Source organism: Bradyrhizobium xenonodulans (assembly GCF_027594865.1).
In the GTDB taxonomy this organism is placed as follows: Bacteria; Pseudomonadota; Alphaproteobacteria; order Rhizobiales; family Xanthobacteraceae; genus Bradyrhizobium; species Bradyrhizobium xenonodulans.
Map to the genome: position 1 here is coordinate 2,438,763 of NZ_CP089391.1, position 57,671 is coordinate 2,496,433.

Here is a 57,671-nt window from a genome sequence, read left to right on the forward strand (position 1 = left end):
TCGAAGGCGTGATCGAACGATCGATCCGCTGCCGGGTATTTCCGCTCTCCATTTTTCAAGCTCCTCCCGCATTTCGCAGCTTGTGATCCCGCCTGCGAACAAAAGAAAAAGGCCCGGTCGCGGTGGCGACCGGGCCTTTTCTGTTGTGGCGATTCGTGCGCTTACGCGGCAGTCGAAGCCTTCCGTGCGGCCTTCGCCTGCGCGGCCTCGGCTTCGTCCTTGCGAATCTCCGACAGGCGCTTCTGCACTTCCGCCGAGAAGATGTACTGCGCCGGCCGCTGCTTGCTCATGTCGATCTCCGGCGCCATCGGGCCCGTGGTCCTGATGCCGCGCAGCGACACCCACATCGCCTTAATCGGATTGTTCAACGCTGCGGTCGCCGCCGTCGGCTCGTAGCCGCAATGGGCCATACAGTCGGCGCACTTCTCGTACTTGCCGGTGCCGTAGGTTTCCCAGTCGGTGGTGTCCATCAGCTCCTTGAAGGTTTTTGCGTAGCCTTCACCGAGCAGGTAGCAGGGCTTCTGCCAGCCGAAGATGTTGCGCGCGGGCATGCCCCACGGCGTGCACTCGTATTCCTGGTTGCCGGCGAGGAAGTCGAGGAACAGGCCGGAATGCATGAAGTTCCACTTCTTGCCCTTGCCCATCGCGAAGACGTCGCGGAACAGCTTCTTGGTCTTGGTGCGGTTGAGGAAGTGCTCCTGGTCCGGCGCGCGCTCATAGGCGTAGCCCGGCGACATCGAGACGCCGACACCGAGCTCGACGGTGAGGTCGAGGAACTTCGCGATCTCCTCGGCCGGGTGGCCGTCGAAGATGGTGGCGTTGACATTGACGGTGAAGCCGCGCGCCTTGGCCGCCTTGATCGCGGAGACGGCGCGGTCGAACACGCCCTTCTGCGACACCGCCTTGTCGTGATGGTCCTTCAGGCCGTCGAGATGCACCGAGAAGAACAAATAGGGCGAGGGCTCGAACAGGTCGAGCTTCTTCTCGAGCAGCAGCGCGTTGGTGCAGAGCGAGACGAACTTCTTGCGCGCGACGAGGCCGCGCACGATCTCGCCGATCTCCTTGTGGATCAGCGGCTCGCCGCCGGGAATCGCGACCATCGGCGCGCCGCACTCGTCGGCCGCGTCCCAGCACTCCTGTGCGGTCATGCGGCGGTTGAGGATCGCATCCGGGTAGTCGATCTTGCCGCAGCCGACGCAGGCGAGGTTGCAACGAAACAGCGGCTCCAGCATCAGCACGAGCGGATAGCGTTTGCGGCCCAGCAGTTTCTGCTTGAGCAAATAGCCGCCGATACGCATTTCCTTGAAGAAGGGGATAGCCATTACAAAGTTTCTTTCTGGGCTTGGAATTCGGGTGGGTCAGCTCGCGGCCAATTGGGCCGGAAGCCGGAATTCGATGTTTTCCTCGCGGCCCGGCAGCACCGAGACCTTGACTGGTCCGATCCGCCGCATCGCTTCGATCACGTCATCCACGAGTACCTCGGGCGCCGAGGCGCCGGCCGTGACGCCGACGGTCCTGGCATCTTTCAACCACGCCGGATCGAGCTCGCTGCCGTCGGCAATCAAATAACTCGCGACGCCGGCCTCAGTGCCGATTTCGCGGAGCCGGTTCGAGTTCGAGCTATTGGCAGCGCCTACCACCAAGATCACGTCGACCAGCTTGCTCAAGTCCCTTACCGCAGATTGGCGGTTCTGTGTCGCATAGCAGATATCCCGGATATCCGGACCTTGAATATCTGTAAAGCGGGCCTGGAGGGCTGCAATGATGTCCTTGGTGTCGTCGACCGACAGGGTGGTCTGGGTGATGTAGGCCACTGGCGTATCCCCCGGCAGCGTCAGGGCGTTAACCTCTTGAACACTCTGGACAAGCAGGACGGGGGCGGGAACCTGGCCCATCGTGCCCTCGACCTCGGGATGGCCGGCATGGCCGATCAGGATCAGGGTGCGGCCCTTGGTGATGTAGCGCTTCCCCTGATTGTGAACTTTCGTGACCAGCGGGCAGGTGGCATTGAGCACCGGAAGGTCGCGCGCAGCGGCCTCTTCCTCGACGCTGCGGGCGACGCCATGGGCGCTGAACACCGTCACCGCCTTCGGCGGAACTTCGGACAATTCCTCGACGAAAATTGCCCCTTTGGCCTTCAGGCTCTCGACCACGTATTTGTTGTGCACGATCTCGTGGCGCACATAAACGGGCGGGCCGTACTTCTCCAGCGCCCGTTCCACGATCTCGATCGCACGCACCACGCCCGCGCAAAAGCCGCGCGGCTGCGCAAGATAAACTTCCATAGGACGCCCATCACGCAAGTTGCACCAATCCGTTTCGTTAGTCCCCGGCGGCACCTCGATACTGCCAATGAGTTGCAATAACCGCACCATTGGTTTCGCGCACGCGGTAACCACCCACCCCAACAGGGCCACGGCGCATGGAGGCACAGCACTTTGTGTCAAAAAATCGGCAAAAAGGAAAGGACGGATGAAACTTCGGCCCTGTGCCGGCTCAATTTCACGGTATCATGATGCAGTCAGAGCCGTGAGCAAAATGGCGACATTTCTGCTCATCTCTTCGTCACTTTCCCGCCTCAACTCCCCGGCTATACCGGCCGGCCCACATGATTTTGCCATGGCCTCCCGCCGTTTACCTCGAACCTTGTTCCGGCGAGTGCCACTCAAACAGCAATAGGTTTCGCCTGGGAACTCCGATAAACAGCGGGCGTTTCCGGCAAGCTGTTAACCGCAGAAAGAAAAGAAGTGCTGCAAAGCGTAGTCGTTGCCATCGTCAGGGCCTGCACCCGGTTTGCCCCCGTCGTCGTCGTTCTCGGGCTCCTGCTGGCGGTGGGCGCGGGCTATTACGCGTCCCAGCACTTCGCCATCAACACCGACATCAATTCGCTGATTGCCCAGAATCTGGACTGGCGCCAGCGCGACCAGCAGTTCGACCGCGCCTTCGACCGCGACGCGACCATCACGGCGGTCGTCGAGGCGAAGACGCCGGAGATGGCGACAGCTGCGGCCGACGCGCTCTTTGCCAAGCTGAAGGACGACAAGACCAACTTCCAGTCGATGCAGCAGCTCGGCACCGGCGAGTTCTTCGAGAAGAACGGCCTGTTGTTCCTGCCGACCGAGGAAGTCGGCAAGGTCACCGGCCAGTTCGAATCCGCAGCGCCCCTGATCGAGATCATGGCTGGCGATCCCTCGATCCGCGGCCTCACCGGCGCGCTCGAGACGGGGCTTGCCGGCGTCAAGCGCGGTCAGGTCAAGCTCGACAACACGGCACGGCCCTTCAACCAGATCGCCCAGACCGTCGAGACCGTGCTCAACAAGGGCAATGCGAGCTTCTCGTGGCGCGAGCTCGTCAGTGACGAGCCGCTGTCCGACTCGGACAAGCGCGCCTTCATCGAGTTCAAGCCGATCCTCGATTACAACGCGCTGGAGCCCGGTAAGGGCGCCACCGACGCGATCCGGAAAGCGGCGGTCGATCTCGATTTCGCGACCAAATACCAGGCGCGGGTGCGGCTGACCGGTCCGGTGCCGATCGCCAACGAGGAATACGCCACCGTCCAGGAAGGCGCCGTCGTCAACGGCGTCGGCACCGTCCTCGTCGTGCTGCTCATCCTGTGGCTGGCGCTGCATTCGGCGAAGATCATCTTCGCGGTGTTCATCAATCTCTTCGTCGGCCTTGCGCTCACGACGGCCGCCGGCCTGATGATGGTCGGCTCGTTCAATCTGCTGTCGATCGCGTTCGCGGTGCTGTTCGTCGGCCTCGGCGTCGATTTCGGCATCCAGTACAGCGTCCGCTACCGCTCGGAGCGTTACAAGCACAACGATCTCTCGGGCGCGCTGGTACTGGCCGCCAAGCGCTCGGCGGTGCCGCTCTCCCTCGCGGCGATGGCGACCGCGGCCGGCTTCCTCTGCTTCATGCCGACCGACTACAAGGGCATCGCGGAGCTCGGCCAGATCGCCGGTGTTGGCATGCTGGTGGCGTTCCTTTCCTCGATCACCGTCCTGCCGGCGCTGCTCAAGCTCCTGAACCCGCCCGGCGAGAAAGAGCCGGTCGGCTACGCCTTCCTGGCCCCGCTCGATCACTTCCTGGAGAAGCACCGCGTGCTGGTCGTCGGCGGCACGCTGCTGCTGGCGCTCGCCGGCCTGCCGCTGCTCTACTTCATGAAATTCGACTTCAACCCGATGAACCTGCGCAACCCGCATGCCGAGTCGATCGCGACCTTCCTCGACCTGCGCAAGGATCCGAACACCGGCGCCAATGCCATCAACGTGATGACGACGTCGGAGGAACAGGCGAGGGCGGTCGAGGCCAAGCTCGAGAAGGTGCCCGAGGTGCTGCGGGTGATGTCGCTCAACAGCTTCGTGCCGGAAGATCAGCCGCCGAAGCTGAAGTTGCTGGCGCAGGGCGCCAAGGTGCTGAATCCCGCACTCAACCCTGATCAGATCGACGCGGCGCCGACGGACAAGGAGAATGTCGATTCGCTGAAATCCTCGGTCGACAACCTGCGGCGGACCGCGGGCGATGCGAAGGGGCAGGGCGCGATCGCCTCGCGCCGCCTCGCAGACGCGCTCGAGAAGCTCGCCAATGGCGACGAGGCCACGCGAAACAAGGCGCAGGACCTGTTCGTCACGCCGCTGAAGATCGTGTTCGACCAGCTCAGGAACGCGATGCAGGCCGAGACGGTCACCCTGAAATCACTGCCGCCCGATCTCGTCAGCGCCTGGAAGAGCAAGGACGGCATCATCCGCGTCGAGGCGCTGCCCAAGGGCGATCCCAACGACAACGACACGCTGCGCAAATTTGCGGCGGCGGTGCTTAATGCTGAGCCGACCGCGATCGGCGGGCCGGTCTCGATCCTGAAATCCGGCGACACCGTGGTGAAGGCGTTCATCCACGCCGGCATCTATGCGCTGCTGGTGATCGGCCTTCTGCTGTGGATCACGCTGCGGCGGTTCGTCGACGTGCTGATGACGCTGGTGCCGCTGCTGGTGGCCGGTGCGGTGACGCTCGAGATCTGCGTGTTGATCGGCCTGCCGCTCAATTTCGCCAACATCGTCGCGTTCCCGCTGCTGCTCGGCGTCGGCGTCGCCTTCAAGATTTATTACGTCGTGGCATGGCGCTCGGGCAGGACGAACCTGCTCCAGACCAGCCTGACGCGTGCGATCTTTTTCAGCGCGCTGACGACGGCAACCGCGTTCGGCAGCCTGTGGCTGTCGAGCCATCCCGGAACGTCCAGCATGGGCAAGCTGCTCGCACTCTCGCTGGTGACGACGCTTGCCGCAGTGCTGCTGTTCCAGCCGGCCCTAATGGGCAAACCCCGCAATCTCAGGGAGTAGGCAGATGTCGCCAACAGGGTCGGCGGCACTCTTCTGACCAGGCTTGGCTGCGCCGGCGGCCTTCGGGGCTGCGGGCGCAGGCGCAGTGGCGCCGGTCGTGGCCTGCGGGGCCGTCCCCTGGGGTTTTGGCGCCGCGCCGGTGGACCTTGGCGCGCTCTTGGCCATGGCATTGGCGGTGCTCAAGGGAATCGGCGGGCCAACGCGGGTCCAGGTCTCGCCACCGCAGAGGAAGCCCATCACGCAGCCCTTGATCTCGAGCTGGTCGGTGCCGACAGGCGTGATGGTTGCGCTGTAGAGCTGGCCGTCCTTGGCGTTGTAGACCTGACCTTCCCACTGCTCGGCGCCGGGTTTCTTCTTCATGTCGATCAGGGTCGCCATGCCCAGCGTGGGCCTGCTCTTTTTCGACGCGTCCGGATTGTATTCATCGCGGCCGCCGGGCTGTTTTTCCCAGGAAACAGCGCCCCACATGCTGCCATTGCATTGAGCGACGCGGATATTGGCGACGCCGTCGGCGACCCGCCAGTCGCCGGTGGGATCGGCGGCGAGCGCGGGAGAAAGGCCGGCGTAACCGCCAGCCAGTATTATTCCGGTGTAAAGGGCCAAACGCATGATGGTTCCTTGGCAGTGCAACATGGTTTAAAGCTGTGCTTGCGAAGATGGTCCGAAAAAGGGCAAAAGGCCGCACAGACCGTTTTCAGTAACGGTCCGTTTTCAGTTGACGAGACGGCCCTCAACCGAAGTATGTAGCGGATGAACAGCCTAAATCCAGACATGTCTCAGCTTTTCGCGGACCGTCAGGCCCAGCGCAGCACCCTGCATAATCGGTATCTGAACGAGCAGTTCGTTCGGGTCCTCAAGACCATCGGCTACGATGTCGGCTTCCAGAAGGGGCAGGGGCAGTACCTCTACGATCGCGACGGCGCGCGCTATCTCGACCTGTTGTCCGGCTTTGGCGTGTTCGCGATCGGGCGCAATCATCCGGTCATGCGCGATGCGCTCAAGAGCGTGCTCGATGCCGACCTGCCCAATCTCGTCCAGTTCGACGTCTCGGTGCTCGCCGGCGTGCTCGCCGAGCGGCTGCTGAAATACGTTCCCTATCTCGACAAGGTGTTCTTCGCCAATTCCGGCGCCGAATGCGTCGAGGCCGCGATCAAATTCGCGCGCGGCGCCACGGGGCGCCCCGGTATCGTCTATTGCGCCCACGGCTATCACGGCCTGACCTATGGCGCGCTGTCGCTGACGGGCGATTCGAATTTCCGCACCGGTTTCGAGCCGCTGCTGCCCGGCTGCACCCCGGTCCCGTTCAACGATCTTGCCGCGCTCGAAAAGGCGCTGGCCTCCCGCGAGGTCGCGGCCTTCGTCGTCGAGCCGATCCAGGGCAAGGGCGTCAACATGCCCACCGACGAGTTCCTGCCCGGCGCCGCTGCGCTCTGCAAGAAATACGGGACGCTCTTCGTCGCCGACGAGATCCAGACCGGCATGGGCCGCACCGGCCGCTTCCTCGCGGTCGAGCACTGGAACGTCGAGCCCGACATGGTGCTGCTGTCGAAATCGCTGTCCGGCGGCCACGTGCCGGTCGGCGCGGTGCTGACGCGCAAGGCCATCTTCGACAAGATCTTCAACCAGATGGACCGTGCGGTGGTGCACGGCTCCACCTTCTCCAAGAACGACCTCGCCATGGCTGCGGGCATCGCCACGCTCGACGTCATGGAGTCCGAGAAGTTGATCGAGTCCGCCGCCAAGCGTGGCGCCGAGCTGCGCCTCGCGCTGACGCGCATGGTGCCCGGCTACGAGCTGATGAAAGAAGTGCGCGGCAAGGGCCTGATGATCGGCGTCGAGTTCGGTCCGCCGAAATCGCTGCGCCTGCGCGCGTCCTGGAACGTGCTGGAGACCGCCAACAAGGGCCTGTTCTGCCAGCTCATCACCGTGCCACTGTTCAAGGATCACAAGATCCTGACCCAGGTCGCCGGGCACGGCAGCCACACCATCAAGCTGCTGCCGCCGCTCACGATCACCGAAGAAGACTGTACCTGGATCGAAAAGGCGTTCGACGACGTCATCGCCGGCAGCCACAAGGTGCCCGGCGCGATCTGGTCGCTCGGCAAGACGCTGGTGGACAACGCGGTGCGGCGGTCGGCGTAAAGCAGCCGCCGCGGCCTGATGTCGCGACGTGCGATCTGCTGAAGCAGTCCACCTTCTGTAACTCGAAATCGGCACTTACTTTCCCGGTGTTGAACTGGCCGGGAGAGGAGTGGACGATGCCTGTGACTGGCGGCTGTCATTGCGGTGCGATCCGCTATGAAGTGAACGGCGAGACGATGGTGCACGCACTCTGCCATTGCGCGGATTGCCGTCGCCATTCCGGAGCACCGATGGTCGGCTGGGCGATGTATCCGCTCGACGCGGTCAAAGTGGTGTGCGGTCAGCCGAAGATCTATCGCTCCTCCGAGCATGGACGACGGCACTTTTGTGCCGCTTGCGGCACCGGGCTGTTCTACATCAACGAAAACCTGATGCCGGGCGTCATCGACGTCCAGAGCGGCACCTGTGACGACCCGATGCCGTTCCGGCGATCATGCACATCCAGGTCGCCGAGCGGATCGGGTGGATGGAGCGGGCGCATGAACTGCCCGTGTTCGAACGGTTTCCTCCGCTCGAGTAGCGGCGCGGAGGAGCCGGGCTGCTACCCCTCCACATTTGTCTTCATCGCCGCCTCGAACTTGTCGACGAACTCGGCGAGCTCGTCGGCGCCGATATCGCTCACGGCCCAGAAGTTCAGGCCGCGCTCGCCCCAGCGGCGACAGTTGAAGCCCTGCATGGTCTGGGTCTTCGGCGGCCGGTGCTCGGTACTCGACGTCTGCGACACGAACAGATTGACCACGTGCTGCCGGCGCTTGTAGACGACCGCGCCGATAGCGCGTGCGTCGATATAGTCGAGCCGGCCGCCGACCAGCGTAAAGCCCTGCGCTGTGAGATCGATCACGGGCGGGGCGACATCGAGCTTGCCGTTGAACCACGGCTTCACCGTGTGCTGGTCGGTCGAGACCACGTCGGTGAGGTGGCCGGCCTGGAGCGAGCGCAGATGCGCGGAGACGACCTCCGAGAGGATGCGCTGCTGATCGTCCTGGCGCAGCACCACTGCGACGACGCCGGAGGCGGCGAGCGCGGAGACCGCCGAGCCCATGGCAAAGCCGCGCAGCACGGCGCGACGGGTCGGTCGCTGTCGCTGCGGCTCGGGCAGCGACGCCTCGATCCGGCTACGCAGGCTCGCCGGCGCGGTGTAGCGCAAATTGGTATCAGTGAGCACGCGCTGCATCTCGCGTTGTGCGGCAAGCTCCGCGGCGCAGGCCGGGCAGCTTGCGATATGGGCTTCGACCTCGCGCGCGTGTCCGGCATCGAGCTCGCCATCGAGCAGCGCGTGAAGCAGGATCCTTGCTTCGTCGCAATTCATCTTGCTTGCTCCTCTTCCGCCGTCCAGGCCGCGCGCAGCATGGCGCGGGCGCGGGCGAGGCGGGACATCACGGTGCCGACGGGGGCGCCGACGGCCTCGGCGATTTCACGATAGGACAGGTTGTTGATCTCGCGCAGCACGAAGGTTTCCCTGAACGGCTCGGCGAGCGCGTCGATCAGTTTGCGGATCGCGCCCGCGTCGCGGCTGCGGAGCATCTCGGCCTCTGGGCTCGCCTCGGTCTCCTGCCAGATCGGCGTCTGCTCGGTGGCGCCGGGCGTATCCTCGATGGCGCTCGGCCTGTGCGCGCGCCTTGCATATTCGGCGTTGCAGACGTTACGCAGGATCGCGAACAGCCAGGGCTTCATCGCCGGCCCGCGATAGCTGTCGAAATGCTTCAGGGCGCGCAGATAGCACTCCTGCACTGCATCCTCGGCGTCAGAGGCATCGCGCAGCAGATAGCGCGCGAGCGTGTAGACGTCGTCGAGATAGGGCAGCGCCGCTTCGCGGAATCGCTGCGCTTTCTGCAAATCGCCGTTGGCGGGCATCGCTCCTCGCTTTGCCTCTTGCTTTGCTTCTTCCTTTGCCGTGATCGAAGACGCCCGAGCCCGGCCGGCGTGGGACCACCGGCCGGGCAAGACGTTGATGCCTTGGTTGCAGACGTTACTCAACCTTGATCATCCCCGCCATGTGCGGGTGCAACGAACAAAAATACTTGTAGTCGCCCGCATTGGTGAAGGTGAACGAGAACTTGTCGTCGGTGTCCAGGGTCTTGGACCTGAACTTGCCGGCCGACACCACGGTGTGGGGGATGTCGTCCCGGTTGGTCCAGGTCACGGTGGTGCCGACCTTGATCTTGAGCTCGGTCGGCTGGAAAACGAAGTTGTCGATATGCACGTCCATGTCGTCGGCACGGGCATTTGTTGCGGGCAGGAGGATGACCGCGGTCAAAGCGAGACCGAGGTCGACGCCGAAGTGGCGGCGATTGAGAGCCTTCATTGTCAGATTCCTGCATCAACCCTGGAGCGGCGTGTCGATGATCGCGAGCCGCTGCTCGTTCTGCTTGAAGTTGACGCTGGCAACGCCGAGCATGGAGCGGAGCCTGGCGTCCTCGACCTTCATCGGTCCGGGCGAGGGGGCGGCCCCCGGCGCCGGTTGCGGGAACGCGGTTGAGCGTGCGGTGTGGAAGGTGACGTTGCCCTCGACCTTCTGCATCACTTGGTGGATGTGGCCGTTCAGCACGGTGACCGAGCCGAAGCCTTTGACCTGTTCCAGCGCGCGGCCGCCGTCCTCGGTGCCCCAGCCCCATTCGGGATAGACGGTCCAGAGCGGGATGTGGGCGAACAGCACGATCGGCGTCGATTTCGACTTGCCGCGCAGATCGTCCTCGAGCCAGGCGAGCTGCTCGGCGCCGAGATTGCCGAGGCCGCCGGCCTTGAGGTCGACGACGTTGACGAGACCGATGAAGTGCACGCCGCCGGCGTCGAACGAATACCAGCCGGCACCCTTGGTCCCGCGGCCGTAGCGCTCGCGATAGAACTTCACCTCCTCATCGAGGAAGTCATGCTCGCCGGGCACATAGTGCACGTCGAGCTTGCTCTGCGAGATGATGCGGTCGGCATTGTCGAACTCGGCGGCCTTCGACAGATGCGTGATGTCGCCGGTGTGGATCATGAAGGACGGCTTGGTCGGCATCGCGTTGATCTTGCCCACGGCTTCCTCCAGCGTGCCGAGCGCGTTGGGATTGGCCGGCTTGTCGAAGCCGACATGGCTGTCGCTGATCTGGAGGAAGGTCATGCCGGGTGCGGCTGCGGTCGCAGCCTGCGCGGAATCGATGATGCCGAGCGAGCGCGGCACGCCGCCCGTGACGGTCCAGAGCACCCCGGTGCCCGCCCAGGTCATGCATTCCAGCACCTTGCGGCGGCTGACGCCGTCGTCCCCGTGATCGTGTCCGCTCATCGCACGTCTCCCTCGCCCGGAATTGGGCTTCGGGGAGGTGATTGGGTGGAGGCGGGGTTTATTCCCGTACGTCCAGCGTTGCCGGTCGAAATGGATGACGTTTTCGTGAGCGAACGAGCGAGGCTTGCTGTTCAGGCGCCCAAGGCTGGGTCACGCTAAGGCTGGGTCACACCAAGGCTGGGTCACGGTCAGGTTTACGCAGTGGTCTTCGGCTTGGGGACGAACTGCACAAAGCGTACTGAAGCGGCGGCGGGCTTTGCGTGTTCCTGGATGCGGTTGGCGAGGTCCAAGGCGTCCTCGCCGTGGCCAGAGACAGGCCGAAGCACCAGGCGGTCGGTTGTGTCCTCGGTCACTGAGACGTCGGAAGCATTCGGGGACAGAAATCTCATCACCTTGCGGCGCTGATCAGGGGTGTCGAACTCGACGCGTACCTCTGGCATTGCCACGATGACGGCTTTGTCACGCCTGTACACGGGTTGAAGGGCACCAGCCTCTTGAAGCAGCTGAATGATATCAGGGGTCAACGACGAGCGCGGCGTCACGAGGAAGCCGGCTCCTGCACGCACCGCCGTACCGGAGTCAGCGCTGACCTTGGCGTCCAGTCCCGCCTCTTTGGCGGCGGCTTGGTCGATCGCCACGTGCTCTTCGTCCGGCTCCAATTCCACCTTCTGGCCGGAGGCATAGTAGTACGTGCTCATATCGCAAGCATACAGCCTAATAGCGTTACAGGCCATAGGGTGGATCGGTGCCGCCCTGCACTGTGATTTCGGCCGCTACTTCCTTTCACGTGCCTTCTTTGCCTTTTTCTTTGTCGTTTTCTTTGTCGTCTTCTTGGGTGTTTTCTTGGCCTTTTTCCCGGCTGGCTTCACAGATGGAGGCCCTCCGGCGACCTTTGCGGCTGCCACCGCGCTTCCGACGTTGACCCTCCCCCAACCCAGCTCAGGCGTCCAAGTCGTTTGGCCCTGGATCTTCTTTGCGGTAGTGCCGAGCAAATTGCGGATGCTGGCAGCACTGAGCGCGGGGTTCGCGCTGATCATCAAGGCCGCTGCACCGGCAACCGCCGGCGTTGCGGAGGAGGTTCCGTTGAAGGTCTTCGTGAAATCGCCGGGGTCATAGCCCGCGGGCCCGGAGATATCTGTGGTCCAAATGAAGACACCCGGGGCTAGCAGATGCATGGTTGCGCCAAAGTTCGAGCCCCACCAATTTTCCCCGTCGGAGGAGGTTTTCGTCTTGCGCTCGTCGGCGGGATTGGAGGCGCCGACCGTGACATATCCAGGCAGGTTGCCGGGGAAGTCGATCGGGATCTGCGAATTACCTGCCGCGATGGCAACCACGGCACCCAGCCCATCGCGCCCTTGAGTTCGCGCACGTGCGAAGGCACGACTGATTGCGTCACTCGGAGCGCCGCCACCCCAGGAATTCGAGAGTACCGCAGCGCCTTGCCGCCAACACCAATCGATAGCATCGGCGGTCGCGAAGTCGTCGAAAATCCAGTGCCCACTGCCGTCATCCATGGCAATGCGCGCAGCGATGAGGGAGCAATTTGGGGCGATGCCCGGGAAAGTGTTGTCCCGTGACAACACAATGCCTGCGCATGCGGTGCCATGTGCATCGTTACCGGCGGGCATGGCCGAGTTGCCATTGCTTCCGATGAAGTCCTTTTCCGCGACCACCGCTGGTTTCAAAGAGGGATGGGCAGTGTCCACCCCCTCGTCAAGCACGGCGACTTTCACATCGGCGCTCCCACGGGTGATGGCCCATGCGGCCGCCACACCGATCTTGTTGTGAGACCAGGCTCCGGTCGGTGCCGATTTGTTGATGCGGGCAATGCGTCGAACAAAATTGGGCGTAGCAGATCCCACTTCCCGTTGTGTGAGAAGTTCAACGAGGCTGAACACTTGCTCGGTGGACTCGACACGCAGGAGCACCTTGCCATCAAGGCCTTCCTCGATCACCGTGGCTCCAAAGGCCTTCGCTGCCGCAAAATCAGCCTGCCTCAAACCTTCGGCGATCACAGTCTGTGTCAGGAGCGTTTGCGTGGATGAGGTCGAGATCGGTGACATAGCGCCGCGCCTCGTTCCATAGTTGGGACGCGCTGCTACGTCGGCTTGAACGACGGCAACATTTCCCAGATCGGGGATACGTGATCGCAGAACTGATGAAGCGCCGATGGCCTGTTCAATTGTTCGGGTATAGGCCGGCGCCGAGATATGAGCCGCTCGCCGGCCGACAGCAGGGAGCGGGACATCGCCCCCACCCAGATCGCCAAGATTAACGAGCGTCACCTCGTGCCACACTCCGAGCGCTTTATACCGAAGCATCTTGCCCCTCCGCGATTAGTCGGTTGGTTGACATCAAATCGGCGTTTAACTCGAACGATTGCCTAGCTCACATGCGAACAGAACTTCGCGAATCCGGCTTTACCCCTTGCGTTGAACAACAAGTCGCCCACCCGGCAAAGCCGACGTCTTTGCAGGCCTGCCGTAATCAAGAGCGGTCGCGATAACGCGACGTGCCACGTCCTTCTGCGAAGAGATTGCTGCCGACGTCCTTGCGGCCGACAACGCATCTAGAATTTCTCACATAGGTCGAGTGAATATACCAATTTTAGAATTATCGGGGGTGCAAGAAAAAATATTCAACTACTAGTATAGCACCTATGGTCGATCAGAACAGAGTTTTCTCGACCAGATTCAGAACGCGCTTCGGGTGCTACGCCGCGTCCCGGCACGAGACTTATTTTGCGAACTCTCTCACGGCCTCGACGACGGCGGTCGGCACTTCCTGCGCGACACAGTGCCCGGCGCCCTCAAAGAGCAGCGTGCTGGCGCGAGGAATCAGCGAGACGGCTCGCGTCGCCATCATCTTGTAGACCGCCGCCGACTTCGCGTTGGTCGCAACGCGCACCGGGCAGTCGATCTCGTCGAGCCCGGCAAACGGATTGCCGCGGCTATCGCCTGCATAGATCTGCTCCATCGCCTCGTAGATCGGGCCCAGCATCGCGAATTCGATTTCGGGCGTGCAGTGGAGCCGCACCCGGCCATTGCCGAGCGGCACGAAGCCGTGGCGCACATAGGCCCGAAGCGAGGTCTCTGTCCAATCCACGAACGTCGGTGTTGTGCGGTAGCGTTCGAATACGGCATCAGCACTATCAAATTCGGTGCGCCGGCGCAGGGTGCCCTGTAGTTGCGAAAGGGATTCCGCGGTCAATCCTCCGGAACGTGCCGCGCGCGGATCCATGATGGTCGGCTCCATCACAAACAGGCGCGTGAAAGATCCGGGCAGGAGCCTTGCCGCGAGCAGAAGATCGGTCGCGCCCGCGCTGTGGCCAATGCCGTAGACATTGTGCAGCTTCAACGCGTCGATCACCCGGCAGATATCGTTGGCAAAGTCCAGAAAATGATAGGCTCCGGGCTTGTGGCTCGCGCCATGGCCGCGACGGTCGAGCGCATAGACCGTGTAGGTCGAGGCGAGATCGCGCGCGACCTCGTCCCAGACGTCGGCGACGAAACCGGTGCCATGCACGAGCAGGGCGGGCGGCTTGCCGCTCTCGCCCCATTGCAGCATGGCGATCTCTGCGCCGGCGGGGCCGATCGAAAAGCGGTGTGGGTTGATCATGGTGACCGGGAGGCTACCTCGCATCCTCCAAAATCATCGCAGCACCCTTCTCGGCAATCATCGCGGTCGGGGTATTGGTGTTGCCCGAGGTGATGGTCGGCATGATCGAGGCGTCGATGATGCGCAAGCCTTCGAGGCCGTAGAATCGCAGCCGCTCGTCGACCACGGCCATTGGATCGCTCACCGCGCCCATCTTCGCCGTGCCGACGGGGTGGAAGATGGTGGTGCCGATGTCGCCGGCGGCTTTGGCGAGCGAGGCATCGTCGTCGCCGACGGTGGGGCCGGGCAGATATTCGCTCGGGCGATATTTTGCCAGCGCCTGCTGCTGCATCAGGCGGCGGGTGGTGCGGATGGCGTCGGCGCCGACCTGGCGATCGTCGTCGGTCGAGAGGTAATTCGGCGCGATGATCGGCTTCTCATCCGGGCTCGCCGAACGCAACCGCACGGTGCCGCGCGAGGTCGGCTGGAGATTGCAGGCGCTCACCGTGATCGCGGGGAAGCGGTGCAGGGGATCGCCGAACTTGTCGAGCGACAGCGGCTGCACGTGGAACTGGATGTTGGCCCGTGCGCGCGTCGCATCGGAGCGGGTGAAGATGCCGAGCTGCGACGGCGCCATGGTCAGCGGCCCGCGGCGGCGGAAGGCGTAGTCGAGCCCCATCAGGCCGCGGCGGAATAGGTTGTAATAGGTCTCGTTCAGCGTGCGCACACCCTCGACCTTGTAGATCGCGCGCTGCTGGAGATGGTCTTGCAGATTGCGGCCGATGCCGGGCTTGTCCATCACGATGTCGATGCCGAGCGGCGACAGCCAGTCGGCGGGGCCGATGCCGGAGCGATGCAGCACCTGCACCGAGCCGATCGAGCCGGCCGAGAGGACCACCTCGCGTTTCGCCCGCGCCTCGATGATCTCGCCGTTCTGGATGAAGCGCACGCCCACGGCACGGCCCTGCTCGATGATGAGACGGTCGACCAGCACGTGCTTCTCGAGCCGCAGATTGGGGCGGTTCAACGCCGGCTTGAGGAAGCCCCGCGCGGACGACCAGCGCCGGCCGCGCTTCTGGTTGACATGGAAGTAGCTGGTGCCTTCGTTGTCGCCGGTGTTGAAATCCTGGATGCGCTTGATGCCCATCTCCTCGGCGGCATCGCCGACGGCGTCGAGAACGTCCCATGATAGCCGCGGCGCCTCGATGCGCCAGCCGCCGCCGGCGCCGTGATGCTCGCTCGCGCCAAGGAAATGATCTTCCAGCCGCTTGAACAGCGGCAGCACATCGTCATAACCCCAGCCGGTCATGCCGAGCTGGCGCCAGTGATCGTAATCGCCCGCCTGGCCGCGCATCGAGATCATGGCGTTGATCGCCGAAGAGCCGCCGATCACCTTGCCGCGGGGATAGGCGAGCGCGCGACCGTTCAGGCCCGGCTCGGCCTCGGTCTTGAACATCCAGTCCGAGCGCGGATTGCCGATGGCGAAGAGGTAGCCGACCGGGATGTGGAACCAGATCCAGTTGTCGTCGCCGCCGGCTTCGAGGATGAGGACGCGGTTGTTGCGATCGGCCGACAGCCGGTTGGCGACGATGCAGCCCGCAGTGCCGGCTCCGACGACAATGTAGTCAAACTCACCTTCGAGCCGTCTTGGCATTCTGCTTCCACCCGGATGGTCACTTGACGTTCCGTCCTAATAGGCAGACGCGGCGGATCGGGACAAGCCCGGCCATGCCGGGCGGGCGGGGCTAGACCCCGGTCCCGGTGGTTGGGTGGACTGGCGCTTGCATGGTAGACAGTCCTGTATTTTCAACAAAGCTCGAGACCCTCCATGCCCATCGTGAACCGCGTCGCCGACCTTCAACCCGATATTCAGGCCTGGCGCCGGGACATCCATGAGCATCCGGAGCTGCTATACGACGTCCATCGCACTGCAGCATTCGTGGCTGACCGGCTGCGCGAGTTCGGCTGCGACGAGATCGTGACCGGCCTCGGCCAGACCGGCGTGGTCGGTGTGATCAAGGGCAGCAAGCCGCCCGGCGATGGGCTCAAGGTGATCGGCATGCGCGCCGATATGGATGCGCTGCCCGTCGACGAGCAGACCAACCTGCCTTACGCCTCCAAGACCCCGGGCAAGATGCACGCCTGCGGCCATGACGGCCACACCGCGATGCTGCTCGGCGCGGCCCGCTACCTCGCCGAGACCCGCAATTTCGCCGGCGATGCCGTGGTGATCTTCCAGCCGGCCGAGGAGGGCGGCGCCGGCGGCGCGGCCATGGTCAAGGACGGCCTGATGGAGCGCTTCGGCATCGAGCAGGTCTATGGCATGCACAACGGCCCCGGCATTCCGGTGGGCTCGTTCGCGATCCGGCCCGGTCCGATCATGGCGGCGACCGACGAGGTCGACATCAACATCGAAGGTCTCGGCGGCCATGCCGCGCGTCCGCATAAGTGCATCGATTCTGTCCTGGTCGGCGCGCAGGTGATCACCGCGTTGCAGTCGATCGTCGCGCGCAGCGTCGATCCCCTGGAATCGGCGGTGATCTCGATCTGCGAATTCCACGCCGGCAACGCCCGCAACGTCATCCCGCAGACCGCGACGCTGAAGGGCACCATCCGCACGCTGTCGCCTGACGTGCGCAAGCTGGTCGAGAAGCGCGTGCACGAGGTGGTCGCGGGCGTGGCGCAGATCACCGGCGCCAAGATCGACCTGCGCTACCAGCGCAATTATCCCGTCGTGAACAATCACGCCGCGGAGACCGAAGTGGCGCGGCGCATCGCGAAGCAAGTCGCGGGCGATGCCAATGTGCACGAGATGCCGCCGTTGATGGGCGGCGAGGATTTCGCCTATATGCTGGAAGCGCGCCCCGGCGCCTTCATCTTCTGCGGCAACGGCGACAGCGCCGGCCTGCATCACCCCGCCTATAATTTTGACGACGATGCGATCGTCTACGGCACGTCCTACTGGGTCAAGCTGGTTGAGGAGCAGCTCGCGGCGTCGTAAGGCCGAGCGCGAAGCAGAAATGAAAAGGGCCCGTGCATTGCACGGGCCCTTTGTCTTTGCGGGATCTGATCGGCCTTTAGAAGATGCGCGAGAAGATCACGTAGAGCGTGGCCGACAGCATGATCGCGCAGGGCAGCGTCAGCACCCAGGCCATCAGCAGGTTGCGGATGGTCGCCATTTGCAGGCCCGAACCGTTCGCGGCCATGGTGCCCGCGACGCCGGACGACAGCACGTGCGTGGTCGAGACCGGCAGGCCGAACACGTCGGCTGCGCCGATCGTGGCGGCGGCGACGAGCTCGGCGGACGCGCCTTGCGCATAGGTCAGATGGGTCTTGCCGATCTTCTCACCGACCGTGATCACGATGCGCTTCCAGCCGATCATGGTCCCGAGGCCGAGCGCGATGGCGACCGCGATCTTCACCCAGTTCGGGATGAACTTCGTGGCAGCGTCGAGCGAGCCCTTGTAGGTGTTGAGGACCGCGACCTCGTCCTTGCTGAGATCGTTTTCCTTGTCCTTCATCAGGAAGCGGATCGCTTCCGAAGTCAGGTACATGTCGTTGCGGGTGTTGCCGACGGCTTCCGCCGGCACCTTGTTCAGCGAACCATATTTGGCGACCTGATCGCCGACGTCCTTCACGAGCACGGCGAGCGAGGGGTAGGTGCCTTCGTTGAGCTTGTGCAGCGCGATGTACTGCGTCACCGCCGGACGGGGATCGCCGATGATGTTGTGGCCGGCGCCCTTGGCGGCGATCACCTTGGAGGCGGCTTCCGACGTCTTCTGGAACTGGGCGACCTGCGATTCCGGCAGCGCGCGGTTGAGCGCGTAGGCGGTCGGCACGGTACCGATCAGGATCAGCATGATCAGGCCCATGCCCTTCTGGCCGTCATTGGAGCCGTGCGCGAAGCTGACGCCGGTGCAGGTCGCGATCAGAAGGCCACGGATCCAGAGCGGCGGCGCCTTGTTGCCTTCGGGCGCCGAATACAGGGCCGGGTTGCGCACGATGAACTTGAGCAGCAGCAACAGCACGGCGGCGCAGATGAAGCCGAACAGCGGCGACAGCAGCAGCGCGTAGCCGATCTCGGTGGCCTTGCTCCAGTCCACGCCCGAGGTGCCGTCGCGGCCGCGCATGACGGCGTTGGCGATGCCGACGCCGATGATCGAGCCGATCAGCGTATGCGAGGAGGAGGCGGGCAGGCCGAAATACCAGGTGCCGAGGTTCCACAGGATCGCGGCGATCAGCAGCGCGAACACCATCGCGAAGCCGGCGCTGGAGCCGACCTGGAGGATCAGCTCGACCGGCAGCAGCGAGACGATGCCGAAGGCGACCGCGCCGGAGGACAGCAGCACGCCGAGGAAGTTGAAGAAGCCCGACCACATCACCGCGAATTCGGCCGGCAGCGAGTGGGTGTAGATCACGGTCGCCACCGCGTTGGCGGTGTCGTGGAAGCCGTTGACGAACTCGAAGCCGAGCGCGATCAGGAGCGCGACGAACAGCAGGATGTAGGGCAGGTAGCTCGTGACCCGCGTGCCTGTCGCGTTGATGTCTGCATAGATGCTGTAGGCGACGAACAGCAGGCCCGCGGCGAGGATGCCGAAGAACAGGATCATCGTCAGAGGATTGAAGCCCTTGTCGAGATTTGGCCTGGAAGCCGGCTGGACAGGCGTCGGATCGCCTACCGCACGGTCGAATGCAACATCTGTCATTTTTGGACGCCCCTTAACTGATTGGAAGGGCTATTGTCCGCGATGGATTTGAAGGCTGGATGACAACCAGCGCTTGAAAGCCGTTTTCCCACCTGTATTTAGGCGGCGCGCGCGGCTTTCCTCTGCAAGCTGGCGGCGATCTTCAAATCTTCGACAAAACGCTGATATTCCAACACTTTGGCCTCCGGATCAGGCAGCCGCAGCAGATAGGACGGGTGCACCGTCACGAGCGCCTTGCGTCCGTCGGGCAGGTCGATGAGCCGGCCGCGGGTCTTGCCGATGGGGGTGATCTTGCCGAACACGCTTTGCGCGGCGGTAGCGCCCATCGCCACGACGAGGTCGGGCTGAACGGCCGCCAGCTCCCGCTCATACCATTGCCGGCATGCCCGGATCTCCGGCGTGTTCGGCTTCTGGTGCAGACGGATTTTTCCGCGCGGCACGAATTTGAAGTGCTTCACCGCGTTGGTCACATAGACCTTCTTGCGGTCGACGCCGGCTTCCGCCAGCGCACGGTCGAGCATCTGGCCGGCGGGGCCGACGAAGGGATGGCCGGCGAGGTCTTCCTTGTCGCCGGGCTGCTCGCCGACCAGCATGATATTGGCGGACTTCGGGCCTTCGCCGAACACGGTCTGGGTCGCGTCCTTGTAGAGGTGACAGGCGCGACAATGCGCGGCTTCCTCGCGAAGCGCTTCGAGATCGTCGGCGGTGGTCTTGCGTGTCATCGGAGCCTCCGGCCGCTTCTGAGGCTTGTGCGGATCGGTTGCGGCGTTGGCGATCATGGCGCCGGTCATGCGCTCGGCATCCTCGATCAAAGGCTTAATGATCGAAGCCTCGGGCAGGTTCCTCCAGTATTTCTTCGGCATCTCGGCCTGCATCGCCTTCACCTTCAGGCGCGCCGGATTGAAGATGCTGGTGTAGTAGCGCCGCCATGTCTCCTCCAGCCGGTCTTCGCCCGGTGCCTCGCTCTTGCTGACGCCCGGTGTGAACGAGAGCGCGTGGCCGTCCCAATGGGCGCAGAGGTCGGGTGTCAGGATCGACCAGGGCATGTCGGCAAAGCGCTTGGCGAAGAACGGTGCGGCGAGTTCGACGATGTGATGCTCCGGCTCGAACCAGGCGACGTAGTGTGCTGCGCGCTCGCGGCCGATCTCGCGGAAGCGCACGAAGGCATGCATCTTGTGCTCGTCGCGACGGATCGCTCGTGCCATCGCAATGACCTGCGCGACATCAGGGTCGGTCGCGACCTCGATGAGATCGTGATTGTCTTTCAATCGCCAGAGCAGGCGATAGAGGATCGCAAATCGCTCGGGATCACGGTGCAGGATCGCAGCCTTGGCGAGCTCGACGAATTTTGTCGATACGTTGAAGGTGCCATCGTTCACCTCGAGGATCGGTGACGGCGAGGGCGATGCGAACAGATCGGTTTCGCCGCCCTGCACGGCCCAGGTGACATCGGTGGGCTGCACATGATGAAGCACGAGGCTGCGTGCGGCTTTGCGCCAGGCGTCGAAATCGGTCTCGGTGTCGAGGGTGATGTACTGCATCAGAAGCCAAGCCCCAGTTGCTTTGCCTTCGGCTTGAACCGCTCGATCAGCCCGACAGCATCGAGGCGATGCGGCGCGGGCCGGTGATCGCTGAGGACGATGAACGGCAGCGCCTTGTGCTTGGGCACGTGCAGCCGCGCCAGATCGGCGAGGCGGATCGTGGTGGTGCGCCGCGTCGCGATGATGCGCTCGACCGCCTTGGTGCCGAAGCCGGGCACGCGCAACAGCTCCTCGCGGCTGGCGCGGTTGACGTCGAGCGGAAAACGGTCGCGATGGCGCAGTGCCCAGGCCAGCTTTGGATCGATCTCGAGCGGCAGCATCGCGCTGTCGTCGACGATCTCGCCGACATCAAAGCCGTAGAACCGCATCAGCCAGTCGGCCTGGTAGAGCCGGTGCTCGCGCAGCAAGGGTGGCTGTACCAGAGGCAGTGCGCGGCTCGCATCAGGGATCGGGCTGAACGCGGAATAGTAGACGCGCCTCAGCCTGTACGAGCCATAGAGATTGGCACTGGTGTGGAGAATGGTGTGGTCGGAGGCGTTATCTGCACCGACGATCATCTGCGTACTTTGTCCGGCCGGCGCGAAGCGCTGAGGTTTTGTCTTTGTCTTCGCGCTGCGGCTGTCCTCGGCCTCGTCGAGCTTCAGCCGCAGCCGGCCCATGGTGCGGCGGATCGCGCGCACATCCTTCTCCGGCGCGAATTGCTGCAGGCTCGTTTCCTCAGGCATCTCGATGTTGATGGAGAGGCGGTCGGCATATTTGCCGGCTTCCGCAATCAGCGCGTCGTCGGCTTCCGGAATGGTCTTGAGATGAATGTAGCCGCGGAAGTGATGCTCCTCGCGCAGCTTGCGTGCGACGCTGACCACCTGCTCCATGGTGTAGTCGGGGTTGCGAATGATGCCGGACGAGAGAAACAGTCCCTCGATGTAATTGCGCCGGTAGAAGTCGAGCGTGAGCTTGACCACCTCGTCCACGGTGAAGCGGGCGCGAGGCACGTTGGAGGAGGCGCGGTTGACGCAATAGAGGCAGTCGTAATTGCAGGCGTTGGTCAGCAGCACCTTGAGCAGCGAGATGCAGCGTCCGTCCGGCGCGTAGGAATGGCAGATGCCCATGCCGGGCGCGGTCGAGCCCATGCCCTTGCCGTCGCTGGAATCCCGCTTCTCGGTGCCGCTGGAGGCGCAGGACGCGTCGTATTTGGCGGCGTCCGCGAGAATTTCCAGCTTGCGTTGTACGTCCATCCTGGAATCCCTTTGATTCAACTTACGAATCCGGATGAGCACCAATTCGATTGACTCACCCGATCCCGTTAGCTTTATATTAGAACATATCATGAACAAATGAGCCAGCCGCAGGTTCTTATTTTTGAGAGCCTCGGCAATCACCCCTGAAGGAGCGGCGAGCATGAGCGGCGCACGGATGAGCGCGCTTGCGATCTTGCGCGGCCAGATCGAGCGCATCGAGACGGCGGAGGTCGTGCATCAGCAGGATCGCGTCGCGCTCGGCCACAGCGAGGTTGATGGCGCGCTGAAGGGCGGGCTCGCGCGCGCGGCAATCCATGAGGTGTTTTGCGAGGGACGGCAGGGCACCGCCGCGACGGGTTTTGTCACCGGACTTGCGGGCCGTGTGACGGCACGCAAACCGCTGCTGTGGGTGCAACAGGATTTTTCGGAAATTGAAGCCGGCGCGCTGTCGATGAGCGGGCTCGCCGAGATCGGCCTCGATCCGCGCCGCGTGGTGATGGTGCGCGCCGCCGATGTCGAAAGCGCGCTGCGCACCTCGGCCGATGCACTCGCCTGCGATGCGCTGGGCGCGGTCGTGCTCGAGCTCTGGGGCGAGACCAGGCAGTTCGATCTCGTGGCGAGCCGCAAGCTGACGCTTGCCGCGCAATCGTCCGGCGTTACCGGACTTTTGTTGCGAATGGCCGCGCAGCCGCTGCCGTCGACTGCCGAGACACGATGGATGCTGCGCGCCGCGCATTCGCCGCCGGGGGCAGCATGGAGTGCCTGGGGCGCGCCGCGCTTCGATGCCGAGCTGTTGCGCAATCGTCATGGCCCATGTGGCCGGTGGATCATGGAATGGAAATGTGATGAGTGCCAGTTCAGTGAACCGTCGACGTATCCTCAGCCTGTGGCTGCCGCGCCTGCCCATCGACCGGATCCAGCGTTTCTTCAACAGCGCCGGGCTGGGTAAAGCCAATGAGCCGAACATTGTTGTCATCAAGGACAACAATGCACTGGTGATCCATGCGCTGGATGAGGCCGCCGAGCGCCTTGGCCTGCATATCGGCCAGCCGCTCGCCAATGCGCGGGCGATGTGTCCGGACTTGAAAGTGTTCGATGCCGATGTCGTGGCCGATGCCAAGACGCTTTGCGACATCGCCGACTGGTGCGACCGCTTCACGCCGCTGGTGGCGCTCGATCCGCCGCATGGGTTGTTCCTCGACATCACCGGCTGCGCGCATCTGTTCGGCGGCGAAGCCGCGCTGTTGCAGACCCTGGTCCGGGCGCTCGGCCGACAGGGATTTGCCGTCAGCGCGGCGATCGCCGGCACTTCGGTCTGCGCGCGCACGCTGACGCGGCAGGCCACGGGCACCATCGTTGCCGATGGCGGGGAGGCGGCGGCGATCGACCGGCTGCCGGTGTCCGCGCTTGGCGCCGGCGAGGCCATCACCACCGGTCTGCGCCGCGCCGGCCTGAAAACCATCGGCGATGTCGCATCGCGCAACGCCCACGAAATCACGGCACGCTTCGGCGCACGGTTCTCCACGCTGCTCGCGCATGCGCTGGGGCAGGGCGATGCGCCGATCAATCCACGAAAGCCGCTGCCTGATTACATCGTGGAGAAGCGTTTTGCCGAGCCGATCGCGACCGACACAATGATCGCGATGACGCTGTCGCGGCTGGCGGACACGTTGATCGCGTCGATGGAGAAGCAGGGCAAGGGCGCGCGGCGGCTGGAGGCCGCCTTCTTCCGCACCGACGGCGTGGTGCGCGCGATCATGGTCGAGACCGGACGTCCCGTGACGCGAAGCGCCGTGATCGACCGCCTGTTCCGCGAGCGCCTCGACGCGCTCGCCGATCCCCTCGATCCCGGCTTCGGCTTCGATATGGTGCGGCTGTCGGCAAGCCGCACGGAGGTCGTGGTGCAGGAGCAGCGCGATCTCGACGCCCATGTCCACGACAATGACGAGCTTGCCGCGCTGATCGACCGCATCGCCGCGCGCATCGGCGGAAAGCGCGTCGTCGTGCATCTGCCTGAGGATACCCATATTCCCGAATGCGCGGTGCTGGCTGCGCCGGCGCAGCATCATCTCGCAGCCGCCATGCAGGCCGAATGGCCGGCGCGCGCCGAGAGCGAGCCGCCGCTGCGTCCCTTGCGGCTGTTCGAGAAGCCCGAGCCGGTCACCGTCCCGTTCGCGACCGTGCCCGACGGTCCGCCGCATCAATTCACCTGGCGCCGCGCAAAACATGCGGTGGTGCGGGTGGAAGGGCCCGAGCGTATCGCCATGGAATGGTGGCAGGACGGCAAGCAGCTGACGCGGGATTACTTCCGCATCGAGGATGCCGAAGGCCTGCGCTTCTGGATCTTTCGCGACGGTCTTTACGAAGGGGAGGTGTTCGACGGCGACGGCAAGCCCGTTCCTCCCAACTGGTATGTGCACGGTCTCTTCGCATGAACACGCCTGCCTATGCCGAGCTCGGCATCACCACGAACTTCTCCTTCCTCCGCGGGGGATCTGATCCGCGCGCCTATGTGCACCAGGCGAGCAAGCTCGGCATCCCCGTGATCGGCATTGCCGATCACAACACGCTGGCCGGCGTGGTGCGCGCCTACAAGGAGCTCGACAATAAAGAGGTACTGCACAAGCCGAAGCTCTTGATCGGTGCGCGCATCGTCTTCAGCGACGGCACGCCTGATATTTTCGCCTATCCGAGTGATCGGGCCGCCTATGGCCGGCTCTGCCAACTCCTGACAAGAGGCAAGCGCGGCGACGACATCACGCGGATCGAGAAGGGTGAGTGCCATCTCAGCTTTTCTGATCTTCTTGAATTTTCCGAGGGCCAGCTCCTGATCCTGACGCTGCCGCATCGCTTCGAGCCCGCGCAGGCGCTGGATGTTCTCTCACAGTTGAAAGCAAGCCGCGCCGAAGGCGTGTGGCTGGCGGCGAGCCTGATCTATCGCGGCGACGACTGCCGCCGCCTGGCGCGGCTCGACGATCTCGCCGCCAAAGCAAAAGTGCCGCTGCTCGCAACGAACAAGGTGCTCTATCACCATCCCGGCCGCCGTCCGCTTCAGGACGTGCTGACCTGCATCCGGGAAAAGACCACGATCGAGGCGGTCGGACGGAAGCTGGAAGCCAATGCCGAGCGATTTCTGAAGTCGCCCCGCGAAATGGCGCGGCTGTTCAGGGATTTCCCCGAGGCGATCGCGGAGACGATGCGCTTTGCGGACAGGATCGATTTCTCGCTCGACCAGCTCAAATACCAGTATCCGGACGAGCCGGTGCCGCCGGGCAAAACCGCGCAGGGGCATCTGGAGGATCTGACCTGGGCGGGCGTCGATAAATATTTCGGCGGCATCACCAAGATCGACGAGAAGCTTTGCGCTACGCTCAACAAGGAGCTCGCGCTGATCGCCGAGCTGAAATACGCGCATTATTTCCTCACCGTGCACGACATCGTCCACTACGCACGCAGCCAGAACATCCTGTGCCAGGGACGGGGATCGGCGGCGAATTCGGCCGTCTGCTACGTGCTCGGCATCACCTCGGTCGATCCGACCAAGGTCGATCTCCTGTTCGAGCGCTTCATCTCCAAGGAGCGGTTGGAGCCGCCGGACATCGATGTCGATTTCGAGCACTCGCGGCGCGAGGAGGTAATGCAATATGTCTATCGCCGCTACGGCCGTCACCGCGCCGCGATCATCGCCACCGTCATTCACTATCGTCCGCGCAGCGCCATCCGCGACGTCGGCAAGGCGCTGGGTCTGACGGAAGACGTCACCGCCGCGCTTGCCGACACGGTGTGGGGCAGCTGGGGCAAGGGCCTCAACGACATGCAGGTCAGGCAGGCCGGGCTCGATCCAAAAAATCCCATGATCAATCTTGCGGTCGATCTCGCGACCGAGCTGATCGAATTCCCGCGCCATCTCTCCCAGCATGTCGGCGGCTATGTGCTGACGCAGGACCGGCTCGACACCTATGTGCCGATCGGCAATGCCGCGATGGACGACCGCACCTTCATCGAATGGGACAAGGACGACGTCGACGCACTCAACATGATGAAAGTCGACGTGTTGGCGCTGGGCATGCTGACCTGCATCAGGAAGTGCTTTGATCTGATCGCGGACCACAAGGGGCAGCGCTGGGTTCTGGCAAGCGTCCCGCAGGACGATCCCAAGGTCTACGACATGCTGTGTGACGGCGAGTCGCTCGGCGTGTTCCAGGTCGAGAGCCGCGCGCAGATGAACATGCTGCCGCGGCTGAAACCGCGGACCTTCTATGATCTCGTGATCGAAGTCGCGATCGTGCGGCCGGGGCCGATCCAGGGCGACATGGTGCACCCGTATTTGAGGCGGCGGAACGGCCTGGAGAAGGTGAGCTATCCCTCTCCGTCGCCGGACCACGGCGACAAGGCTGAGCTTTACAATGTGCTGCACAAGACGTTGGGCGTGCCGCTGTTTCAAGAACAGGCCATGCGCATCGCGATCGAGGCGGCAAAGTTCACCTCCGAGGAGGCCAATGGCCTGCGCCGCTCGATGGCGACCTTCCGCAATGTCGGCACCATCGGCCAATACGAGGAGAAGCTGATCGGCAACATGGTCGCGCGCGGCTACGATGCCAACTTCGCCCGAAGCTGCTTTGACCAGATCAAGGGCTTTGGCTCCTACGGCTTTCCAGAGAGTCATGCCGCGAGCTTCGCGCAGCTCGTCTACATCTCCTCATGGCTGAAGTACCATCACCCGGACGCCTTCTGCTGCGGCCTTCTTAACTCGCAGCCGATGGGCTTTTACGCGCCTGCACAGATCGTCAGTGATGCCCGCAAGAACGGCGTCGAGGTACGTGACATCGATGTCTCCTACAGCTTTGCGCAGAACACGCTGGAGAATACCGACAAGAAATATTGCGCCGTGCGCCTCGGCTTCCGCCAGGTCGACGGCTTTCACTGGCTCGATCCGGATGAGGAGTTCCTCAAAGAGGAGCAGGCGAAACGGCAAGGAAAGATATACGTCGCTCAGAAAGACTGGGCCGACCTCATCATCGATGCTCGCAACAGCGGTCCCTTCACTTCGCTCGAAGACTTCGCTCGTGACACGAAGCTGCCCAAACGCGCGCTGATCCTGCTGGCAGATGCCGATGCGTTCCGCTCGCTCGGGCTCGACCGCCGCGAGGCGCTGTGGCAGGTGCGGCGGCTGCCCGACGACGTGCCGCTGCCGCTGTTCGAGGCGGCGACCGCGCGCGAGCAGCCGGACGAGCATGCGAAGCCGCTGCCGGTGATGCCGCGCGCAGAGCAGGTCGTCGCCGACTACCAGACCATCCGGCTGTCGCTGAAGGGGCATCCGATGGAATTCCTGCGCGAGATGTTTTCGCGCGAGCGCATCGTCGCCTGCAAGGAGATCAGCCACGAGAATGAGCGGCGCCGCGTCCGCTGCGCCGGCGTGGTGCTGGTCCGGCAGCGGCCGGGCAGCGCGAGCGGCGTGGTGTTCATGACGCTGGAGGACGAAACCGGCATCGCCAATGTCGTGGTCTGGCCAAAAATCATGGAGCAGTACCGGAAAGAAGTGATGGGCGCGCGCCTCATCGAAGTCCAGGGCTATATCCAGAGCAGCCCCGAGAAGGTCACGCATCTCATTGCCCAGCGCATGATCGACCGCTCGCATGATCTGGTCGGCCTTGCCAACGATGCCCTGAGCCGCAAGCATCCGGTGCCGTCAGGCGCAACCGTGGTCGAGCCCCTCAACGACGACCCTCGCGCGCTCTCGGACATGCCCGCGCAGAAAATCCGCCACCCCCGCAACGTCCGCATCCTGCCGCCGTCGCGGGATTTCCATTGAGGGACACAGCACCGCTCTCGCACCGTCACCCTGAGGTAGCCGCTTCTTCAGCGGCCCTCGAAGGGCGACGGCCCGGCTGCATCGAGGCCGTGCATCCTTCGAGGCTCCCGGCGCGATGCGTTTGCATCGCGCCACTCGCACCTCAGGATGATGGGACTGGCAGCGAAGGACTGAAAGCACTTCGCCCTCACTCCGGCGAAGCCCCCACCGGCGGGCCGCCGGGCGGACGGTGCAGGAAGGTTAGCGACGCATAGGCGCCGACCCAGGAGCCGATTGCCGCGAAAGCGACATAGAACGCGTTTTCGGTGTAGCTGATCACGGCATAGGATGACAGCAGATACCAGATCGCGCTCCAGCTTGCGGCCGGCACGCGCTTGCGTGCGACCACGGCAGAGGTGAACATCACATAGACCGCGTCGGTGGCCGCTGTTGCGACGAACACGGCGCCGGCGGTGAGGGGATCGATGGCAGCCATTGCAATCCTTTCCGTACTCATGGGATGGTCGCAAAACTAAAGGGAGAGAAGGGTCATGCAAAGCCCCGCCGATATTCTCAGCGATATCTGGACCTCCGCCGGCGGCGATCAGACCGCGCTCGCACGCGTGCGGCTGACCGGGGAGGAGCCGCAGATTCCGTCCTCGTTTCGTGTCGCCATTGCCGGCCAAACCACAATCGCCGCCGCAGGCCTGGCCGCCGCCGAGATCTGGCGGCTGCGCAGCGGGCAGGTGCAGGACGTCTCCGTCGACATGCGCCACGCCGTCGCCGAATGCCGCTCCGAGCGCTATCTGCGCGTCGACGACAAGCCGCCTCCGCCGGCCTGGGACGCCATTGCCGGCGTTTACAAGACCGGCGACGGCCGCTTCGTCCGCTGCCACACCAACTTTCCGCATCATCGCGACGCCGTCTGCAAGGTGCTCGGCTGCGCGGCGGCGCGCGAGAAGGTGCAGGCCGCGTTGATGCAATGGAGGGGCGAGGATTTTGAAGCCGCGGCTTACGCGGCGGGCGGCGTCGTTGCGCTCATGCGAAGCTATGACGAATGGTCGGCGCTGCCGCAGGCGCGTGCGCCCGCCGAACTCCCGCTGATCTCGGTCGAGAAGATCGGCGACGCCCCGCCGAAGCCGTGGCCGCAAGGATCATCGAACAACGATCGTCCGCTCGCCGGCCTGCGCGTGCTGGATCTCTCCCGCGTCATCGCAGGCCCTGTCGCCGGCCGCACGCTCGCCGCGCATGGCGCCGATGTGCTGCTGGTGTCAGGACCGGAGCTGCCCGCCATTCCCTGGCTCACCATCGACACCGGCCGCGGCAAGCTCACCACCTTCCTCGAGCTGAAGAGCGAGGCGGGCAGGGCGCAGATGCGCGAACTGTTGAAAGACGCCGACATCTTCTCGCAAGGCTATCGTCCGCGCGCGCTTGCCGCGCTCGGCTTTTCGCCGGAGAATGCGGCCAACATCAATCCCGGCATCGTCTACGTCACGCTGTCGGCCTATGGCCATGCCGGCCCTTGGGCGGAGCGGCGCGGTTTCGATTCACTGGTGCAGACCACGACCGGATTCAACGATGCGGAAGGGAAGGCCGCCGGCATCGACGGTCCCAAGGAATTGCCGGCGCAGATGCTCGACCACGCCACCGGCTATCTGATGGCGTTCGGGGCAATGATGGCCAAGGCGCGCCAGGCCCGCGAAGGCGGCAGTTGGCACGTGCGCGTGTCGCTGGCGCAGACCGGGCGCTGGCTGTGGAATCTCGGCCGGCTCGACGGCGGCCTGAACACCCCGGATATTACGGGCGAGGCCGTACATGCTGCGTTCATCGAGAGCATGCCATCTGGCTTCGGCACGTTGAAAGCGGTGCGCCATTCGGCACTGCTGTCGACAACGCCGGCCCGCTGGAGCCGTCCGGCGATGCCGCTTGGCAGTCATCCGCCGCAATGGCCACAGCAAAGCTGACGTGAAGCTGACGCGTCGCAGAATTTTAACGCAAAGAGAAAGCGATCCGCACTTTTTAGGTTGTTTGAAATCCCAATTCGGCACTATTAGCGCGACCGATGAGGCAGGCGTCTGCCGAGATCGTCGCTGACACGACCGGGCCCCATGGCAGTTGAAAATACCAAACGATTGCAGATGCTTACAAAACGGCGGGTGATTTCATCCGTAGTTTTACTAGCTCTTGCCGGTGCCGGGGCCTACGGCTTCCTCTATGCGGGCCCTAAGGAAAAGAAGCACTCCGAGGTTTCCAGTCAGTCGCGCAGGAATGCGCAGAACTTCACGCCGACGCCGTCCGAATGGGCGACGCTGACGATCCAGCCGGTCCAGGCCAAGACCTTCCGGGCCGAATACGTCACCGAGGGCAAGGTCGCCGTCGACGAGGATCGCTCGACGCCGGTGTTCTCGCCCTATGCGGGGCGTGTGACCAAGCTGCTCGCCAAGCCGGGCGAGATGCTGAAGCAAGGTCAACCGCTGTTCACGATCGAGGCCGCCGACACCGTGCAGGCCCAGAACGATTTCATCGCGGCGATGACCGCGCAGAACAAGGCGAAGTCGGCGATCGATCTTGCCGACATCCAGTTCAAGCGCGCCAAGGACCTCTATGAGGGCCATGCCATCCCGCTGAAAGATTATCAGCAGGCGGAAGCGACCCAGGTCCAGGCGCAGAACGACATGCGCTCCTCGGCGACGGCGCTGGAGGCCGCGCGCAACAAGCTGCGGATTCTCGGCTTCACCGACGACACCATCAAGGCGTTCCAGGACAAGGGCACGATCAATCGGGAGGTCACGATCTATTCGCCGATCTCCGGCACTGTCGTGCAGCGCAAGATCGGCCCCGGCCAGTACGTCAATTCAGGCGCCAGCGATCCGGTCTTCGTGGTCGGCGATCTCTCCACGGTCTGGCTCACCGCCTTCGTGCGCGAGAGCGACGCGGCCGCGGTCTGCATCGGGCAGGACATCACCGTCAACGTGATGGCGCTGCCGGGCCATCCGCTCACTGCGAAAATCAACTACGTCGCCGCCGCGATCGACCCCAGCACCCGCCGCCTGCTGGTCCGCGCCACCATCGACAACAAGGACGGACTGCTCAAGCCCGAGATGTTCGCCAACGTCACGATCTATTCGGCCGGCGACCGTGCCGCGCCTGCGGTGCCGAAACAGTCGCTGATCTACGAAGGCGACCAGGTCCGCATCTGGGTCGCGCGCGAGGACAAGTCGGTCGAGCTGCGCCAGATCAAGATCGGCCTCATCAACGGCAATCTCGTCGAGGTCACCAACAACCTGAAGCCCGGCGAGCAGATCATTACCAAGGGCAGCTTGTTCATCGACCGCGCGGCGTCCGGTAGCTGATCGACGACCCAAGAAAATTGAAGACCTGAATGGATCGTCTCGTCGCCCTTGCCGTCAACCGGCGTTTCCTGATGGTGGGCATGTTCGTCGCCGTGCTGATCGGCGGCCTGATCGCCTTCAATCAGCTCAACATCGAAGCCTATCCCGATCCGACGCCGCCGATGGTCGACATCGTGACGCAGAGCCCGGGCCTGTCGGCGGAAGAGATCGAGCGCTACATCACGATCCCGATCGAGACCCAGGTCGCGGGTTTGAAGAACATCACGACCATCCGCACCATCTCGCTCTATGGTCTCTCCGACGTCAAAATCCAGTTCTCGTTCGCTTACACCTATGAAGAGGCGTTGCAGCAGGTGCTGAACCGCCTGGCGCAGCTCGCGCCGTTGCCCGGCAACGTGCAGCCGCAGATCTCGCCGCTCAGCCCGATCGGCGAAATCTTCCGCTACCGCCTGGTCGGCCCGCCGAACTACAGCGTGCTCGACCTCAAGACCATCCAGGACTGGATCCTGCAGCGCCGCTTCCGCGCCGTGCCCGGCGTGATCGACGTCACGGGGTGGGGCGGCAAGAGCAAGACCTACGAGCTCCAGGTCGATTTCAACAAGCTCGTCGCCAACGGCCTGACGCTGCCGCAACTGCTCCAGGCGGTCGGCAATGCGAACGTCAATGTCGGCGGCAACACCGTCAATATCGGCCAGCAATCGGCCGTGGTGCGCGGCGTCGGCCTGATCCGCTCGATCGACGACCTCGCCAACACCATGGTCTCGCAGACAGGCGGCAATCCGGTGCTGGTCAAGGACGTCGCCACCGTCACCGTCGGCCAGAAGCCCCGCCTCGGCATCGCCGGCCTCGACGAGGCCGACGACATCGTGCAGGGCATCGTGCTGATGCGGCGTGGCGAGCAGAGCTCGCCAACCATCAAGCGCGTCCACCAGCTCGTTCAAACCATCAACGACTCCAGCATCCTGCCGCCCGGCGTGCGCATCGAGCGCATCTACGACCGCGGCGACCTGATCGAGCTCACCACCCACACCGTGCTGCACAACATGGTGGTCGGCATTCTGCTGATCGTACTGCTGCAGTGGATCTTCCTCGGCGATCTGCGCAGCGCGCTGATCGTCGGCGCCACCATTCCGTTCGCGCTGTTCTTCGCCGTGATCATCCTGGTGCTGCGCGGGGAATCGGCCAACCTGCTGTCGGTCGGCGCCATCGATTTCGGCCTGATCGTCGATGCCACCGTCATCATGGTGGAGGCGATCTTCAGACGATTGACGCAGACGACGCCGATGTCGGAAACCGAGCAGATGTCGCATGAGACTCTGTTCGGCATGAAGAGCCATGCCATCCTCAGCGCCGCGGCCGACGTGTCGCGCTCGATCTTCTTTGCCGCGGCAATCATCATCGCGGCGTTCCTGCCGCTGTTCACGCTCTCCGGCGTCGAAGGCAATATTTTCGGGCCGATGGCGCGCACCTATGCCTATGCGCTGGCCGGCGGCCTCCTTGCGACGTTCACGGTCACCCCGGCGCTATCCGCGATCATCCTGCCCGCGCATGTCGAGGAAACCGAAACCCGGGTCATGCTGATCCTGCACCGGATCTACACGCCGATGCTGAATTGGGCGGTCGCCAATCGCAGCATCGTGCTCGGCGGCGCCGTCGGCCTCGTGCTGATGACGGTCGCACTCGCCCGGCTGCTCGGTCTCGAATTCCTGCCCAAGCTGGAAGAGGGCAATCTCTGGATCCGCGCCACGCTGCCGCCGACCATCTCGCTCCAGGAGGGGAACTCCTACGTCAACGAGATGCGCAAGGTGATCCGTGCCCGGCCGGAGGTGGAATCCGTGGTCTCCCAGCATGGCCGCCCCGACGACGGCACCGATGCTGCCGGCTTCTTCAACGCCGAGTTCTTCGCGCCGCTGAAGCCCGCGAGCCAATGGCCGGGCACGCGCGACAAGGAAGAGCTGACCGCGCAACTGCTGAAGCAGCTCGACGACCGTTTCCCCGGCGTCGAGTTCAACTTCTCGCAATACCTCCAGGACAACGTCTCCGAAGCCGTCTCCGGCGTGAAGGGCGAGAATTCGATCAAGCTGTTCGGCAGCGATCTCCAGGCGCTCACCGACACCGCCAACAAGATCAAGCAGGTGCTGTCGACCGTGCAGGGTGTGACAGATTTGGCGGTGTTCACTTCGCTGGGGCAGCCGACCGTCCAGATCGACATCAACCGTGCCAGGGCCGCGCGCTATGGACTCGCGCCCGGCGACATCAACGCCACCATCAAGGTCGCGATCGGCGGCGATACCGCGGGCGATCTCTACGAGCCGGGCTCCGACCGCCACTTCCCGATCATCGTCCGACTCGCGCCGGAATACCGCCGCAGCGCCGAGGCGATCCAGAATTTGCGTATCGGCGCGCCGGGGCCGAACGGCACTGTGACGCAAATTCCCCTGAGCGAGGTCGCGACCATCAGCCTCGTCTCCGGTGCGGCCTATATCTACCGCGAGCAGCAGGAACGCTATCTGCCGATCAAGTTCTCGGTGCGCGAGCGCGACCTCGGCAGCGCGATCCGCGAGGCGCAGCAGAAGATCGCGGCTCAGGTGCAATTGCCGCCCGGCTCGCACATGGAATGGGTCGGCGAGTTCGGCAACCTCCAGGACGCGATCCGGCGGCTGTCGATCGTGGTGCCGATCTCGCTGGCGTTGATCGGCGTGCTGCTCTGGTTCAATTTCGGCTCGATGACCGACACGCTGCTCGCCATGAGCGTGATCCCGATGGCGATCTTCGGCGGGGTGCTCGGTCTTCTGATCTCCGGCACCGCGTTCAGCGTCTCGGCGGCGATCGGCTTCATCGCGCTGTTCGGCATCGCCGTGATGGACGGCATCATCATCCTGTCGCAGTTCAACCAGCTCATCGAAGAAGGCATGGACCGCATGAGCGCGGTGATACGCACCGGCGAGCTGCAGCTTCGGCCCGTGCTGATGACCTGCGTCGTCGCAGGTGTCGGCCTCCTGCCGGCGGCGCTGTCGGAAGGCATCGGCTCGCAGGTGCAGAAGCCGCTCGCGGTCGTCGTCGTCACCGGCATGATGCTGGCGCCGGTCGTGATCCTCGTGACCTTGCCGGTGCTGATCTCTTTCTTCTCCCGCCGCGCGCGCTGACGGACCGCCTCTCACAACATCCGCTGTGCGATCCGCACCAGCATCATGGTGCCGAGCCCGAGCAGAATCAGGCTGGCGAAGCGGCTGCTCAAGGACAGCATCCGTGGCGTCAGCCGTGACCGTGCGGTTGCGACCATGGTGCTGAGCATCATCCACCAGATCGCAGAGCCCACGAAGACACCCGCGATCAGGGGAGCCGCTGCGGCCTGCGTGGAGAACGCATGGAGCGCCGCCAGAAACAGGATGACCGTCAGCGGATTGGTCAGTCCGAGCACGATGGCGCTGAGATAAGCGCGCGCCAGACGCACGCCGTCGATGTCGCCGGACTGTTGAAGCACGATGGAACCCCGATGCGTGCGGATCGCAAACCACAGCAGCGTCAAGGCCGAGACGATACCGAAACCGACGGCGTTCGCCTCGACCCAGGGCTGCGCAAGCGAGCCCAGTCCAAAAACCGCAAGGGCGCTGTAGGTGAGATGCACCGTCGCCGCACCAAAGCCCGTTGCGAGGCCCGTGGCCACGCCCGATGCCAAGGTGCGCTGAATGCACAGCATGCCCATTGGTCCGATCGGCGCGGCGACGGTGAAGCCAATTCCAACGCCGGAGAAGAGCGCAGCAAGATAATGCGACAAAGACATATGACCGCACGAACAAATGAAATCTGTGCGTGCGTACCGGCGAAACTGAATCGCCGCGTCAACCGAACGGGTGAAAATCGAACGCGACCACGAACACGTTCGTGTGAATCGAGGCCGCCTGTGCCCTCGCGACAACGGTTCCACTGCGCGGCGTGCAACCGCGTGATGTTCCATTGAACCTAATTGGATCTGCCGCGACTCAGAACCCGTAAAGCCGTGCCGGGTTGTCGACCAGGATTTTCTTGCGCACGCCTTCGTCCGGCGCCCATACCGGAAGCTGGTTGAGCAGACGCCCGTCGTCGATCTGGTAGAGCGGGGCGATGTCGGTGGCTTTCCGTCCCTCGACGCGGCTCGAATCCGGATGTGGCCAGTCCGTACCCCAGACGACGCGGTCCGCGTTCGCCGCGATCAGCGCCTTCGCAAACGGCACCATGTCCTGATAGTCGGGGGCGAGCTTTGACGAGCGATAGGCGCCCGAAATCTTGACATAGGCCTTGCCGGATTTCACCAGCGCGACGAGATCGGAGAAGCCCGGCTGCTCCAGGCCGCGCTCAGCTTCGAGGCCGCCGAAATGGTCGAACACGACAGGCACCGGCGCCGTCTCGACCAGGTCCTTGATCGCCGAGATCATCGCAAGCGTGGTGTAGAGCTGCACGTGCCAGCCGCGCGCCTTCATGCGCTCGACGGCCGCAGTGAAGCGCGGTCGGCCGACATTGGGGTCGTTGACGCCGCCGGTCGCGAGATTGAGGCGGACGCCGCGGAAGCCGTCCTGCTGCATCGTGTCGAGCTGCGCCTCCGTCGTCTTGTCGTCGATCACGGCGACGCCGCGCGCATTGGCACCGCGTGCCTTCATGCCGAACAGGGTCGACGAATTGTCGGTGCCGTAGACGCTGGGGGTGACGATCACCACGCGTTCCATATGCAGCGCCTTGTGCAGCGCGGCCATTTCCTCGGGGCTGGCCGGCTCCGGCGTATAGACGCGTCCGGCGAAGAACGGAAACTTTTCGACATCACCATGAATGTGCGTGTGGCAGTCGCAGGCATGCGGCGGGACGTCGAAATTCACCGGCGTCGCGGACTGCGCCGCGCGGGCATGGGCTTTGCTGGTCATGGCTACTCCGGCGGCAAAAGAGGCAAGCAGAGCGCTGCGTCGATTGAGCATGGTTTCTCCCCTGATTTTTTTATTTGGCAGTGGTGCCGGGAGATTATCACATCAGCCCGGCGGCCGCTCCGCTTCGCTGCATAGCTGCTCGACAAGCTCCGCAAGCGGGCGCGAGCCGTCGACGTACACCACCGGGCAGGGCAGGCCCGCGAGCCATGCTTCATGCTTGGCGAGACTGCGGCCTTCGCGATCGCCGGCTTCGTAATGGGAGGCCCATTCGACAAAAGATTCAGTCTCCTCGCGGCGCCAGCCGCCCGGTGCGACGGCGTCAGCGTCGAAATGGGCGGCCTCGCGGGCGCGCAATCGCTCCAGCCGGATTTCGCGCGGCGTGGCCACGAAGACGACGAGATCGAAGAACGGGACGAGTTCTTCGCCCCAGCCTGTGACTGACCCGCTCAGCACCCAATCCAGACGCGGCAGAAACATCTCGCGCATCCGGCGCAGGCGCTCGGCGGCGGTGCGCGTCGTCTGGTAGGGCGGCACGGTCGGCAGCCAGAAATAGTCGTCGCTGTCGTGATGCGGAAGCGCAAGCCGGTTCGCCGATGCGCGGCCGAGCGTCGTTGCGCCGGAGCCCGAAGCTCCCATCAGATGGATGCGGCGGCTCTTCATCGGCATCGGCCCAAGAGATATGAACTACTGCCCCGACGGTGTGCGCAGCCCGTGCCAGGCGTCGCGAACCTGCTGGTAATGCACCTCGGGCAGGTAGTCCGGCGTGTTCAGGCTCAAGGTCTTGACGTCGAGATGGCCGACGGCGCTGAGCAGGGTGTAGGAGGCGATCACGCGGTCGCGCAGTGCGCCGATCAGGCGGGCCTTGGCCTGGATCAGATCGGCCTGCGAGTTCAGCACGTCCACCGTCGTGCGCTGTCCCCCGGCGGCCTCGCGCTGCACGCCTCCAAGTGCCACGGTCGCCGCCTTCACCTCGGACTCCGAGGCCGAGACGGCGATCTTGGCGCCTTCATTGGCAACCCAGGCGCTGGTCGCCGCCGTGCGCGCCTGATTGCGCACCTGGTCGAGCACGAGCCGGCTCTGTGCCGTGATCTCCTTGGCCTGCCGGGTCTGTGCGGCGGCCTGGCCGCCGTCATAGATCGGCGCAGTGACGTTGGCGACGATCGAGGCCTGGTCTTCGGCGAAGGTGCCGAGCGTCGGGTCGTTGTTGCGGCTTTTGCTGGCGCTGCCCTGGAGGCTGGCGCTCGGCAGCAATGCGCCTTCGGCGATGCGGATGTTGGTGGAGGCGACATCGACGTCGAAGCCTGCCGCCATCACCGCCGGATGCTGGCGGATCGCCATCGAGAGCGCATCCTCGCGGCTCTTCGGCAGATAGCGGTCGACGACTTCGGCGGCCCGGAGCTGTGACGGCGCATTGCCGATCACCTGTGCGTAGACCGCCTGGCTCACCGCCAGCGCGACTTCCGCGGCGTTGAGATCGGCAAGTCCGCGGTTGAGACGCGCTTCGGCCTGGGCGCTGTCGGTCGGCGTGACGTCGCCGGCGTTGAGACGTCGCTGGGTCACGGACAGCGTCTCGCGCAGGAACGCGACGTTGGAGCGCTGCGCCTCGACCAGCGACTGGTTGGCCAGCACGTTGGTGTAGGCGGTGACGGCGTCGAGCAGCACGCCCTGGCCGACATTGCGCAGCGCTTCGCGGCCGGACTGCACCTGGAGTTCCGCGGCGCGCACGCTGTTGGCGGTGCGGAACCCGTTGAACAGGGTTTGCGTCACGGTGACGCCGATGACCCACGGCTTCAAATTGGCGGTCTGGACGGTGTTGTCGGGCAGAAGATTGCGCACCGATTGCAGGCCGGCGCTCAGGCTCGCCACGATCTGCGGGCGGTAGCCGGCGAGCGCCTGCGGCACGTTCTCGTCCGTGGCGCGTTGCCGCGCCCGCTCGGCATTGAGTTGCGGATTGGTCTGGTAGGCTTTGGCGAGCGCCTCCGGCAGGGCCTCGGCCCATACGGCGGAGGGTAGGGCGCACGCGAGCGCCAGCGTGGTCCATGTCGCAAGCACAGGAGCCACGCCCGATCGACGCCGCGTCATCTCGCGACCAGCTCTGGCGGTACGCCCAATCATGTAATCCCGCTAAACCCCGGCTGTCCGCCCCCGCCGACGGTGGCCTCTTAGCTGTTTAACCAGCCGAGGTCCCGCAGGCAAACTGCCGCGGGGAAAACCCCCATCTATTCCGTGCTTGTTGCAGGCGCGTCACAGCATTTTTGCGGGCAGACGCCGGAGCCTTACACCAGCCTGACCGTTCGCTGGCGTCAGCGGTTCTTGTTCACCGGCTTGCGCTTCTCGATGAACGCCGCCATGCCCTCGGAGCGGTCTTCCAGCGCGAAGGTGGAATGAAACAGGTTGCGCTCGACGCTCATGCCTTCGGCGAGCGTGGTCTCGAAGGCGCGGTTGACCGCCTCCTTGGCCATGGCGACGGCGGGGCGCGACATCGAGGCGATCTTCTCGGCCGCCGCCATCACCTCGTCCATGAGCTTGTCGGCGGGCACGATGCGGCTGACGAGGCCGCTGCGCTCGGCTTCCGCCGCATCCATCATGCGGCCGGTGAGGCAGAGGTCCATCGCCTTCGACTTGCCGATCGCACGGGTCAGGCGCTGGGTGCCGCCGATGCCGGGGATGGTGCCGAGGGTGATTTCGGGCTGACCGAACTTGGCGGTGTCGGCGGCGATGATGAAGTCGCACATCATGGCGAGCTCGCAGCCGCCGCCGAGGGCATAGCCCGCGACCGCGGCAATGGTCGGCTTGCGGCAGCGCGCGATGCGGTCGCCGCCGATCGCGGCGAAATCCTCGGAGAACATGTCGATGAAGCCTTTCGGCTGCATCTCCTTGATGTCGGCTCCGGCGGCAAAGGCCTTCTCGCTGCCGGTCACGACGATGCAGCCGATGGCGTCATCGGCCTCGAGATCGTCGACGGCCGCGGCGATCTCGCGGAAGACGCCGAAGGAGAGCGCGTTGAGCATCTTCGGCCGGTTCAGCTTGATGATGCCGACCGCGCCTGTGCTTTCGACGATGATGTGTTCGAACGTGCTCATGTTCCACCCACGCTTTTGATTGGGTGGGCAATGTGCCCGTTGGCGCGGATGCCTTCAAGGGGGCCGCCGGAACGCGCAGCGGGTGCGCATTCCGGACAAGGTCCGTCAGGCCAAGGATCCGGCCAAGGATTTTTAGGCCAAGGATCAAGCCATGAACATGCGCGCGGCGGAGACCAGCGTCAGCAGCGTGCCGACGCCGATGAAGATCTTGCCGATCAGCGAGCTCTGGTCCCAGGCCGAGTTCTGGCTGCTGGCCATCACCGGTGCCGGCCGGGGCTGCGCCTCGGTCGCGGCAATCACCGCCTTCTGCGGCGGCGGGTTGTCCGGTTGAGCGGCGCGATCGATGTCGTTGAGCTGGTCGGGCTCGACGACCTGGCTCTCGGCATTCTGGCTCTCGGCATTCGGGGCAGTGGTATTATCAGCGGCTGCCTGCAAATTGTCGTTGGCGCGGCCCGTCATCGCAGAGGCCGCGGCCGCCGTCGGCGTGTCGGCGGCGGCAAGCTGCGCATTGGCGTTGGCGACTTCCGGCGGCATCTGGCCGGACGCCGGCGCGTCGTTGTCGGCCTTCGCCTCGTCGGTCTTCGCCGCGGCGTCCTTCTCGGCCTTGTCGCCGGATTTCTGCACCGCCTTGTCGTCGTCACGGTGGCGCGAGGCGTGGCGCCGCTGCTTGCCGGGCTTGGCCGCCTCAGCCTGTTTGCCCGCGCTGTCCGGTTTGCCGGCTGAACTCGGCGCCGCCTGTGCAGCGCCTCCGAACAGCAGGAAAAGTCCGGCAAGAAGAATCAGTGCCGCGTGTCCGCTGGCTTTCAGCATGTTGAGGATCTCCCCAATTCCGCCCGTCCCGGGACGAAGCAGAGACCCTGGGGCGTGACCACAGCGGGGCAAAAAATGGGAATCTTCGGGCCCTACCGGGCAAAAGCGGGGCAAACCGTTTCCCGCTGCCGGTCGCCGGGTGCGGACGGGACCGATCGGTGTTATGAGCCCGTCGCGGGTTCTGCGGCCGCATCGGAGCGCGGGCTTCAGCGTCGATCACGAATTCGTGATCATGCAGGTGCCGACGTAACAAATTGAAAGAGCGGCCGAAATGCATGGTGAGGGCGCGCGTGCGCGGACGTGAGGACGAGTGGACCGGCCTGATGCGGTCGGCCATGGCAGGCGATGATGCGGCGTATCATCGCCTGTTGAAGGCGGTCACGCCTGTGCTGCGCGCGGCCGCGAGGCGGGGCCTGGCGCGGGCCGGGCAGCCCCCTGATCAGGCCGAGGATATCGTGCAGGAGATTTTGTTGGCGGTGCATCTGAAGCGGCACACCTGGGACAGCGAAGCCCCCTTCGCCCCGTGGCTGTTTGCGATCGCCCGCAACAAGCTGATCGATACGCTGCGGCGGCGTGGCAGGCGGATCTTCGTCAACATCGACGATTTCGCCGAGACGCTGCCGGGCGAGGCGCCGGAGGAGACGGCCTCGGCGGCCGAGGTCGCAACGCAGCTCAATACGCTGCCGCAGCGCCAGCGCGACGTGTTGCAGTCGATCGCGGTCGAGGCCGCCTCGATCAAGGACACGGCGTCGAAATACGCGATGAGCGAAGGTGCGGTGCGGGTCGCGCTGCACCGCGGACTTGCGGCACTGACTGCCAAACTGCGGGACCACTCGTGATGGACACCGATCAACTCATTCGCTCGCTCGCGGCCGACAACGCCCATCGCGCGCCGCGCGTCGGCGCCGTGCTGACGATGGCGCTGCTGGTGGCCGCGCCGCTGTCGATCCTGATCTTCGCGACCTTCCTTGGCGTGCGCGCCGACGTGATGAGCGCCATGCACAATCCGTTCTTCGACATGAAATTCGCGGTCACGCTGTCGCTCGCGATCCCCGCGATCATCGTCAGCCTGCATCTGTCGCGTCCCGAGGCCCTGATGCGCGGCTGGGGCTGGCTGCTGCTGCTTCCCGTCGGCCTGCTTGCGGTCGCGATCGGCGGTGAAACGATGATGGCCCCGGCAATGCCGATGACGATGCGGCTGGTCGGCAAGAACTCCAGGGTATGCCTGCTCGCGATCCCCGCGATGTCGCTGCCGCTGCTGGCAGGCGCGCTGTTCGGCCTGCGCCACGGCGCGCCGTCGCATCCGGCGCTCGCCGGTGCGCTCGCCGGCCTGCTGTCGGCCGGCCTTGCCGCGACGCTCTACGCCTCGCACTGCACCGACGACTCGCCGCTATTCGTCGCGACCTGGTACACGATTGCGACGGCACTCGTGACCGCGATCGGCGCTGCGGTCGGCTCGAGGGTCCTGCGTTTCTGAAGACGTTCCGCGCAAATCGACGCGATGTCGCGGATCCGCGATGGCCGGGCTTCGATCGCCCCATCGCGCCCGAATTCATGAACGACGCTAATAGGCTCATGCTGTTGTGAACGGCTAATCCCGGTCGCGTCTAGAAACTAACTTCGGTTGGACGACTTCTAACCAGAGCGTCGATGGACGCTGCTGTAGCAAGGGATATGCCCAACCGTGCGACAACCCAGCGCATTCGAAATGTCGCGGCGGAACCTTCTGATCGGAACCGCCACGACGGTTGCGATCGGAGCCGGCGCGCGAGCGGCCGACGCGCAGAACGCCGCGGCCGGGCTTCCGCTGCCTGCCGGGGAAGCCCCCGCGATGGCGACGGTTTCCTTCAGCGTCAACGGCGAGGCGAGGGCGTTGAAGCTGGACACGCGGACCACGCTGCTCGATGCCCTGCGCGAACATCTCCATCTCACCGGCACGAAGAAGGGGTGCGATCACGGCCAGTGCGGCGCCTGCACCGTGATCGTCGGCGGACAGCGCATCAATTCCTGCCTGACATTGGCCGTCATGCATGAGGGCGACAGCGTCACGACGATTGAAGGGCTTGGCACGCCGGAGCACATGCATCCGATGCAGGCGGCCTTCGTCAAGCACGACGGCTTTCAGTGCGGCTATTGCACGCCGGGACAGATCTGCTCGGCGGTGTCCGTGCTCCAGGAGATCAAGGCCGGAATTCCAAGCCACGTCACCGCCGACCTCAACGCTACTCCGCAATTGACGAATGCCGAACTTCGCGAGCGCATGAGCGGCAACATCTGCCGTTGCGGCGCCTACTCCAACATTGCCGAGGCGATCACCGAGGTTGCCGGGAGGCCCGCATGAAGTCCTTTACCTATGAGAAGGCGAATTCGCCCGCGGCGGCGGCATCTGCGGCCGTCAGCAACAGCAACGCGAAATTCATCGCCGGCGGCACCAACCTGCTTGATCTGATGAAGCTCGAGATCGAGACGCCGTCCCATCTGGTGGACGTCAACGGCCTGGGATTCGACAAGATCGAACCGACGCCCGACGGCGGACTTCGCATCGGCGCGCTCGTGCGCAACACGGCCCTTGCCGCCGACGAGCGGGTCCGGCGCGACTATGCCCTGCTGTCGCGCGCGCTGCTTGCCGGCGCGTCCGGGCAATTGCGCAACAAGGCGACCACCGCCGGCAATTTGCTGCAACGGACACGCTGCCCGTATTTCTATGACACCAACCAGAAGTGCAACAAACGCAGCCCGGGCAGCGGCTGCGCGGCCATCGGCGGCGTGACCCGCCAGCATGCGGTGATCGGCGCGAGCGAGGCCTGCATCGCGACGCATCCGAGCGACATGGCGATCGCCATGCGCGCGCTCGATGCGACCGTGCAGACGGTTCGTCCGGACGGCTCCATGCGAGATATTCCGATTGCCGATCTCCACCGTCTGCCGGGAGATACCCCGCACATCGAGACGACGCTGGCTTCGGGCGAGTTGATCACGTCCGTGACGCTGCCAAAGCCCGTTGGCGGAACGCAGATCTATCGGAAGGTCCGTGACCGCGCGTCCTATGCGTTCGCGCTGGTGTCGGTCGGAGCGATCGTCCAGCGCGACGGAACGGGACGCGTCGCCGTCGGCGGTGTTGCCCACAAGCCATGGCGGGTCGAGGCGGCCGAAGCCGAAATGCCGCACGGCGCCAAGGCCGTCGCCGCGCGCCTGCTCGAAGGCGCGAGGCCGACGAAGGAGAACGCATTCAAGCTTTCGCTGGTGGAGCGAACCCTTGGCGCAGTCCTGACCGAAGCGAAAGGTTGAGCCATGAAGTTCGACACGCCTGCGACCACCAACCCGATCGATCAGCTCAAGATCATCGGTCATGCGACCAGCCGGATCGACGGCCCGTTGAAGACCACCGGACGGGCCACCTATGCCTATGAGTGGCACGATGGCATCGTGCAGCCGGCCTATGGCTGCATCGTCGGCTCGGCCATTGCCAAGGGCCGGATCGCCTCGATCGACCTGTCGCTCGCCAAGGCCGCGCCGGGCGTCATCGCGATCGTCACGGCCGAGAATGCCGGCAAGCTCGGCAAGGGCAACTACAACACGGCCAAGCTGCTCGGCGGGCCTGACATCGACCACTATCATCAGGCCATCGCAGTCGTCGTCGCCGAGACGTTCGAGCAGGCCCGCGCCGCGGCCCAACTCGTCAAGGTCGATTACGCCACCGCGAAGGGATCGTTCGATCTGTCAGCCGGACGGGACGGCGCCGCAAAGCCTTCCAGTCGCGGTGACGCTCCGCCCGACACGGCGGTCGGTGATTTCAACGGCGCCTTCGCGTCCGCGCCGGTGCATCTCGATGCGAGCTACACCACGCCGGACCAGGCCCATGCGATGATGGAGCCGCATGCGTCGATGGCGGCGTGGGATGGCGACAAGCTCACGCTCTGGACCTCCAACCAGATGATTGCCTGGACCGCCGGCGACGTTGCGAAGACGCTCGGACTGCCCAAGGAGAACGTTCGGCTGATCTCGCCGTTCATCGGCGGCGGCTTTGGCGGAAAGCTGTTCCTTCGATCGGATGCGGTGCTCGCGGCGCTCGGCGCGCGCGCGGCCAACCGCCCGGTCAAGGTGGCATTGCAGCGCCCCTTAATGTTCAACAACACGACGCATCGTCCGGCGACGATCCAGCGCATTCGCATCGGTGCGAACAGGGACGGCAAGATCACTGCGATCGGGCACGAGAGCTGGTCGGGCAATTTGCCGGAGGGCCGGCCGGAGACGGCGGTCCAGCAGACCCGTCTGCTCTATGCCGGTGAGAACCGGATGACGGCGATGCGTCTTGCCATGCTGGATCTGCCCGAAGGCAACGCGATGCGCGCGCCCGGCGAGGCGCCGGGCATGATGGCGCTCGAGATCGCCATGGACGAGATGGCGGAACGGCTGGGGATCGATCCGATCGAATTCCGTGCGCGCAACGACACCCAGGTCGATCCTGAGCATCCGAACCGGCCATTCTCGCAGCGTCAGCTCGTCGAGTGCATGCGGGTCGGCGCGGAGCGCTTCCGCTGGGACAAGCGACATGCCGAGCCCCGCAAGCAGCGCGATGGCCGCTGGCTGGTCGGCATGGGCATGGCTGCCGCGTTCCGCAACAATCTTCTGATGAAGTCAGGGGCGCGCGTTCGCCTCGACGGCCAGGGGCGCGTGACCGTCGAGACCGACATGACCGATATCGGAACCGGCAGCTATACGATCATCGCCCAGACCGCCGCGGAGATGATGGGGGTGCCGCTGGAGAAGGTCGTCGTACGACTAGGCGACTCCAGCTTCCCGGTATCCGCCGGCTCCGGCGGGCAGTTCGGCGCGAACAATTCGACCTCGGGCGTCTATGCCGCCTGCGTCAAGCTGCGCGAGGCGGTGGCGCAGAAGCTCGGCTTCAACTCCGCGGACATTGCATTCGCGGATGGCCAGGTGTCGTCGGGTAACCGCAGCGTTCCGTTGGGGCAGGCGGCGTCGGACGGCGAACTCAAGGCAGAGGATTCGATCGAGTACGGCGATCTCGCCAAGACCCATCAGCAATCGACGTTCGGCGCGCATTTCGTCGAGCTCGGCGTTGACGTCGCGACCGCGGAGATCAGAGTTCGTCGCATGCTCGCCGTCTGTGCCGCAGGACGCATCCTCAACCCGAAGACGGCGCGCAGCCAGGTCATTGGCGCCATGACCATGGGCGTGGGGGCGGCACTCATGGAGGAGCTCGTGGTGGACAAGCGCGCCGGCTTTTTCGTCAATCACGACCTGGCCGGCTACGAGGTGCCCGTCCATGCGGACATTCCGCATCAGGACACGATCTTCCTGGACGAGACGGACCCGATGTCCTCGCCAATGAAGGCAAAGGGCATCGCTGAGCTCGGGATATGCGGCGTCGCCGCGGCGCTGGCCAACGCCATCTACAACGCGACCGGCATCAGGGTGCGGGATTACCCGATTACGCTGGACAAGCTGCTGGAGCACATGCCCGACGCTTGACGTGGCCTGCGGCGGCGTCACGCCGCCGGAATCGTGCCCTGCATGCGGTGGAAGCGCAGCACTTGCTGCGCGGTCGATGAGCGCAGGGCTTCATAGGTATCGCGCAGCGTCAGCATGTCGGTCTGCGAGTCGCCGGAGAGCTTTTCCCGCATGGCGATGATCGCGCGCACGCTCGACCATTGCATGCCCGCGACTTTGGCGAGGATCATCACGCCCTCGGTGCGGCTCTCGATCATCATGGTTTCGGCGGTCTCGACTGCGACGCCGGCGAGCGCCGCGAGCCCCGCATTGGTCTCGTCGAACTTGCCCTGCTCGGCGAAGGTCGTGACCTGGAACTCGTTGAGACGGCCGTCGTCGTGCAGTGACTTCACCAGCGCGCGGGCCATCTCGGTCTGCCTGGTCATGGCAGCGGCGCGGACCCGCTGGGCCGCTTCCTGGACCACGCTCGACACTTCGTCCGCGAGCTCGGGATGGGCGGCCTCCAGCTTCCTGCGCACGCTCAAGGAGGCCTTTGCGACCAGCTTCAAATAGTGATGGCGCGGCAGGTCGGGGCGCAGGCCGATGCAGGTCGCGAGGGCATCGTCGCGTTCGGCGCGCGTGACGAGGTCGGCGAGGCTTCCCTCGGAGAGCCGCGCGCCCGGATTGCTGACGGTCGATTGCACCACGTCTTCGTTGCCGCGCGTCACCAGCACCTCGGTCAGCGCTTCCGACAGCACCCGCCGCAGCGAGATCGCCTTGAGATGCGCCTGGCCCCGTGTGCGCGCGACCTCGATCAGGGTCGTCTCGTCGAGCCGTTCCGATTTCGACAGCACGGGACCGGCGATCTCGATGACCTCGTCCAGCGCGAGCGTGCGGATGATTTTCGGCGGCGCGGCCGCGATCGGCGCAAGGCGGGCGGCAAGCAGCGCCTTGGCCGAAATCTCGATCTGTTCGATCAGGCACTGGAATACGTCGTCGAACACCCTGACGTGCTCGTCGGAATAATCCACCGCGTTGCCCAGGAAGAGGTCGGTGACGCGGCGCAGCGTCTCGACCCGGCGCGCAACGGTGCCGTGCGAGAGTGCAGCCTGCAATTCCTCGAGCAGATTCTCGGATGACTTTGCGGATTTGGATCTCATTGCCCTGTCCTGGAGCGTTTGGCCCGGCGGCCGTTTCTCACGCGCCGGAGAAAAATGGATTGGTCAGCTCGTCACAATGCGGTTGCGCCCTAGCGCCTTGGCAGAATAGAGCGCGCTGTCGGCGCGCACGAGAAAAGTATCGGCAGTATCATTGTCGCGCAGCGTCACGACGCCCGCGGAAATGGTCACGCGCATGCCCGGGGAAAATGCGCTCCAGTCGAGATCGGCGACGATTCCACGCAGGCGGTCGAGCATGCGCGATGCCGCCTCGCCATCGGTGCCCGGCAGCAGCAGCAGGAATTCCTCGCCGCCGTAGCGGCCGAAGCAGTCGGCCGGGCGGATGTTGGCAAAAATGGTGATCGCGAAGGTGCGCAGCACCTCGTCGCCGACGGGGTGGCCGTGGGCATCGTTGATGCGCTTGAACCAGTCGAGGTCGATCAGCGCGATCGCGCAAGGTGCGGATGCCTGACGCGACTTTTCGATCTCTGCGTCGAGAAGCCGCATGATGCAGCGGCGGTTGTAGGAGCCGGTGAGCTCGTCGAGCTCGGCGAGCTCCTCGATGCGTTGATAGGCGGCCTTCAGCTCGATGCTGCGCCGGTACAGGATCTTGCGCAGGGTGGCGCCGAACAGGCCGAGGAAGGCGCACTGGCCGATCACCAGCACGAAGCACAGCATCGAGGCGGTCCGCTCCAGGCGGGTCGTGACCGGGAGGCCGATCGGCAGGTCCGAGCCCAGGAAGACGAATGCGAGCCCGGACGTGGCAAGCGCGAAGGTCAGCATCGCCTGGGCTGAGGTCATGCGCAGCGTGCCGAAGGCGAAGATCAGGAACAGCACGGCGATGAACGCGACCCCGACCGTCGGCACCGCGAGCAGGAACACCAGTTGCAGCGCCATATGCGCCGAGATCTGGAAGACGGTGAGGTAGTGATCCTCGAACCGGTCGCCGAAGCCGGCTTCCGACAGCACGGTGAACGTACCGATGATCAGCAATCCGCCGAGCCAGAACAGCGATGGAACGGCCATGGAGACCGCGCCGTCAAAGGCGTAGAGCAGCAGGACCGAGGCGCCGAGCGAGTAGCTCGCCACCTGGCCGATATACATCTGGCGGCGTTGCCGGATCCGGCGCGCCAAGACTTCGGGTGCCGCCGTCTCGGGCATGAGAACGAGATCCGCGACCTCAGCGGCATTCCTCTCCGGTAAGGTCGTCGCGGCCGTGTTCATTGTCCCGCCAATGGTGGATGTCAGCCCAAAAATCTACGTGCCAAGCCTTTAGGTTTGGTATCCTTTGAAACCGAATCCAAACGGCGCTCTGCAGAGCAGAGTGATGGCGGCCGGCGGGCGGAATTTGCCGGCGATTAGGCATCGTTGGCGATGCGGTCGAGCCAAAGCAGGGCTTGGTGAGACATACGTCGTGCAGGGCTGCTATGGTTCCGGGCATGTCGGGCCGTCTACGCCGGACGGCATTGCGCAGGAAAGTGCTTCACTACCATGTTACCGTTCTTGAGCGAAGCGGCCAACCGCCGCAGATGGCAAAAGGAAAATTCGCGTATGTGGGGTAGATCACACAGGCCCCCGTACGACTGCGGTAGATTGAAGAATTTCGCTCCCCTCGTCGAACCGTCCGCCGCATCGACCCGACCAACTTTGCGAGACGGCCTTTGAGCGTGACACAGGCGGCTTCGGACGAGGTCCTGATCGCCAGGATCGCTCAAGGTGACCGGCTCGCCATGCAGGTGCTGTACGGGCGGCATCATGTCAGGGTCTACAGGTTCGGGCTGAGGCTCGTGCGAGACGAGCAGGCGGCGGAAGACCTCATTAGCGAGGTATTTCTCGACGTCTGGCGTCAAGCCGGCAAGTTCGAGGGCCGATCGGCCGTTTCCACCTGGCTGCTGGCAATTACCCGATTCAAGGCCCTGTCTGCGCTCCGGCGCAGGAAGGACGTTGGATTGGACGACGAAGCTGCAAACGCGATCGAGGATTCGTCCGACGATCCGGAAATCGCGGTGCAGAAGAAGGATACCAGTGAAGCGTTGCGGGAGTGTCTGACGGGCCTCTCGCCGGATCACCGGGAGATCGTCGATCTCGTCTACTACCACGAGAAGTCCGTGGAAGAAGTGGCCGAAATCGTCGGCATTCCGGAGAACACTGTGAAGACGCGCTTGTTCTATGCGCGCAAGAAACTGGCCGAACTGCTGAAGGCAGCCGGCGTTGAGCGAGGCTGGCCATGATGGCTTTGAGCAAGAAGATGCTGGAGCAAGAGCCCAGTGAAATTGAACTGCTGCTGCCCTGGCACGCCGCCGGCACGCTCAACGCGCGCGATGCCCGCCGCGTCGAGGACGCGCTGGCACATGATCCGGAGCTCGCGAAGCAATATGCCGCGATCCGCGGCGAGTACGAAGAGACCATCCATCTGAACGAGAGCCTGGGTGCCCCGTCGGCGCGCGCCATGCAGAAACTGTTCGCCGCGATCGACGCCGAGCCGGCGCGGGCAATCACTTCGCTGCCGCTCTCGGCGCGCATCGCGACCTTCTTCGCTGGCCTGTCGCCGCGCACGCTGGCCTGGTCGGCGAGCCTCGGTGCCATCGCGCTGCTGCTGCAGGCCGGCATCATCGGCGCCGTGCTGATGAAGACCCAGACCGCGACCTTCGAGACCGCTTCCCTCTCCGTCGGCGCGCCGATCACACGCGAGCTTGGAGCTGTCTCTGCACCTGCGCGCGCGCTGGTGCGCTTCACGCCGGAGGCGCGTGTCGCCGACATCACCGCGCTGCTCGACAGCTATCAGGCTTCGATCATCGGCGATGCCAAGGGCGGCATGTTCCGTCTCCAGTTCGACAAGGCGATGAGCCAGGACGAACTCGCCTCGCTGCTCGGCAGGATGCAGCGCGAGAAGTTCGTCAATTTGGCCGTCGCGGCGCCCTAGACGCCCGCTGATCCGATGACGCGCAAGTCTGAGAGCAGGGTACGCGCCGGGGCCTACGGTTCGTCGGTCGGAGCCGCGCTACTGCTCGCCGCCTGTCTCGGCGTCGAGGTTGCGCAGGCGCAGGCGATCATGCGCACGCCGACGATCAGCGTCCCCTCGCGTACGCCGACCATTTCTCCCAGTATCGCCGCGCGCGTCAGCCCCGGTGTTGCCGCGCGGGCGGTCGGCGTCGCCCCTGGGCCGCGAGCTATCCCTGCCATCCCGCGCACGACCACCGCGCGGATGGGGCCAACGCCGGTGCTGCCCTATGCGCGTTACTCGCCGAACCTCTATCCGGCCTGCACCGGGCCCTACCGCGACGCCGGCGGCGAATGCCTGGCGCAGCCGAACGCAGGCGGCGATGGCGCGGGCAAATCGGGCAGGAAGAGCGCCGCCAAGGGGCGTGGCAACAGCCCGCTTGCCGTGGTGAATTTGCGCACCTTCGCCAATGAATTCGTGGCCGAGATTGACGGTGCATTGTCGGTGGCGGAGGCTGACGAGCTTGCCCGGCGGCACGGCTTGACGCGCGTCGCTTCCGAAAATTTTCCGCTGATCGGGGCCACGTTCGGCCTGTTTCGCATCACTGACGGCCGCGCTTACGAGACCGTGCGCCGGGAATTCGCCACTGATGCCAGCGTGCGCTCGGTGCAGGCGAACTTCCGTTACGTGCTCCAGGACCAGAAGGCGTCGACGCCGAGCGAGGGCGATCCCGCGCAATATGCACTGTCGAAGCTTCGCCTGCCGCAGGCACATACGCTGGCGCATGGCGCCAACGTGACGGTTGCCGTGATCGACTCCGGCATCGACGCCAGCCATCCCGAGCTCGCCAATTCCGTCGCCGACAATTTCGATGCGCTGGGCAGCTCCGAGGGCCCGCACGTCCACGGCACCGGCATTGCCGGCGCCATCGTGGCCCATGCCAGGCTGATGGGCAGTGCGCCCGAGGCGCGCATCATCGCCATCCGCGCCTTCGGCGGCGCCACGGGCGGTGCCCAGAGCTCGTCCTACATCATCCTGCGCTCTCTGAATTACGCCGCCGAGCACGGCGCGCAGATCGTCAATATGAGCTTTGCCGGTCCGAAGGACGCGGTGATCGAGCGCGCCATCGCGGCGACCGCCGCGCGCGGCCTCGTGCTGATCGCGGCCGCCGGCAATGCCGGCGAGAAATCACCGCCGCTCTATCCGGCTGCCAATCCCAACGTGATCGCAGTCAGCGCGACGGACCGGCAGGACAAGCTGTTCTCGGCGTCCAACCGCGGCAACTACATCGCGCTGGCGGCGCCCGGCGTCGACATCTTCCTGCCGGCGCCTGACGGCAAGTACCAGATGACGTCGGGAACCTCGTTCTCGGCTGCCTATGTCTCCGGCGTCGCGGCGCTGCTGCTCGAGCGTAATTACACATTGAAGCCGGAGGCGCTGCGTATGGCGCTGACGAAGACCGCGCGCGACCTCGGGTCACCCGGCCGTGATGATTTCTTCGGCGACGGCCAGGCCGATGCATTTGCCGCGGTGATGTCTGTTCCCGCCGACAGCGCGACGCCGGTCGCGGCGGCGTCCGGTACAACAAAACGTGAAGATGCCGGGAAGCGTCGCGAGGAGCCCGGCGTCCGCGCAATAGAACAACCTTCGCTCTCGAGTGCCGACGATAAATCCGCGATTTCTCAGGCGGATAAGCCCGCGACGCGATAGCGGCCGCGACAACTTTGCGCGCAGGCCAGGGATCAAAAAATCGAACGCCACTTTGAACGTTCAGCTCCCTGCCACGACCAAATTATGTGGGAGCGGTTATCCCTCCCCATCAGTCATATTAGGCGCGAGCGCCCATCCACCCCAAGCGCCCATATGGCTCGACCCGTCCGGTTGTCCCCCCGGACGGGTCTTTTCTTTTGGGCATCCGATTTCTCGAAGCGGCACACGAGATCAGCTTCCGGTTGAGGGAGCGCGCCCGCGTGCGTCCTCATGCGTCGGCCGGTGCAGCACACGTCGGCTATGCTTGTGCGAAGCTTGACTCGAAAACCCCTTCAAACTCCGCGCGACTACGGTGTTTTGTGACGAGACCCGTGTCGTTGCTGGACAAGTCAAAACTTTTCCACAAAATATTCATGTCGCGTCTAAATTGATTCGTGTGCGTTGCGTCGCGTCCGTATTTTTCTCCTGACGGGCTGGTTTATGACACATCGCCAAGAAGCTGTTCGCGACGCGGCTGGGGGCCGCGCCATTGCGGCACGCTGGTGCGCTCTCGCCGAGCAGCGGCTGGAACATCTCTCCGAAATGTTCGAGACCGGACGCTGGCGCCGCTATCACTCCGAGATCGCATTTCTCGAAAACATCCAGGAAGCCAAGCGCGCCGTCCAGACCTGGCGCGCGCTCGCGACCGGTGGCGACGTCGCCGCGGCGGCCGCGAGTGTCTCGCCCGCATTCGGCTGGTCCCCGGCGACCATGCCCCGCGTGTTTCCGCGCGAGGCGCAGACCATGCAGCCGAAGGCCGTCCATATCGCGCCCGAGACCGCCGTGCCGGTCAGGCTCGATCCCAAGCCGGACGTTCTCGCCGAAATCACCGAGGCCCCGCTCGCTCCGGCGGCACCGCTCGCGGCGCCTGCCGCGGTGGTATCGTTCATTGCTCCCGCTGCCGTCGCACCGCTCAAGGCTCCGGCTGCGAGGACGCCGCCAACCGCACCTGTTGTGAGGCCGCCGAACGTCGCGCCCGCTGCAATGGCACCGCTCACGGCGCCTGCCGTGAAGCCGCCGGTTGCCGCGCCTGCTGCAATGGCAGCGCTCCTGCCGCAATTCGCCCCGCCCGCCGCCGAAATCGTCGCCGCCCCCGAGCGCGTCGTCGAATTCACCTTCAGCCTCGACGGCCTGGAAGCGAAGTATCCGCTGCTGAGGAACGCGTTCTAGCGTTTGGGAGCTGGGCGAGGGGCGGCAACTACCGCCGCACAGCGTTCCCGCCGACCAGCACCTGCGCGAAGCGCTGCGCACCTTCCGCCGACAGATCCGACGTCACTGCACGGGCGTGATCGAGTCCGACCACGGCGCCGTGCGGGGTTTCCGAGATCATGTTGTTGTTGACGAGCGCTGTGCCGGCGCCCGGCATCACGGAGACGCCGACGCCGGCGAGGGCCTTGCGGATCACGTTGCCGGTGATTGCGACGTCGCGCAGATATTTGCCCCAGCCGGCGACGATGCCGTAGGACGGCGCATTCTCGATCACGTTGCCGGTCACCGAACTATCCGCCTCGATGTAGATGCCGACGCCAGCATCGTCGTCGGGCGCGGTGCCGATCGGCCGTTTCGGGATCAGGTTGCGGATGATGTTGCCCTGGACCACGGCGATGCGGCCGCCCTCGTTGAAATTGCAGACGGAGACGCCGACGGCGGCGCCGTCGACAATGTTGTTGGCGATCACGGCGGCCTCGAACGCGAACTCCGAATAGAGCGCGACCTCGCGCACGTCGCTGACGCTGTTGCCGGTGATGTGAATGTTGGATGCGGAGTTGCCGCGGACCGCGGAGTAATCGCAATTCCTGATGCGGTTGCCGCGCACGATCACGTTGCCGGCGCGGAAGGCGTTGATGGCGTTGCCGTACTGGCCGGAGCCGCCGGGGCCGGCCTTGATGTCCTCGATGCGGTTATCAGTGACCAGCGTGCCGTCGTCGCCGATCGCGGTGCGCAGGATCTCGATGCCGTTGTCGTTGGTGCCAATGATGGTATTGCGGGACACGCTGAGGCCCCTGGCGTCGAATGAGACCACCGCCGTGACCGCGATGTTGGTGAAGATATTGCCAGAGACATCACCGGACACCTGCTCGAGCCAGATGCCGCTGCCGCCGGAGCCGGTGATCTCGCAATCGGTGATGCGGACGTCACGCCCGCCGAGGGCGTGGATCAATCCGCGCCGGGTCGGCAGCGGAATGTCGCCGCCGTCGAAGGTGATGCCGGTGAGGCCGATTGCGTCGGAGCCGTCGCTCTGGATTGCCGAGGCGCCGCCGGTAAAGACAAGCTTGGTCGCGCCGCGCACGCCAATGAGTTGGGCGCCGTTCGGCAACCGCAACAATCCGCTGCGGTAGATGCCGGGCGGCAGTGCCAGCGGCATCTGCACCCGCGCGGCTTCGTCGATGGCGCGCTGGAGCGCACGGGTCTGATCCTCGCTGCTGCCGGGCCGCACGCCATATTGCGTGGCATCGCGGCCGAGCAGGGACGTCAGCGGCGCCGCGCGCGCGGCATCGGCCGGCATAGCCAGTGCGCCCGCGATGCCTGCGGTGGAAGCTCCGATGAGATGACGGCGATTGAGGTCCATGACGCGTCCTCCGGCGGACGCGGGGGTCCGCGGCGATTAGGTAGCGTAGGGCGGAGGCGGTCGTGAGGATTGTTGGCGGTAGGGTTAAATGTTTACGCAAAGCGAGCTGCCGTAGGGTGGGCAAAGCGTAGCGTGCCCACCATCGTCACAACAGATGCGGACGTATGGTGGGCACGGCGCAATGCGCCTTTGCCCACCCTACGAAGCCGGCGTGTTCCGCCCCTTCCGCGCCAACCCCGCCATCTCCATCAGCATTGCTTCCCCCGCGTCGACCAGCTCCTCCAGCGTGATCCGCGGCGCACCCCTGCGCCGCACGGCGCCGCTGCGCGCCAGCAGGGGGATATGGATGAAGGCCGCGAGCTGCGGCCCGCCGGCCCTGACGTTCTCGATCGCGCGCCAGCTCAAATAGTTGCAGAGATAGGCGCCGGCATCGCGCGAGGCGCGCGCATCGATGCCGGTGAGACGCGCGGCGCGCAGCAGCCTTGCCGTATGCGGACCGAAATTCATCGCGTCGGCGGTGCCTGTGATACCGCGCTTGCTCGAGCGGGTGTTGGCGGCATCGGGCCACAGCATGGTGACGGCGTTGCGTGCGCGGGTCTCGATGCGCAAATAAGGCGTGCGCGCAGCGAGGCCGAACATCAGCAGCGCATCCGGCTTTTGTGCTGCGAGCACCTCCGGCAATTGCCGGTCGACCGCGGCATAAGTCACCGGAAAGATGTGGCTCGACAGCACGACGTCGTCCAGTGCCGGCCGGCGCAGCTGCGCCAGCCGCGCCACCAGAGGCTGCGTCGGGTTATAGGGCGCGCCGGGGAACGGTCCGAAGCCGGTGAGGAGAATGCGGAGCTTTTCGCTCATTGCAGCAACTCCAGAATCTGCTCGGCGGCAAGCGCCGGCGTGAGATGGCCGTCGGCCACTTCCGTCTCGATTTTCCGGACCTTGGTCCGCACCGATGCCTCGCTGCGCAGCCGCGCCAGCATGCGCTGCTCCAGCATCGACCACATCCACTTCACCTGCTGCTCGCGCCGCCGCGAGGCGAAATCGCCGGACGCATTCATCGCCTTGCGGTGATCCAGAACTTTCTGCCAGAGTTTTGCGATGCCGTTTCCGGTCAGCGCCGAATAGGTCTCGACCGGCGGATGCCAGTGCTCGGACCGCGGCGTCAAAATGTGCAGCGCGCCGCGATAGTCGGCGGCGGTGATGTTGGCGCGCTTGAGATTGTCGCCGTCGGCCTTGTTGATCGCGATCATGTCGGCGAGCTCGACCAGGCCCTTCTTGATACCCTGCAATTCATCGCCGCCGCCCGGCAGCATCAGCGCAAGGAAGAAATCGGTCATGTCGCAGACCGCCGTCTCGGACTGGCCGATGCCGACGGTCTCCACCAGCACGACGTCGAATCCGGCGGCCTCGCACAGCAGCATCGCCTCGCGCGTCTTGGCCGCGACGCCGCCGAGCGTGCCCGAGGACGGCGAGGGGCGGATGAAGGCATGGTCAGAGGCCGCGAGCTGCGCCATCCGCGTCTTGTCGCCGAGGATCGAGCCGCCGCTGCGCGCCGAGGACGGATCGACCGCGAGCACCGCGACCTTGTTGCCCTGTTCGATCAGGTAGGTGCCGAGCGCGTCGATGGTGGTGGATTTGCCGACGCCGGGCGATCCCGTGATACCGACACGAAACGCCTTGCCGGTGTCGGGCAGCAGCATTTGCACCAGCTCGCGCGCCAACCCTTGATGGTCGCCGCGCCGGCTCTCCACAAGCGTGATGGCCCGCGCCAGCGCCGCGCGGCTGCCCGCGCGCAGGTCGCGGGCGAGGGATTTGATGTCCAGCGAGGCTTTCTTCTCAGTCATGCCCTGCTTTACAACGCCACGGCGGGGCAGGCGAGGGCCGCCCGCCCCATATCACCTGCCCGTTGCCGCCGCTGTCTGCGCCGGTTTCACCTTCCGCCACACCCACACCATCACCGGCCAGAGCAGCGCGCCGATCGCCATCGCCGCGAGGATGGCGGCAACCGGGCGCTCGAAGAAAGGCAGGATGCTGCCGTCGGACTTGATCAGCGAGGTGACGAAGGCCTGCTCGACCATGGTGCCCATGACGATGCCGAGCACCATGGCGGCGACGGGATAGCCGTTGGCTTCCATCACGTAGCCGATCACGCCGAAGGCGGCGACGGTGACGACGCCGAACATGTTGTTGCCGATCGCGAACGAGCCGACGGCGCAGCAGAGCATGATGATCGGCATGATGGCGGAGCGCGGTGCCAGCAGGATGTAGGCCGCGACGCGGATCATGGCGATGCCGAGCGGGATCATCAGGATGTTCGCGATGATGAACATCAGGTAGATCGCGTACATGCTCGACGCCTTCTCGGTGAACAGCGTCGGGCCCGGATTGAGCCCCTTCATGTAGAGCACGCCGATCGCGATCGCGGCGATGGTGTCGCCGGGAATGCCGAACAGCAGCGAGGGCACCCAGCCCGAGGCGATACTGGCATTGTTGCTGGCGCCGGCCTCGACCAGGCCCTCGACATGGCCGGTGCCAAATTTCTCCGGCTCCTTGGAGAAGCGCTTCGACATCGCGTAGGACACCCAGGCGGCCATGTCAGCGCCGGCGCCCGGCAGCACGCCGATGATGATGCCGACGATGTTCCCGCGCGTCATCTGCCAGTGATACAGTTTTGTGAGCTTCCACTGGCCGGCCATGATGCTTCCGAATTTTCGCCGCGGCAGGGGCGGCGGTTCCGGCGTCAGCATCGCGCGCATCACCTGCGCCACCGCGAACACGCCGACCAGCGCCGGGATCGGCTCGATGCCGCCGAACAGGTCGGTGATGCCGAAGGTGAAGCGCGGCACCCCGCCGGGATTCTCGATGCCGATGCAGGAGACCAGCAGTCCCAGGAACATGCCGGCGATCGCCTTCACCGGCGAGGAGCGCGCCACCAGGGTGGCGCACATCAGGCCGAGCAGCGCCAGCCAGAAATATTCGAAAGTCGAGAACGACAGCGCGATCTCGGCGAGCGGCGGCGCCAGGATCATCAACGACAAGACGCCGGCGATGCCGCCGACGGCGGAGAACCAGACGCCGGCACCTAACGCGAGCTCGGCCTGGCCCTTGCGCGTCATGGCATAGGCCTCGTCGGCATAGGCGGCCGACGCGGGGGTGCCGGGAATGCGCAGCAGCGCGCCGGGAATGTCGCCGGAGAAGATCGCCATCGAGGACGCCGCGACGATGGTCGCGATCGCCGCGATCGGCGAGAGATAGAAGGTGACGGGCACCAGCAGCGCTGTCGCCATCGTCGCCGACAGGCCCGGCAGCGAGCCGATCACGAGCCCGTACACGGACGCCGCGAACATCGCGATGATGACCTCCCAGGTGGAGATCAGGGCGAACGCTTCAATGAGGGTCTTGAGCATGGATCACCAGGGCGTCGGCAGCAGGCCGGCGGGAAGCGGCACGCGCAGCAGCTTGCCGAAGATGAGGTGGATGGCGAACGGCGACAGCGCCGCAAGCGGCAGCGCCAGCTTCCACTTCGCCCCGAGCGCGGTCGAGGTGACATAGACCATGATTGCCGCGGTGATGATGAAGCCGAGCCGGTCGGCGGCGGCCACGTAGAACAGCAGCAACGCCGGCGGCAGCAGGGCGCGCAGGCCGTAGAGCTTGCTCTGCGGCGGCGGCGCGGCCGCCACCTGGCCGTCCTCGAGCGGCACCAGCTCTTCCTCCTCCTCGAAGGAATGGCCGATGCCGAACACGATCGCGAGCCCGCAGAGCACGAGCCCGATGCCGATCACGAGCGGAAACACGTTGGGGCCGACCGGCTGCCCCGGCACCGGCGGCAGGATATAGCCGCCATAGGCGGCGGCTGCGCCGAGCACGACGAGAAACGATCCCGTGACGGAGTCGGGAAGACGCATGGGGAAGTCCTGTAAGTGTCCTTCTCCCTCTCCCCGCTTGCGGGGAGAGGGCTGGGGTGGGGGGAGTCTCCGCGAAGACGGTGAGAGTCGGACTCGCGGAGAGTCCCTCTCACCCGAATTCGAGCGGAGCTCGAATTCGACC

46 protein-coding genes and 1 pseudogene are annotated in these 57,671 nt (G+C 64.8%); 19 read left to right on the forward strand and 28 right to left on the reverse strand.

All coding sequences use genetic code 11. From position 1 onward, the window contains the following. Positions 1-161: 161 nt before the first annotated feature. Complete coding sequence (gene hpnH / locus I3J27_RS11405) at positions 162-1,322, reverse strand: adenosyl-hopene transferase HpnH (protein ID WP_270168894.1); 1,161 nt, start codon at positions 1,320-1,322, stop codon at positions 162-164. A gap of 36 nt (positions 1,323-1,358) precedes the next feature. After that, positions 1,359-2,285, reverse strand: coding sequence for a 4-hydroxy-3-methylbut-2-enyl diphosphate reductase (ispH, locus tag I3J27_RS11410; protein ID WP_270172696.1), 927 nt, complete (start codon positions 2,283-2,285; stop codon positions 1,359-1,361). Positions 2,286-2,747: 462 nt separating this feature from the next. Here ispH and hpnN point away from each other — a divergent pair, with 462 nt between their 5' ends. Further along, positions 2,748-5,336 carry a hopanoid transporter HpnN gene (gene hpnN / locus I3J27_RS11415; protein WP_270168896.1) on the forward strand — a complete coding sequence of 863 codons (2,589 nt, stop codon included), beginning with the start codon at positions 2,748-2,750 and terminating at the stop codon, positions 5,334-5,336. Here the strand turns inward: hpnN and I3J27_RS11420 are convergent. Continuing rightward, a complete protein-coding gene (locus I3J27_RS11420; RefSeq protein WP_270168898.1) occupies positions 5,304-5,945 on the reverse strand; it encodes a DUF2147 domain-containing protein in 642 nt (213 codons plus the stop codon). The two genes, hpnN and I3J27_RS11420, sit on opposite strands and share 33 nt — an antisense overlap. A gap of 141 nt (positions 5,946-6,086) precedes the next feature. On the opposite strand from I3J27_RS11420, the gene hpnO reads away from it, so the two are divergent. Continuing rightward, positions 6,087-7,478, forward strand: coding sequence for an aminobacteriohopanetriol synthase HpnO (gene hpnO, locus I3J27_RS11425; protein ID WP_270168900.1), 1,392 nt, complete (start codon positions 6,087-6,089; stop codon positions 7,476-7,478). A 176-nt stretch (positions 7,479-7,654) separates the two neighbouring features. Continuing rightward, positions 7,655-7,843: pseudogene (locus I3J27_RS39310) on the forward strand (GFA family protein); the annotation flags it as partial. 176 nt (positions 7,844-8,019) lie between these two features. Here the strand turns inward: I3J27_RS39310 and I3J27_RS11435 are convergent. The 8 genes from I3J27_RS11435 to I3J27_RS11470 form a co-directional block, all read right to left on the reverse strand. Then, on the reverse strand, positions 8,020-8,787 hold the full coding sequence (locus I3J27_RS11435) for an anti-sigma factor family protein (RefSeq protein ID WP_270168902.1): 768 nt from the start codon (positions 8,785-8,787) through the stop codon (positions 8,020-8,022). Then, positions 8,784-9,332, reverse strand: a complete 549-nt coding sequence (locus tag I3J27_RS11440; RefSeq protein ID WP_270168904.1) for a sigma-70 family RNA polymerase sigma factor — start codon at positions 9,330-9,332, stop codon at positions 8,784-8,786. Before I3J27_RS11440 ends, I3J27_RS11435 begins: the two co-directional genes overlap by 4 nt. Positions 9,333-9,447: 115 nt before the next feature. Further along, positions 9,448-9,783: a cupredoxin domain-containing protein gene (locus I3J27_RS11445; protein ID WP_270168906.1), complete on the reverse strand. Its 336-nt coding sequence runs from the start codon at positions 9,781-9,783 to the stop codon at positions 9,448-9,450. 15 nt (positions 9,784-9,798) lie between these two features. Next, positions 9,799-10,743 carry a metallophosphoesterase family protein gene (locus I3J27_RS11450; protein WP_270168915.1) on the reverse strand — a complete coding sequence of 315 codons (945 nt, stop codon included), beginning with the start codon at positions 10,741-10,743 and terminating at the stop codon, positions 9,799-9,801. Positions 10,744-10,937: 194 nt separating this feature from the next. After that, positions 10,938-11,441 carry a hypothetical protein gene (locus I3J27_RS11455; RefSeq protein WP_270168917.1) on the reverse strand — a complete coding sequence of 168 codons (504 nt, stop codon included), beginning with the start codon at positions 11,439-11,441 and terminating at the stop codon, positions 10,938-10,940. A gap of 75 nt (positions 11,442-11,516) precedes the next feature. Then, complete coding sequence (locus I3J27_RS11460; protein WP_270168930.1) at positions 11,517-13,064, reverse strand: S8 family serine peptidase; 1,548 nt, start codon at positions 13,062-13,064, stop codon at positions 11,517-11,519. A 415-nt stretch (positions 13,065-13,479) separates the two neighbouring features. Beyond that, entirely contained in the window at positions 13,480-14,361 is an 882-nt protein-coding gene (locus tag I3J27_RS11465; protein ID WP_270172698.1) for an alpha/beta fold hydrolase, read from the reverse strand. 13 nt (positions 14,362-14,374) lie between these two features. Continuing rightward, complete coding sequence (locus I3J27_RS11470) at positions 14,375-15,994, reverse strand: GMC family oxidoreductase (RefSeq protein ID WP_270168946.1); 1,620 nt, start codon at positions 15,992-15,994, stop codon at positions 14,375-14,377. A 174-nt stretch (positions 15,995-16,168) separates the two neighbouring features. On the opposite strand from I3J27_RS11470, the gene I3J27_RS11475 reads away from it, so the two are divergent. After that, positions 16,169-17,341 (forward strand): M20 aminoacylase family protein, encoded by a 1,173-nt coding sequence (locus I3J27_RS11475; protein ID WP_270168948.1) that lies wholly within the window; start codon positions 16,169-16,171, stop codon positions 17,339-17,341. A gap of 76 nt (positions 17,342-17,417) precedes the next feature. On the opposite strand, the gene I3J27_RS11480 is transcribed toward I3J27_RS11475, so the two are convergent. From I3J27_RS11480 to I3J27_RS11490, 3 genes are all read right to left on the reverse strand, one after another. Beyond that, complete coding sequence (locus I3J27_RS11480; RefSeq protein ID WP_270168950.1) at positions 17,418-19,046, reverse strand: inorganic phosphate transporter; 1,629 nt, start codon at positions 19,044-19,046, stop codon at positions 17,418-17,420. A gap of 98 nt (positions 19,047-19,144) precedes the next feature. After that, the gene (locus I3J27_RS11485; protein WP_270168952.1) at positions 19,145-20,587 is read right to left on the reverse strand and encodes a UdgX family uracil-DNA binding protein; all 1,443 of its coding nucleotides are present in this window, start codon (positions 20,585-20,587) and stop codon (positions 19,145-19,147) included. Next, positions 20,587-21,822, reverse strand: coding sequence for a putative DNA modification/repair radical SAM protein (locus tag I3J27_RS11490; protein WP_270168954.1), 1,236 nt, complete (start codon positions 21,820-21,822; stop codon positions 20,587-20,589). Before I3J27_RS11490 ends, I3J27_RS11485 begins: the two co-directional genes overlap by 1 nt. 163 nt (positions 21,823-21,985) lie before the next feature. Here I3J27_RS11490 and I3J27_RS11495 point away from each other — a divergent pair, with 163 nt between their 5' ends. The 3 genes from I3J27_RS11495 to I3J27_RS11505 are packed head-to-tail and all read left to right on the forward strand — an operon-like array spanning position 21,986 to position 27,637. Continuing rightward, entirely contained in the window at positions 21,986-22,774 is a 789-nt protein-coding gene (locus I3J27_RS11495) for an ImuA family protein (RefSeq protein ID WP_270168957.1), read from the forward strand. After that, positions 22,671-24,260 (forward strand): Y-family DNA polymerase, encoded by a 1,590-nt coding sequence (locus I3J27_RS11500; protein WP_270168959.1) that lies wholly within the window; start codon positions 22,671-22,673, stop codon positions 24,258-24,260. The genes I3J27_RS11495 and I3J27_RS11500 overlap by 104 nt, the downstream gene beginning before the upstream one ends. Continuing rightward, a complete protein-coding gene (locus I3J27_RS11505; RefSeq protein WP_270168961.1) occupies positions 24,257-27,637 on the forward strand; it encodes an error-prone DNA polymerase in 3,381 nt (1,126 codons plus the stop codon). The genes I3J27_RS11500 and I3J27_RS11505 overlap by 4 nt, the downstream gene beginning before the upstream one ends. A 187-nt stretch (positions 27,638-27,824) precedes the next feature. Here I3J27_RS11505 and I3J27_RS11510 read toward each other — a convergent pair whose 3' ends face one another. Then, on the reverse strand, positions 27,825-28,112 hold the full coding sequence (locus I3J27_RS11510) for a hypothetical protein (protein WP_092229821.1): 288 nt from the start codon (positions 28,110-28,112) through the stop codon (positions 27,825-27,827). 55 nt (positions 28,113-28,167) lie between these two features. On the opposite strand from I3J27_RS11510, the gene I3J27_RS11515 reads away from it, so the two are divergent. The 3 genes from I3J27_RS11515 (at position 28,168) to I3J27_RS11525 (ending at position 34,115) form a co-directional block, all read left to right on the forward strand. Then, entirely contained in the window at positions 28,168-29,580 is a 1,413-nt protein-coding gene (locus I3J27_RS11515; protein ID WP_270168965.1) for a CoA transferase, read from the forward strand. Between the two features lie 144 nt (positions 29,581-29,724). Further along, complete coding sequence (locus tag I3J27_RS11520; RefSeq protein WP_270168967.1) at positions 29,725-30,969, forward strand: efflux RND transporter periplasmic adaptor subunit; 1,245 nt, start codon at positions 29,725-29,727, stop codon at positions 30,967-30,969. Positions 30,970-30,998: 29 nt separating this feature from the next. Beyond that, positions 30,999-34,115, forward strand: a complete 3,117-nt coding sequence (locus I3J27_RS11525) for an efflux RND transporter permease subunit (RefSeq protein ID WP_270168969.1) — start codon at positions 30,999-31,001, stop codon at positions 34,113-34,115. Between the two features lie 11 nt (positions 34,116-34,126). Here the strand turns inward: I3J27_RS11525 and I3J27_RS11530 are convergent, their stop codons facing one another. From I3J27_RS11530 to I3J27_RS11555, 6 genes are all read right to left on the reverse strand, one after another. Further along, positions 34,127-34,753 (reverse strand): LysE family translocator, encoded by a 627-nt coding sequence (locus tag I3J27_RS11530; protein WP_270168971.1) that lies wholly within the window; start codon positions 34,751-34,753, stop codon positions 34,127-34,129. A 199-nt stretch (positions 34,754-34,952) separates the two neighbouring features. After that, positions 34,953-35,915: an amidohydrolase family protein gene (locus tag I3J27_RS11535; RefSeq protein ID WP_270168973.1), complete on the reverse strand. Its 963-nt coding sequence runs from the start codon at positions 35,913-35,915 to the stop codon at positions 34,953-34,955. A 51-nt stretch (positions 35,916-35,966) separates the two neighbouring features. Then, complete coding sequence (locus tag I3J27_RS11540; RefSeq protein WP_270168975.1) at positions 35,967-36,524, reverse strand: P-loop NTPase family protein; 558 nt, start codon at positions 36,522-36,524, stop codon at positions 35,967-35,969. Positions 36,525-36,548: 24 nt separating this feature from the next. Further along, positions 36,549-37,946: a TolC family outer membrane protein gene (locus tag I3J27_RS11545; RefSeq protein ID WP_270168978.1), complete on the reverse strand. Its 1,398-nt coding sequence runs from the start codon at positions 37,944-37,946 to the stop codon at positions 36,549-36,551. A gap of 221 nt (positions 37,947-38,167) precedes the next feature. Further along, positions 38,168-38,947, reverse strand: a complete 780-nt coding sequence (locus tag I3J27_RS11550) for an enoyl-CoA hydratase (RefSeq protein ID WP_270168980.1) — start codon at positions 38,945-38,947, stop codon at positions 38,168-38,170. Between the two features lie 144 nt (positions 38,948-39,091). Beyond that, positions 39,092-39,757, reverse strand: a complete 666-nt coding sequence (locus I3J27_RS11555; RefSeq protein WP_270168982.1) for a hypothetical protein — start codon at positions 39,755-39,757, stop codon at positions 39,092-39,094. 290 nt (positions 39,758-40,047) lie between these two features. Here I3J27_RS11555 and I3J27_RS11560 point away from each other — a divergent pair, with 290 nt between their 5' ends. The 5 genes from I3J27_RS11560 to paoC all read left to right on the forward strand — a co-directional run bounded on the left by I3J27_RS11560 (position 40,048) and on the right by paoC (position 45,253). Next, complete coding sequence (locus I3J27_RS11560) at positions 40,048-40,596, forward strand: sigma-70 family RNA polymerase sigma factor (protein WP_270168985.1); 549 nt, start codon at positions 40,048-40,050, stop codon at positions 40,594-40,596. Continuing rightward, positions 40,596-41,234, forward strand: a complete 639-nt coding sequence (locus tag I3J27_RS11565) for an NrsF family protein (RefSeq protein ID WP_270168986.1) — start codon at positions 40,596-40,598, stop codon at positions 41,232-41,234. The genes I3J27_RS11560 and I3J27_RS11565 overlap by 1 nt, the downstream gene beginning before the upstream one ends. 231 nt (positions 41,235-41,465) lie before the next feature. Beyond that, positions 41,466-42,098, forward strand: a complete 633-nt coding sequence (gene paoA / locus I3J27_RS11570) for an aldehyde dehydrogenase iron-sulfur subunit PaoA (protein WP_270172700.1) — start codon at positions 41,466-41,468, stop codon at positions 42,096-42,098. After that, positions 42,095-43,045: an FAD binding domain-containing protein gene (locus tag I3J27_RS11575; protein ID WP_270168988.1), complete on the forward strand. Its 951-nt coding sequence runs from the start codon at positions 42,095-42,097 to the stop codon at positions 43,043-43,045. Before paoA ends, I3J27_RS11575 begins: the two co-directional genes overlap by 4 nt. A 3-nt stretch (positions 43,046-43,048) precedes the next feature. After that, positions 43,049-45,253: an aldehyde oxidoreductase molybdenum-binding subunit PaoC gene (gene paoC, locus I3J27_RS11580; protein ID WP_270168993.1), complete on the forward strand. Its 2,205-nt coding sequence runs from the start codon at positions 43,049-43,051 to the stop codon at positions 45,251-45,253. A 17-nt stretch (positions 45,254-45,270) separates the two neighbouring features. On the opposite strand, the gene I3J27_RS11585 is transcribed toward paoC, so the two are convergent. Then, positions 45,271-46,371 (reverse strand): DUF2336 domain-containing protein, encoded by a 1,101-nt coding sequence (locus I3J27_RS11585; protein ID WP_270168998.1) that lies wholly within the window; start codon positions 46,369-46,371, stop codon positions 45,271-45,273. A gap of 63 nt (positions 46,372-46,434) precedes the next feature. Further along, positions 46,435-47,592, reverse strand: coding sequence for a GGDEF domain-containing protein (locus I3J27_RS11590; protein ID WP_270169000.1), 1,158 nt, complete (start codon positions 47,590-47,592; stop codon positions 46,435-46,437). Between the two features lie 437 nt (positions 47,593-48,029). Between I3J27_RS11590 and I3J27_RS11595 the strand changes: the two genes are divergently transcribed. The 4 genes from I3J27_RS11595 to I3J27_RS11610 all read left to right on the forward strand — a co-directional run bounded on the left by I3J27_RS11595 (position 48,030) and on the right by I3J27_RS11610 (position 52,228). Beyond that, positions 48,030-48,599, forward strand: coding sequence for a sigma-70 family RNA polymerase sigma factor (locus tag I3J27_RS11595; protein ID WP_008140099.1), 570 nt, complete (start codon positions 48,030-48,032; stop codon positions 48,597-48,599). Then, a complete protein-coding gene (locus tag I3J27_RS11600; RefSeq protein ID WP_270169008.1) occupies positions 48,596-49,291 on the forward strand; it encodes a hypothetical protein in 696 nt (231 codons plus the stop codon). The genes I3J27_RS11595 and I3J27_RS11600 overlap by 4 nt, the downstream gene beginning before the upstream one ends. Positions 49,292-49,306: 15 nt before the next feature. Next, entirely contained in the window at positions 49,307-51,019 is a 1,713-nt protein-coding gene (locus I3J27_RS11605; protein WP_270169010.1) for a S8 family serine peptidase, read from the forward strand. A gap of 480 nt (positions 51,020-51,499) precedes the next feature. Continuing rightward, complete coding sequence (locus I3J27_RS11610; protein ID WP_270169012.1) at positions 51,500-52,228, forward strand: TIGR03809 family protein; 729 nt, start codon at positions 51,500-51,502, stop codon at positions 52,226-52,228. A gap of 28 nt (positions 52,229-52,256) precedes the next feature. Here the strand turns inward: I3J27_RS11610 and I3J27_RS11615 are convergent, their stop codons facing one another. From I3J27_RS11615 to I3J27_RS11635, 5 genes are all read right to left on the reverse strand, one after another. After that, a complete protein-coding gene (locus I3J27_RS11615; protein ID WP_270169014.1) occupies positions 52,257-53,627 on the reverse strand; it encodes a TIGR03808 family TAT-translocated repetitive protein in 1,371 nt (456 codons plus the stop codon). 198 nt (positions 53,628-53,825) lie between these two features. After that, a complete protein-coding gene (locus I3J27_RS11620) occupies positions 53,826-54,482 on the reverse strand; it encodes a pyroglutamyl-peptidase I (protein ID WP_270169016.1) in 657 nt (218 codons plus the stop codon). Beyond that, positions 54,479-55,468, reverse strand: a complete 990-nt coding sequence (gene meaB, locus I3J27_RS11625; RefSeq protein WP_270169018.1) for a methylmalonyl Co-A mutase-associated GTPase MeaB — start codon at positions 55,466-55,468, stop codon at positions 54,479-54,481. The genes I3J27_RS11620 and meaB overlap by 4 nt, the downstream gene beginning before the upstream one ends. A gap of 51 nt (positions 55,469-55,519) precedes the next feature. Next, positions 55,520-57,031, reverse strand: coding sequence for a tripartite tricarboxylate transporter permease (locus I3J27_RS11630; protein WP_270169031.1), 1,512 nt, complete (start codon positions 57,029-57,031; stop codon positions 55,520-55,522). A gap of 3 nt (positions 57,032-57,034) precedes the next feature. Next, a complete protein-coding gene (locus tag I3J27_RS11635; protein ID WP_270169033.1) occupies positions 57,035-57,529 on the reverse strand; it encodes a tripartite tricarboxylate transporter TctB family protein in 495 nt (164 codons plus the stop codon). Positions 57,530-57,671: the final 142 nt, after the last annotated feature.

Excerpts from the sequence above, each read along its gene's own strand:
- hpnH (WP_270168894.1), bottom strand. The coding sequence starts at position 1,322 with ATGGCTATCCCCTTCTTCAAGGAAATGCGTATCGGCGGCTATTTGCTC.
- ispH (WP_270172696.1), bottom strand. The coding sequence starts at position 2,285 with ATGGAAGTTTATCTTGCGCAGCCGCGCGGCTTTTGCGCGGGCGTGGTG.
- I3J27_RS11420 (WP_270168898.1), bottom strand. The coding sequence starts at position 5,945 with ATGCGTTTGGCCCTTTACACCGGAATAATACTGGCTGGCGGTTACGCC.
- hpnO (WP_270168900.1), top strand. The coding sequence starts at position 6,087 with ATGAACAGCCTAAATCCAGACATGTCTCAGCTTTTCGCGGACCGTCAG.
- I3J27_RS11435 (WP_270168902.1), bottom strand. The coding sequence starts at position 8,787 with ATGAATTGCGACGAAGCAAGGATCCTGCTTCACGCGCTGCTCGATGGC.
- I3J27_RS11440 (WP_270168904.1), bottom strand. The coding sequence starts at position 9,332 with ATGCCCGCCAACGGCGATTTGCAGAAAGCGCAGCGATTCCGCGAAGCG.
- I3J27_RS11445 (WP_270168906.1), bottom strand. The coding sequence starts at position 9,783 with ATGAAGGCTCTCAATCGCCGCCACTTCGGCGTCGACCTCGGTCTCGCT.
- I3J27_RS11450 (WP_270168915.1), bottom strand. The coding sequence starts at position 10,743 with ATGAGCGGACACGATCACGGGGACGACGGCGTCAGCCGCCGCAAGGTG.
- I3J27_RS11455 (WP_270168917.1), bottom strand. The coding sequence starts at position 11,441 with ATGAGCACGTACTACTATGCCTCCGGCCAGAAGGTGGAATTGGAGCCG.
- I3J27_RS11460 (WP_270168930.1), bottom strand. The coding sequence starts at position 13,064 with ATGCTTCGGTATAAAGCGCTCGGAGTGTGGCACGAGGTGACGCTCGTT.
- I3J27_RS11465 (WP_270172698.1), bottom strand. The coding sequence starts at position 14,361 with ATGATCAACCCACACCGCTTTTCGATCGGCCCCGCCGGCGCAGAGATC.
- I3J27_RS11470 (WP_270168946.1), bottom strand. The coding sequence starts at position 15,994 with ATGCCAAGACGGCTCGAAGGTGAGTTTGACTACATTGTCGTCGGAGCC.
- I3J27_RS11475 (WP_270168948.1), top strand. The coding sequence starts at position 16,169 with ATGCCCATCGTGAACCGCGTCGCCGACCTTCAACCCGATATTCAGGCC.
- I3J27_RS11480 (WP_270168950.1), bottom strand. The coding sequence starts at position 19,046 with ATGACAGATGTTGCATTCGACCGTGCGGTAGGCGATCCGACGCCTGTC.
- I3J27_RS11485 (WP_270168952.1), bottom strand. The coding sequence starts at position 20,587 with ATGCAGTACATCACCCTCGACACCGAGACCGATTTCGACGCCTGGCGC.
- I3J27_RS11490 (WP_270168954.1), bottom strand. The coding sequence starts at position 21,822 with ATGGACGTACAACGCAAGCTGGAAATTCTCGCGGACGCCGCCAAATAC.
- I3J27_RS11495 (WP_270168957.1), top strand. The coding sequence starts at position 21,986 with ATGAGCGGCGCACGGATGAGCGCGCTTGCGATCTTGCGCGGCCAGATC.
- I3J27_RS11500 (WP_270168959.1), top strand. The coding sequence starts at position 22,671 with ATGAGTGCCAGTTCAGTGAACCGTCGACGTATCCTCAGCCTGTGGCTG.
- I3J27_RS11505 (WP_270168961.1), top strand. The coding sequence starts at position 24,257 with ATGAACACGCCTGCCTATGCCGAGCTCGGCATCACCACGAACTTCTCC.
- I3J27_RS11510 (WP_092229821.1), bottom strand. The coding sequence starts at position 28,112 with ATGGCTGCCATCGATCCCCTCACCGCCGGCGCCGTGTTCGTCGCAACA.
- I3J27_RS11515 (WP_270168965.1), top strand. The coding sequence starts at position 28,168 with ATGCAAAGCCCCGCCGATATTCTCAGCGATATCTGGACCTCCGCCGGC.
- I3J27_RS11520 (WP_270168967.1), top strand. The coding sequence starts at position 29,725 with ATGGCAGTTGAAAATACCAAACGATTGCAGATGCTTACAAAACGGCGG.
- I3J27_RS11525 (WP_270168969.1), top strand. The coding sequence starts at position 30,999 with ATGGATCGTCTCGTCGCCCTTGCCGTCAACCGGCGTTTCCTGATGGTG.
- I3J27_RS11530 (WP_270168971.1), bottom strand. The coding sequence starts at position 34,753 with ATGTCTTTGTCGCATTATCTTGCTGCGCTCTTCTCCGGCGTTGGAATT.
- I3J27_RS11535 (WP_270168973.1), bottom strand. The coding sequence starts at position 35,915 with ATGCTCAATCGACGCAGCGCTCTGCTTGCCTCTTTTGCCGCCGGAGTA.
- I3J27_RS11540 (WP_270168975.1), bottom strand. The coding sequence starts at position 36,524 with ATGAAGAGCCGCCGCATCCATCTGATGGGAGCTTCGGGCTCCGGCGCA.
- I3J27_RS11545 (WP_270168978.1), bottom strand. The coding sequence starts at position 37,946 with ATGACGCGGCGTCGATCGGGCGTGGCTCCTGTGCTTGCGACATGGACC.
- I3J27_RS11550 (WP_270168980.1), bottom strand. The coding sequence starts at position 38,947 with ATGAGCACGTTCGAACACATCATCGTCGAAAGCACAGGCGCGGTCGGC.
- I3J27_RS11555 (WP_270168982.1), bottom strand. The coding sequence starts at position 39,757 with ATGCTGAAAGCCAGCGGACACGCGGCACTGATTCTTCTTGCCGGACTT.
- I3J27_RS11565 (WP_270168986.1), top strand. The coding sequence starts at position 40,596 with ATGGACACCGATCAACTCATTCGCTCGCTCGCGGCCGACAACGCCCAT.
- paoA (WP_270172700.1), top strand. The coding sequence starts at position 41,466 with ATGTCGCGGCGGAACCTTCTGATCGGAACCGCCACGACGGTTGCGATC.
- I3J27_RS11575 (WP_270168988.1), top strand. The coding sequence starts at position 42,095 with ATGAAGTCCTTTACCTATGAGAAGGCGAATTCGCCCGCGGCGGCGGCA.
- paoC (WP_270168993.1), top strand. The coding sequence starts at position 43,049 with ATGAAGTTCGACACGCCTGCGACCACCAACCCGATCGATCAGCTCAAG.
- I3J27_RS11585 (WP_270168998.1), bottom strand. The coding sequence starts at position 46,371 with ATGAGATCCAAATCCGCAAAGTCATCCGAGAATCTGCTCGAGGAATTG.
- I3J27_RS11590 (WP_270169000.1), bottom strand. The coding sequence starts at position 47,592 with ATGAACACGGCCGCGACGACCTTACCGGAGAGGAATGCCGCTGAGGTC.
- I3J27_RS11600 (WP_270169008.1), top strand. The coding sequence starts at position 48,596 with ATGATGGCTTTGAGCAAGAAGATGCTGGAGCAAGAGCCCAGTGAAATT.
- I3J27_RS11605 (WP_270169010.1), top strand. The coding sequence starts at position 49,307 with ATGACGCGCAAGTCTGAGAGCAGGGTACGCGCCGGGGCCTACGGTTCG.
- I3J27_RS11610 (WP_270169012.1), top strand. The coding sequence starts at position 51,500 with ATGACACATCGCCAAGAAGCTGTTCGCGACGCGGCTGGGGGCCGCGCC.
- I3J27_RS11615 (WP_270169014.1), bottom strand. The coding sequence starts at position 53,627 with ATGGACCTCAATCGCCGTCATCTCATCGGAGCTTCCACCGCAGGCATC.
- I3J27_RS11620 (WP_270169016.1), bottom strand. The coding sequence starts at position 54,482 with ATGAGCGAAAAGCTCCGCATTCTCCTCACCGGCTTCGGACCGTTCCCC.
- meaB (WP_270169018.1), bottom strand. The coding sequence starts at position 55,468 with ATGACTGAGAAGAAAGCCTCGCTGGACATCAAATCCCTCGCCCGCGAC.
- I3J27_RS11630 (WP_270169031.1), bottom strand. The coding sequence starts at position 57,031 with ATGCTCAAGACCCTCATTGAAGCGTTCGCCCTGATCTCCACCTGGGAG.
- I3J27_RS11635 (WP_270169033.1), bottom strand. The coding sequence starts at position 57,529 with ATGCGTCTTCCCGACTCCGTCACGGGATCGTTTCTCGTCGTGCTCGGC.